General features: G+C 42.3%; 46 protein-coding genes and 1 pseudogene (2 of these 47 only partly in view). 14 read left to right on the top strand and 33 right to left on the bottom strand.

What is annotated here, in order from left to right; translation table 11 throughout:
- Window positions 1-1,547 carry the 3' portion of an aspartate:alanine antiporter gene (locus K358_RS0113315; RefSeq protein ID WP_027697284.1) on the top strand. Its footprint begins 136 nt before the window's first position, so the window shows 1,547 of its 1,683 coding nt (coding positions 137-1,683); the start codon falls outside the window, past its left edge; its stop codon occupies window positions 1,545-1,547.
- A gap of 39 nt (window positions 1,548-1,586) precedes the next feature.
- Here K358_RS0113315 and K358_RS19360 read toward each other — a convergent pair whose 3' ends face one another.
- Complete coding sequence (locus tag K358_RS19360; RefSeq protein WP_169716299.1) at window positions 1,587-1,757, bottom strand: hypothetical protein; 171 nt, start codon at window positions 1,755-1,757, stop codon at window positions 1,587-1,589.
- A gap of 150 nt (window positions 1,758-1,907) precedes the next feature.
- Between K358_RS19360 and K358_RS0113305 the strand changes: the two genes are divergently transcribed.
- Window positions 1,908-3,146: a DEAD/DEAH box helicase gene (locus K358_RS0113305; RefSeq protein WP_027697283.1), complete on the top strand. Its 1,239-nt coding sequence runs from the start codon at window positions 1,908-1,910 to the stop codon at window positions 3,144-3,146.
- 171 nt (window positions 3,147-3,317) lie between these two features.
- On the opposite strand, the gene arsJ is transcribed toward K358_RS0113305, so the two are convergent.
- The 18 genes from arsJ to rsuA all read right to left on the bottom strand — a co-directional run bounded on the left by arsJ (window position 3,318) and on the right by rsuA (window position 22,939).
- Window positions 3,318-4,550 (bottom strand): organoarsenical effux MFS transporter ArsJ, encoded by a 1,233-nt coding sequence (gene arsJ, locus K358_RS0113300; RefSeq protein ID WP_038150167.1) that lies wholly within the window; start codon window positions 4,548-4,550, stop codon window positions 3,318-3,320.
- A gap of 87 nt (window positions 4,551-4,637) precedes the next feature.
- Complete coding sequence (locus K358_RS0113295; RefSeq protein ID WP_027697281.1) at window positions 4,638-5,141, bottom strand: cyclin-dependent kinase inhibitor 3 family protein; 504 nt, start codon at window positions 5,139-5,141, stop codon at window positions 4,638-4,640.
- A 13-nt stretch (window positions 5,142-5,154) separates the two neighbouring features.
- Complete coding sequence (locus tag K358_RS0113290; protein ID WP_027697280.1) at window positions 5,155-6,156, bottom strand: ArsJ-associated glyceraldehyde-3-phosphate dehydrogenase; 1,002 nt, start codon at window positions 6,154-6,156, stop codon at window positions 5,155-5,157.
- 11 nt (window positions 6,157-6,167) lie between these two features.
- Window positions 6,168-6,509, bottom strand: coding sequence for a metalloregulator ArsR/SmtB family transcription factor (locus tag K358_RS0113285; protein ID WP_027697279.1), 342 nt, complete (start codon window positions 6,507-6,509; stop codon window positions 6,168-6,170).
- Window positions 6,510-6,705: 196 nt separating this feature from the next.
- The gene (gene arsB / locus K358_RS0113280) at window positions 6,706-7,764 is read right to left on the bottom strand and encodes an ACR3 family arsenite efflux transporter (RefSeq protein ID WP_027697278.1); all 1,059 of its coding nucleotides are present in this window, start codon (window positions 7,762-7,764) and stop codon (window positions 6,706-6,708) included.
- Between the two features lie 102 nt (window positions 7,765-7,866).
- Complete coding sequence (locus K358_RS0113275; RefSeq protein WP_027697277.1) at window positions 7,867-8,190, bottom strand: metalloregulator ArsR/SmtB family transcription factor; 324 nt, start codon at window positions 8,188-8,190, stop codon at window positions 7,867-7,869.
- A 214-nt stretch (window positions 8,191-8,404) separates the two neighbouring features.
- Window positions 8,405-8,869, bottom strand: coding sequence for a methyltransferase family protein (locus tag K358_RS0113270; RefSeq protein ID WP_027697276.1), 465 nt, complete (start codon window positions 8,867-8,869; stop codon window positions 8,405-8,407).
- Window positions 8,870-8,871: 2 nt separating this feature from the next.
- Window positions 8,872-9,369, bottom strand: coding sequence for a P-loop nucleotide/nucleoside kinase family protein (locus K358_RS0113265; RefSeq protein WP_027697275.1), 498 nt, complete (start codon window positions 9,367-9,369; stop codon window positions 8,872-8,874).
- A gap of 186 nt (window positions 9,370-9,555) precedes the next feature.
- Complete coding sequence (fabV, locus tag K358_RS0113260) at window positions 9,556-10,758, bottom strand: enoyl-ACP reductase FabV (protein ID WP_027697274.1); 1,203 nt, start codon at window positions 10,756-10,758, stop codon at window positions 9,556-9,558.
- A 204-nt stretch (window positions 10,759-10,962) separates the two neighbouring features.
- Entirely contained in the window at window positions 10,963-13,260 is a 2,298-nt protein-coding gene (locus K358_RS0113255) for an acyl-CoA dehydrogenase (protein WP_027697273.1), read from the bottom strand.
- 109 nt (window positions 13,261-13,369) lie between these two features.
- On the bottom strand, window positions 13,370-13,999 hold the full coding sequence (psrA, locus tag K358_RS0113250; RefSeq protein ID WP_027697272.1) for a TetR family transcriptional repressor PsrA: 630 nt from the start codon (window positions 13,997-13,999) through the stop codon (window positions 13,370-13,372).
- Window positions 14,000-14,435: 436 nt separating this feature from the next.
- A complete protein-coding gene (gene nhaA, locus K358_RS0113245; protein ID WP_027697271.1) occupies window positions 14,436-15,605 on the bottom strand; it encodes a Na+/H+ antiporter NhaA in 1,170 nt (389 codons plus the stop codon).
- A gap of 230 nt (window positions 15,606-15,835) precedes the next feature.
- Window positions 15,836-16,960 (bottom strand): lipocalin-like domain-containing protein, encoded by a 1,125-nt coding sequence (locus K358_RS0113240; RefSeq protein ID WP_156888736.1) that lies wholly within the window; start codon window positions 16,958-16,960, stop codon window positions 15,836-15,838.
- Window positions 16,960-19,413, bottom strand: coding sequence for an ABC transporter permease (locus tag K358_RS0113235; RefSeq protein ID WP_027697269.1), 2,454 nt, complete (start codon window positions 19,411-19,413; stop codon window positions 16,960-16,962). Before K358_RS0113235 ends, K358_RS0113240 begins: the two co-directional genes overlap by 1 nt.
- Window positions 19,394-20,065, bottom strand: a complete 672-nt coding sequence (locus K358_RS0113230; protein ID WP_027697268.1) for an ABC transporter ATP-binding protein — start codon at window positions 20,063-20,065, stop codon at window positions 19,394-19,396. Before K358_RS0113230 ends, K358_RS0113235 begins: the two co-directional genes overlap by 20 nt.
- Window positions 20,066-20,248: 183 nt before the next feature.
- The gene (locus K358_RS0113225; RefSeq protein WP_027697267.1) at window positions 20,249-20,893 is read right to left on the bottom strand and encodes a DUF2913 family protein; all 645 of its coding nucleotides are present in this window, start codon (window positions 20,891-20,893) and stop codon (window positions 20,249-20,251) included.
- Between the two features lie 30 nt (window positions 20,894-20,923).
- Window positions 20,924-22,114: a Bcr/CflA family multidrug efflux MFS transporter gene (locus tag K358_RS0113220; protein WP_027697266.1), complete on the bottom strand. Its 1,191-nt coding sequence runs from the start codon at window positions 22,112-22,114 to the stop codon at window positions 20,924-20,926.
- Window positions 22,115-22,240: 126 nt separating this feature from the next.
- Complete coding sequence (gene rsuA, locus K358_RS0113215) at window positions 22,241-22,939, bottom strand: 16S rRNA pseudouridine(516) synthase RsuA (protein WP_027697265.1); 699 nt, start codon at window positions 22,937-22,939, stop codon at window positions 22,241-22,243.
- 728 nt (window positions 22,940-23,667) lie between these two features.
- Between rsuA and K358_RS0113210 the strand changes: the two genes are divergently transcribed.
- The 9 genes and pseudogenes from K358_RS0113210 to rplY all read left to right on the top strand — a co-directional run bounded on the left by K358_RS0113210 (window position 23,668) and on the right by rplY (window position 33,675).
- On the top strand, window positions 23,668-24,912 hold the full coding sequence (locus K358_RS0113210) for an outer membrane protein transport protein (RefSeq protein ID WP_027697264.1): 1,245 nt from the start codon (window positions 23,668-23,670) through the stop codon (window positions 24,910-24,912).
- 171 nt (window positions 24,913-25,083) lie between these two features.
- Entirely contained in the window at window positions 25,084-26,895 is a 1,812-nt protein-coding gene (radD, locus tag K358_RS0113205) for a DNA repair helicase RadD (protein ID WP_027697263.1), read from the top strand.
- 240 nt (window positions 26,896-27,135) lie between these two features.
- Window positions 27,136-28,149 (top strand): TRAP transporter substrate-binding protein, encoded by a 1,014-nt coding sequence (locus K358_RS0113200; RefSeq protein ID WP_027697262.1) that lies wholly within the window; start codon window positions 27,136-27,138, stop codon window positions 28,147-28,149.
- 78 nt (window positions 28,150-28,227) lie between these two features.
- Entirely contained in the window at window positions 28,228-28,779 is a 552-nt protein-coding gene (locus K358_RS0113195) for a TRAP transporter small permease subunit (protein ID WP_027697261.1), read from the top strand.
- A complete protein-coding gene (locus tag K358_RS0113190; RefSeq protein WP_027697260.1) occupies window positions 28,772-30,094 on the top strand; it encodes a TRAP transporter large permease in 1,323 nt (440 codons plus the stop codon). Before K358_RS0113195 ends, K358_RS0113190 begins: the two co-directional genes overlap by 8 nt.
- Before the next feature lie 57 nt (window positions 30,095-30,151).
- A pseudogene (locus K358_RS19400) lies at window positions 30,152-30,640 on the top strand (gluconokinase); the annotation flags it as partial.
- A gap of 9 nt (window positions 30,641-30,649) precedes the next feature.
- Window positions 30,650-32,149 carry an NADP-dependent phosphogluconate dehydrogenase gene (gene gndA / locus K358_RS0113185; RefSeq protein ID WP_027697259.1) on the top strand — a complete coding sequence of 500 codons (1,500 nt, stop codon included), beginning with the start codon at window positions 30,650-30,652 and terminating at the stop codon, window positions 32,147-32,149.
- An 80-nt stretch (window positions 32,150-32,229) separates the two neighbouring features.
- Window positions 32,230-33,231 (top strand): gluconate operon transcriptional repressor GntR, encoded by a 1,002-nt coding sequence (gene gntR / locus K358_RS0113180; RefSeq protein ID WP_027697258.1) that lies wholly within the window; start codon window positions 32,230-32,232, stop codon window positions 33,229-33,231.
- Between the two features lie 165 nt (window positions 33,232-33,396).
- The gene (gene rplY, locus K358_RS0113175) at window positions 33,397-33,675 is read left to right on the top strand and encodes a 50S ribosomal protein L25 (protein WP_027697257.1); all 279 of its coding nucleotides are present in this window, start codon (window positions 33,397-33,399) and stop codon (window positions 33,673-33,675) included.
- Window positions 33,676-33,797: 122 nt separating this feature from the next.
- Here the strand turns inward: rplY and K358_RS0113170 are convergent, their stop codons facing one another.
- Both K358_RS0113170 and K358_RS0113165 read right to left on the bottom strand, forming a co-directional pair.
- Window positions 33,798-34,529 carry an SDR family oxidoreductase gene (locus tag K358_RS0113170; RefSeq protein WP_027697256.1) on the bottom strand — a complete coding sequence of 244 codons (732 nt, stop codon included), beginning with the start codon at window positions 34,527-34,529 and terminating at the stop codon, window positions 33,798-33,800.
- 22 nt (window positions 34,530-34,551) lie between these two features.
- Window positions 34,552-34,812, bottom strand: a complete 261-nt coding sequence (locus tag K358_RS0113165; protein ID WP_027697255.1) for a DUF1289 domain-containing protein — start codon at window positions 34,810-34,812, stop codon at window positions 34,552-34,554.
- Between the two features lie 216 nt (window positions 34,813-35,028).
- Here K358_RS0113165 and K358_RS0113160 point away from each other — a divergent pair, with 216 nt between their 5' ends.
- Together K358_RS0113160 and K358_RS0113155 are read left to right on the top strand one after the other, a co-directional pair.
- Window positions 35,029-35,466 carry an META domain-containing protein gene (locus K358_RS0113160; RefSeq protein WP_027697254.1) on the top strand — a complete coding sequence of 146 codons (438 nt, stop codon included), beginning with the start codon at window positions 35,029-35,031 and terminating at the stop codon, window positions 35,464-35,466.
- Between the two features lie 113 nt (window positions 35,467-35,579).
- The gene (locus K358_RS0113155; protein WP_027697253.1) at window positions 35,580-36,383 is read left to right on the top strand and encodes a hypothetical protein; all 804 of its coding nucleotides are present in this window, start codon (window positions 35,580-35,582) and stop codon (window positions 36,381-36,383) included.
- 46 nt (window positions 36,384-36,429) lie between these two features.
- Here K358_RS0113155 and metE read toward each other — a convergent pair whose 3' ends face one another.
- A complete protein-coding gene (gene metE / locus K358_RS0113150; RefSeq protein ID WP_027697252.1) occupies window positions 36,430-38,778 on the bottom strand; it encodes a 5-methyltetrahydropteroyltriglutamate--homocysteine S-methyltransferase in 2,349 nt (782 codons plus the stop codon).
- A 253-nt stretch (window positions 38,779-39,031) separates the two neighbouring features.
- Between metE and K358_RS18540 the strand changes: the two genes are divergently transcribed.
- Entirely contained in the window at window positions 39,032-39,943 is a 912-nt protein-coding gene (locus tag K358_RS18540) for a LysR substrate-binding domain-containing protein (RefSeq protein ID WP_051241313.1), read from the top strand.
- 90 nt (window positions 39,944-40,033) lie between these two features.
- On the opposite strand, the gene K358_RS0113140 is transcribed toward K358_RS18540, so the two are convergent.
- From K358_RS0113140 to K358_RS0113080, 11 genes are all read right to left on the bottom strand, one after another.
- On the bottom strand, window positions 40,034-40,228 hold the full coding sequence (locus K358_RS0113140) for a DUF4250 domain-containing protein (RefSeq protein ID WP_027697251.1): 195 nt from the start codon (window positions 40,226-40,228) through the stop codon (window positions 40,034-40,036).
- A 102-nt stretch (window positions 40,229-40,330) separates the two neighbouring features.
- A complete protein-coding gene (locus K358_RS0113135) occupies window positions 40,331-41,005 on the bottom strand; it encodes a hypothetical protein (protein ID WP_051241312.1) in 675 nt (224 codons plus the stop codon).
- A 117-nt stretch (window positions 41,006-41,122) separates the two neighbouring features.
- Window positions 41,123-41,767: an isoprenoid biosynthesis glyoxalase ElbB gene (gene elbB, locus K358_RS0113130; RefSeq protein WP_027697249.1), complete on the bottom strand. Its 645-nt coding sequence runs from the start codon at window positions 41,765-41,767 to the stop codon at window positions 41,123-41,125.
- Window positions 41,768-42,325: 558 nt separating this feature from the next.
- A complete protein-coding gene (locus K358_RS0113120; protein ID WP_027697248.1) occupies window positions 42,326-43,645 on the bottom strand; it encodes a hypothetical protein in 1,320 nt (439 codons plus the stop codon).
- A gap of 264 nt (window positions 43,646-43,909) precedes the next feature.
- The gene (locus K358_RS0113110) at window positions 43,910-44,707 is read right to left on the bottom strand and encodes a hypothetical protein (protein ID WP_027697246.1); all 798 of its coding nucleotides are present in this window, start codon (window positions 44,705-44,707) and stop codon (window positions 43,910-43,912) included.
- Between the two features lie 169 nt (window positions 44,708-44,876).
- Window positions 44,877-54,137, bottom strand: coding sequence for a PLxRFG domain-containing protein (locus tag K358_RS19525; protein WP_027697245.1), 9,261 nt, complete (start codon window positions 54,135-54,137; stop codon window positions 44,877-44,879).
- A gap of 161 nt (window positions 54,138-54,298) precedes the next feature.
- Window positions 54,299-55,096 (bottom strand): hypothetical protein, encoded by a 798-nt coding sequence (locus K358_RS0113100; protein ID WP_027697244.1) that lies wholly within the window; start codon window positions 55,094-55,096, stop codon window positions 54,299-54,301.
- A gap of 9 nt (window positions 55,097-55,105) precedes the next feature.
- The gene (locus K358_RS0113095) at window positions 55,106-55,606 is read right to left on the bottom strand and encodes a hypothetical protein (protein ID WP_027697243.1); all 501 of its coding nucleotides are present in this window, start codon (window positions 55,604-55,606) and stop codon (window positions 55,106-55,108) included.
- Window positions 55,607-55,632: 26 nt separating this feature from the next.
- Window positions 55,633-56,841, bottom strand: a complete 1,209-nt coding sequence (locus K358_RS19395) for a hypothetical protein (protein WP_027697242.1) — start codon at window positions 56,839-56,841, stop codon at window positions 55,633-55,635.
- Window positions 56,842-56,851: 10 nt separating this feature from the next.
- The gene (locus K358_RS0113085; protein ID WP_027697241.1) at window positions 56,852-57,184 is read right to left on the bottom strand and encodes a hypothetical protein; all 333 of its coding nucleotides are present in this window, start codon (window positions 57,182-57,184) and stop codon (window positions 56,852-56,854) included.
- Window positions 57,185-57,193: 9 nt separating this feature from the next.
- Window positions 57,194-57,671 carry the 3' portion of a hypothetical protein gene (locus K358_RS0113080; protein ID WP_027697240.1) on the bottom strand. The gene runs 137 nt beyond the window's last position, so 478 of the gene's 615 nt are visible here — the last part of the coding sequence; its start codon lies off the right edge, out of view — the gene reads right to left on this strand; its stop codon occupies window positions 57,194-57,196.

The raw sequence follows: 57,671 nt of genomic DNA, 5'->3' as shown, positions 1-57,671 counted from the left end.
CCGCTCTATTCATGGGAAATCTCGGCTTTGTATTTAATGCCGAGGCGCTAACCATCGGTTTTATGCTGTTTATCTATTGTGTCGGCATCGAAGCTGGGCCTAACTTTTTCGGTATCTTTTTCCGCGATGGTAAGCACTACTTCTTTTTAAGCTTAATTGTGCTGATCTCCGCTACGACACTGACTTACGGTTTAGGACACTTCTTTGGCCTCGATTTTGGCTTAACCGCCGGTATCATGGCGGGTTCAATGACCGCAACACCGATTTTGGTAGGAGCACAAGACGCATTAAACTCAGGACTAGGTACCATTCCCGATAATATGCAGCTATCCACGGTTTTAGATAACCTATCGGTTGGTTATGCATTATCTTATTTGATTGGCTTAACCAGCATGATCATGTTTGCCAAGTTGTTGCCTAAACTGCAAAAAGAAAATCTCAGTGATTCAGCACAGCGTATTGCTCAAGAGCGCGGTCTTGGTGGTGCAGGCCAACGTAAAGTCTACTTACCGATTATTCGTGCTTACCGTGTTGGACAAGAACTGATCGATTGGACTGGAGGTAAGAACCTACGTGAGCTAGGCATTTACCGCCAAACTGGTTGCTACATCGAACGTATTCGTCGTAATGGTATCCTCGCCCACCCAGATGGTGACGCTATATTACAACTCGGCGATGAGATTGCTTTAGTCGGTTACCCGGATAGTCACGCTCGCCTTGATCCTAGCTTCCGTAACGGTAAAGAAGTTTTCGACCGCAACTTGCTTGACCTTCGCATTGCCGAAGAAGAAATCGTGGTAAAAAGTGACAGTATTGCCGGTAAAAAGCTATCTGACCTTAATATTGCAGAATACGGCTGTTTCTTAAACCGTGTTGTTCGTGCACAAATTGAAATGCCAATGGACTTGAATATCGTGCTAGCTAAAGGTGATATTTTACAGGTCAGTGGCGAAAAGAGCCGCGTACTTGGCTTAGCTGAACGAATTGGTTTTATCTCAATTCATAGTCAAATTGCCGACTTACTGGCCTTCTGTAGCTTCTTTATCATTGGTTTATTGTTTGGCTTGATCACCATGACATTTGGCCAAGTGACTTTCGGACTAGGTAATGCGGTAGGCTTACTTATTTCAGGCATCACCCTAGGTTACTTGAGAGCGAACCACCCGACTTTTGGTTATGTGCCTCAAGGTGCATTGAATATGATAAAAGATCTCGGTTTAATGGTCTTCATGGTGGGAATTGGCCTAAGTGCTGGTTCAAATATGCTCGAATATTTAGGCCAAATGGGCTTCAAAATTGTTGGGGTTAGCTTCCTTATTAGCGTACTTCCGGTTGTGGCGGCCTACTTATTTGGAGCTCATGTATTGAAGATGAACCGTGCATTATTATTTGGTGCAATCATCGGAGCAAGAACCTGTGCTCCAGCAATGGATGTTGTTAACGATTACGCGAAATCGACTATTCCTGCACTTGGTTATGCGGGGACTTACGCCATTGCCAATATCTTAATGACGCTCGCCGGTACCTTAATCATTATATTAAGTTAACCTCTACGTTAACCGTCAAATATAAAGCCGCTATCGAAACTAAACGATGGCGGCTTTCCAACATCTATAGCCATACAATAACAATGATGTTGCTACTCCCATAAAAAAGCTCATCGCATGAAACTTTTGCCTTTTAAAGGTATGCAGCGTTTTAACTGGTTTTTCCTGATAGGTTTTTTGCGCTAATATTTTTACATAGTCCGTTTGCATCTTGGCTTTCCTTAATGAATTTTGGAAAGCATAAAACCTCAAGTCTACTTCAGGTCAAGTTAAGCGTTATAAAACACGAGCTTTGTCTATTCCCACTCCTAGCGCCCTTGTGTGCTACACTCTGCGCATATTTTTGGCAGGCAGATCTTCATGACTTTTAACGAACTCAAACTCAATTCCTCACTGATCAAAGCATTACCCGATTCCGTTGTCACTCCTAGCCCTATTCAGCAACAAGTGATCCCAGAAATTTTAAACCACACCGATGTACTCGCTCTAGCGCAAACTGGCAGTGGCAAAACATACGCATTTGGCCTACCACTACTCTCTATGATTGCAGCAGAACCTAAAAACAGCTGTAAAGTTCACACAGTAATCATTGTGCCAACTCGTGAGCTCGCACGACAAATAAGCCACAGCCTACAACCACTCACTCAAAGCATAGACATTAAAGTAGCAAGCCTATTTGGCGGCGTAGATATTGAACAACAATTACAGCAACTCGCCGAAAGTCCTGCATTAATTATCGCGACACCAGGCCGGTTATTGGCGCTTATCAAAGAAAACAAACTCGACTTATCCGCAATCCAACACTTGGTATTAGATGAAGCCGATCGTTTAATTGATATGGGATTTTGGAAAGACCTTCAAAGCATCATTAATTTTATGCCTAGCTCGCGCCAAACGCTGTGTTTCTCAGCTACCCTAGCCGATGAATTAGCGCAAAAAATGCATTCCATCATGCCAAATGCCAAGAAAATTCAGTCTAATACAGAAAATAGCATCGTCGACCATATTGATGAGCAACTATATCTAGTAAATAAAGGCAGTAAAACCAAAGCACTACGGGCATTACTGGCTCAACATTCCAACCAACAAGTTCTGGTTTTTATTAGCGCCAAAGACAATGCCGATGCTTTAGCTAAAAAACTGATTAAAGCTGGCGTTAAAGCCGCCGCCTTACATGGAAATAAAGACCAAATAACACGCGAACAAAATCTCACTGACTTTAAACAACAAAACATCCAAGTGCTCATTGCGACCGACCTACTTGCTCGCGGCATTCATATTGATGCGCTACCAGTGGTCATTAACTTTGACCTCCCTGAAAGTGCCCCCGTTTATGTCCATCGAGTTGGGCGTACCGCTCGTGCTGGTCACACTGGGTTGGCAATATCTTTGGTATGCCATGCGGAAAGATTGGCATTAGACGCAATACGTAAGCTAACCAAACGCGCACTACCTCTCGATAATTTGGCAGGTTTTCCTGTCACTGACAAACCCAGTTCTGGGGCAGCAAAACGTCCTGAACGTGATAAACAAGCGAATCGTCGCAGCGCGCAGAAGCGTAGTATCAAAGAGTTTAAAGGAAAGCCAAAGCGCGGTTAAAGATTGTTGGTAAGGTTCAAGGCAACCTCCCTTGAACCTCACCGATTAAATTGAAATGTATCGCAAACACATAACCTAAGAATCCAAGCCATTGGTAAAGCTACCGCATTCCTGTTATTTAAGTCGATGAGGCTATTCTACCTAGACATTTTTAGATTCCGATTGATAACATTATTGTTGTGCGAGTTTTTGGTTAGTTCGACTCGGCAACCAAAATGAAATGAGAGTCGTTAACGCTAAGAAAGTGAATGACACCCACAAGCAAGCCGCAAATCCCCAGGTTTGGAATACCCAGCCAGATAAGATAGTACCGATTAAACGTCCCATCGCATTGGCCATGTAGTAGAAACCAACGTCTAATGAAACGCCGTCGCCTTTGGCATAGCTAACAATCAGGTAAGAATGCAGTGATGAGTTTACGGCGAATACTGCGCCAAATATCATCAAACCAATTACAATAACCAGTTCAGGATTCCATTGCATTTGTACGCTATAAGCAATCACGCCTGTTATCGCGGAAAGGACAAAGGCCCATGCAATGGCAGATTTACCATCTGGAACTTGGCCTGATTTTGCTCCGGTTATTTTAGGTGCAAAACCTTGAACCAAGCCATAACCTATCACCCATAATGCAAGAAAGCCCCCTACCGAACTATGATCCCAGCCAAACACGCTTCCTAAGTAAATCGGCAGTGCGATAACGAACCAAACATCACGCGCACCAAATAAAAACATGCGTGCCGCAGACAGCACATTCACGCTGCTAGATTTGGAAAAAATCTCCGAAAACGTAGGTTTAGTTTTGGCTTTGCCTAAATCAGCTTTTAAAAAAATTAAACTCATGATAAAGACTAAAAGCAACACACCCGCCATCGCTGCAACAGCATATTGGAAACCAATTAAAGACAGTAAGGCACCACCGATGAAGAAACCGACACCTTTTAGGGCATTTTTAGAGCCAGTGAGAATGGCGATCCACTTATACAGCGCCCCTTGCGCATTTTTAGGCACTAAGGTCTTGATCGAACTTTTGGCGCTCATTTTGTTCAAGTCTTTGGCAATACCCGATAAGGCTTGCGCGGCCATCACCCAAGGAATGGTTAACCACACACTCGGCACCGCCAACATGGCTAAGGCGACTATCTGCATGCCTAGCCCTATATTCATGGTTCGGTTTAAGCCCAGCCTTGCCCCTAACCAACCACCGATTAGGTTCGTGACCACACCAAAGAATTCATAAAACAAAAATAAAGAAGCAATCTCTAATGTGGAATAGCCTAAATCATAGAAATACAACACAACCAACATGCGCAATGCGCCATCGGTAATGGTGAAGTTCCAGTAATTAAAGGTAACCAGCATGTACTGACGGATATTTTGATTAATTTGAGACAGCATAATCATTCTCTTTAAAAAAAAGAGCCACCCAAAGAAGGCAGCTCTTTTGGTTTTATTAATTATTAAAAATTAATTGATCAAACCAGCGTTAAATTAGGCAACAGATTTTGCAAACTGATTGATATAGTCAATTTGAATTTGTTTGGTAAAAGCGCCCGGTCTTAATGCTTGAACTTGAGACATAATTTCAGGTAATTCCCAATCTTTTTCTAATAGCAGGTGAGCCGCTAATAAGCCAGTACGGCCCGAACCACCCATGCAATGAAGCGCGACTTTTTCGCCGTTATTTATCGCTTTATGCAAAGAAGGAGCAAGGTGCTTCCAACGAGCATGAAAGGCTTCATCTGGTGCGCGATCATCTTCAATTGGTGCGTTAAACCATTGCAGACCGGCTTTTTCAACTTCTTCCGGTAACTGTTCAACACCAGCTTCTTGCATCTCTTTAACACTTAAAGCGGTAACGATAATGCTCACCCCTTGAGATTTAAGCTGCGTAATACTCTCAGCAAGCTCAACGCCTTTTGTTCCTGGGCAAGGTGTTAATACTAGTCCTGCATTATCCACTTCAAGTGGTAGTAACCATGTGGGATGTGTCATAACAAACTTTTCCTTATGCTAGGCCGACTTTACGAACTAATTCTGCAGTACGTGTTGCGTAACCCATTTCATTGTCATACCAAGCGTAGATTTTCACCATACGTTTGCCGACAACCATAGTCGACAAGGCATCAACAATCGTTGAACGTTGGTCGCCTTTATAATCAATAGAAACCAATGGACGAGCTTCAAAACCTAGAATACCTTCAAGCTCATTTTCTGATGCTTGTTTCAGTAGCTGATTGACTTCTTCAACCGTGGTATCACGCTCAACATCAAAAATAATGTCAGTTAATGATGCGTTAGCCAGTGGAACGCGCACCGCATGGCCGTCAATCTTTCCAGCTAAATCAGGGAAGATTTCAACGATGGCTTTTGCAGAACCAGTCGTGGTTGGGATCAAACTCATGCCACAGGCGCGAGCACGACGAAGGTCTTTATGTGGCGCGTCCAAAATAGTTTGAGTATTAGTTAAATCATGAATCGTAGTGAAAGAAGATTGCGCGATGCCCAGTTTTTCATGGATCACTTTTACCACAGGCGCAATACAGTTAGTGGTACAAGAAGCCGCGGTTACGATTTTATGAATTGCCGGATCAAAAATATGATCATTCACACCAACAACAATATTCGCAATACCTTCTTCTTTTACTGGTGCTGAAACCACAACACGTTTAACACCTTGTGCTAAATATTGATTAAGAAATTCTGTTTTACGGTGAACGCCAGTCGCTTCAATCACGACATCACAGCCAGACCAATCAACCGCATCAATGGCTTTTTCTTTTGACGTTTGAATCGCCTTACCATTGATAACAATCGTATTGCCTTCGCTAGTCACTTCATGGTGCCAACGGCCCTGTACAGAGTCAAATTCTAATAAATGCGCAAGTGTTGCTGCATCCCCTGCTACATCATTAATTTGTACAAATTCAATCTCAGGCCAATCAAACGATGCTCTTAACGCTAAGCGTCCAATACGACCAAATCCATTTATTCCTACTTTTATAGACATCTTATTTTCCTCTAAACACAGCACTCTGGACGTGATTCCATCTCAGATAAGCGCAAAATATCTTGTTGGTATGCTTTCTTTAAACAGTTAGATTCTGTTAGCCCTTGAATTTGTTTTCTCATCCAGCCAGGTAACTCGCTCGACAATCGGTAAAAAACCCATTGACTTTGGCGAACATCAATCACGACTCCGCTTGAACGTAATAACGCTAAATGGCGAGATATTTTCGGCTGGCTTTCATTAAGCGCGATCGTTAATTCTCCTACACACACTTGTTTTTCACGAGCAATAATCAGTAAACATCTCACACGAGTTTCGTCTGAAAGTAATTTAAAAAATTGATGCGGCAACATTGCTAATCTCCGTATATGTGAATATCCATATATTACCAATGAAAATAAATTAAGAATTATTTTGCCTTCTTTGTATTTCACTTTTATTGCAATTCATCTGGAAAGTAAAAATTAAAACGTATTTCTAACGTTCTTTTGTTTGGGACAATACGACCCATTAGTTTAATAAATCGTATTGTCCTGAGGCTGATATCGCTTAGTAATTCTTCTTCATTCTCAATGCGACATTGACCAACGCAATCAATACCGGTACTTCAACTAAAGGCCCGATTACACCAACAAAGGCTTGGTCTGAGTTAATACCAAATACGGCAATCGCCACGGCAATCGCTAATTCAAAGTTGTTACCTGAAGAAGTAAAGGCAATTGAAGCATTACGGTCGTAAGGAATGCCCAGTTTTTTACCTACATAAAAGCTCACAAAGAACATCACTAAGAAATAGATGATCAGCGGTACTGCAACGCGTAATACATCCATTGGCAGTTCTACAATCATTTCACCTTTTAGGCTAAACATCAGAACGATAGTCGCCAGTAATGCAACTAAAGTGATTGGAGAAATTCGAGGAATAAAGACTTCGTTGTACCATTGCACACCCTTCGATGCGACCAAGATTTTACGGCTTAAGTAACCAGCTAAAAATGGAATACCAAGGTAGATCAATACGCTTTCAGCAATATCCATAATCGTGATATCAATAGCAAAGCTTTCTAAACCAAAGTAAGGAGGCAATACCGTGATGAATAACCAAGCCATGAAGCTGTAAGTCACGATTTGGAAAGCACTGTTTAATGCCACCAAGGTTGCGCCGTACTCTTTGTTACCGCCACTAATATCATTCCATACCAATACCATCGCAATACAACGTGCTAGACCAATTAAGATCAAGCCTGCCATGTAACCTGGGTAATCACGTAAAAAGATAATGGCTAAGGCAAACATTAAGATTGGACCGACAACCCAGTTCATCACTAATGACAAAGTAATGGCTTTTTTATCACGAGTGACTTCACCAAGTAGGCTGTAATCCACTTTTGCTAGCGGTGGGTACATCATTAAGATAAGGCCAATCGCCAATGGGATATTGGTTGAGCCCACCGACATACTTTCATTCCACTGCGCGACTTCAGGATAAACAAACCCGATAGCCACACCTAACGCCATCGCGAGGAAAATCCAAACCGTTAAATAACGATCGAGGAAGCTCATTTTCTTTGCAGCACTTTCGTCACTACAAGCCGTTACGTTTGTCATTTCAAATCCTTACTACGCAGATTTATCTAAGATTTTATTTCGGTGAGTTTTTGTTTGTTTTGTCTTTGGGAGTGAGTGACTTAGCTTATTGAGCCTAAGCCGTTATTGGGCTTTTTCGGCTTCAATAACTTGTAATTCTTGTTTAATCATTGGTTGATTGTTGCTTAATGTAAGCTCTAGCACTTGCAAAGCCCATTCAGGTAGTTCTGGGTTAACTCTGTAATGCACCCATTTACCACGACGGTCATCAATCACCAGATTATGCTTTCTTAGCTCAGCAAGGTGACGAGAGACTTTAGGTTGGCTTAAATTAAGGGCGCTCATTAAATCACACACGCACAACTCACCTTTACTTTGCATAAGTAACAAAGACTTCAAGCGAGTTTCTTCTGAAAGGGCTTTATAAAAATATAGAGGTTCAAACATAGGTGCTTTACCAATCAACTAAACATGTGGAATATCATATATATGGAAATTCGAATGTCAAGCCATGTAGAACGGTAAAAAGAATGAGCTTTACTTCACTTCCATCATTCTTATGTTGCTAGCCGGATGTACTTATATCGTGACCAATTAGAATTGGCCATTACACTCAAAATTTAGACAGCAGATTGTTATATACCCAAGTAACTATACTGTTTTATAACCATCGACGTACTTTCTGACAATAGTCTGTATATTGCTTACCAAACTTTTGTTGTAGGAAACGTTCTTCAGGCTTGATTTGAAATTGGGTGATATAGCAAACAAAACCGATACATACACCGATGGTTAGCCAATTATTAAGCCATACCGCAATCGCCAGTAAATTAAGTAGCATCCCGAGGTACATTGGATTTCGTGAAATACGATATATGCCATTAGTGACGAGTTTATTAGTGGCGTGTTTCAGATCGGGATGAATAGTGGTTTCTGCTTGAATGAACTTTTTTACGCCGGTCATCGCAAGCATTAAACCAATAAGTATTAAACCTAGTGCCATTCCCAAACGATATTGCCCTACTCCTAGCTTGTCATTGGGTAGCCAGTAGTCGAGCCCAAACATGATTATTATGGCAATGACAGCGACAATCGGTGGTTTTATTTTTAGTTCTAATGACTGCATAATTAGTTTTCTTTACGGATAGTTTTAATATTAAACCCTTCTTGGGGGTGAGGCGCTTCGAAATATTGGGTTACGTGGTGGAACATGGCTTCGGTATCGAATCTCGCTCTGGCTGGTTGCTCTATTCGTCTATGTTTAATTTGCTGCAGACAAACCTCATCATCGGCATCGATATAAATCAGTTGATGCTTAGCGTGAGCATTTTCAAATAACTGCTTAAACCATGTTCTTTGTTGATAAGTATTGGCAGGGAAATCTAGAACAACATCCGTTCCCGAGGTGAGTATTTGTTGGATATGTTTGGAGAGTAGCGGTTTTATTCTTGAAGCAAACTTTAAGTATTCTTCAAAATTACTGATTTGATCAGGATACAACGCCGTTAGCCACTCATCTTCGTTGAGGTGAACCGCTGTAATCTCTTGAGCCAACTGTAGAGAATGTGTCGATTTACCGGCGCCCATTTTGCCGGCATAAAAATAAAGTGTTGCTACGTTTTCCATGTTCTTTACCCCGCAAATAACCACGCTATCTTTGATAATTAACCTTAGCTGAGGTTAGTTATACCATTAAAACATAGACCCAAGTAACTTCAAGGTGCGAGTTTCAGCCAGAATAAAAAAAGACGCCCCGAGGAGCGCCTTATGCTTCATTTATTTCTATTGTTTGTTCATTTCGACATGGAAGAGTTAAATATCTTGAACATCGAAGTTAACTTCTGGGTTTACGTCAGCTTCATAGTCAACACCGTCGACACCGAAACCGAATAGTTTCAAGAACTCTTCTTTGTACTCTACGTAGTCTGTTAACTCTTTCAAGTTTTCAGTGGTTACTTGAGGCCATAGATTACGACAATGCTGTTGAATGTCTTCACGTAGTTCCAAATCATCTAGACGAAGGCGGTTTTTGTCATCCACTTGTGGAGCACTGCCATCTTCTTTGTATAAACGTTGAGTAAACATGCGGTGAATCTGTTCCATACAACCTTCGTGTACGCCTTCTTCACGCATTTTCTTAAATACCATTGCGATATAAAGAGGCATAACTGGAATGGCAGAACTTGCTTGAGTGACAACACTCTTCAATACGGCAACGTTGGCAGTACCGTTAAGAACCGCTAGCTTTTCATTTAATGCTGCAGCTGCACGGTCTAGGTCCATTTTTGCTTTGCCTAGCGCACCATCCCAGTAGATTGGCCATGTTAGCTCAGTACCGATGTAGCTGTAGGCAACCGTTTTACAACCTTCTGCTAGTACACCCGCTTCAGATAGCGCAGCCATCCAAAGTTCCCAATCTTCGCCACCCATTACAGTGACAGTATCTTTGATTTCCTGCTCTGTTGCTGGCTCAATACTGGCTTCAATAATAACGTCTTTATTGGTATCAACAGCGGTTGCAGTGTACGTTTTGCCAATTGGTTTAAGCGATGAACGAATCACTTCACCGGTTTCTGGCATTTTACGTACTGGTGATGCTAATGAGTAAACTACCATATCGATTTGGCCTAGATCCGCTTTGATCAGGTCAATCGTTTTTTGTTTTGCTTCATTTGAGAAAGCATCACCATTTAGGCTTTTAGAGTATAAGCCTTCTTCTTTCGCTAACTTGTCAAAAGCTGCTGAGTTATACCAACCCGCTGTGCCAGTTTTTTTCTCTGTGCCAGGCTTTTCGAAAAACACACCGATTGTTGATGCGCCACCGCCAAATGCAGCTGCAATACGAGATGACAAGCCATAGCCACTCGAAGAACCAACCACTAGTACGCGCTTTGGTGCGTTAGCAATTGGGCCTTGAGCTTTTGTGTAGGCAATTTGTTCTTTTACGTTTGCTTCACAACCCACAGGGTGTGTTGTTGTACAGATAAATCCACGGATTTTCGGTTTGATGATCATATTCAGCTTCCTTTAAAAAACCCCTGTAGGATAAAAGTTTATCCGAGGTTTCGCATCTTATTTCTGCATTTTTTTGCTTTATACACTTGTGGTTAGACCTGTTTAGCCATTACCCCACCAAAGCAAAAACGCCACAGTAGCTGTGGCGTTGTCGTTAAGTATACTCAAGAATCATCTAATTTGTATGATATGCGCGCGTTTACATCAAGCCGCGCTATCAAGCTTTTTTGACGACTTCTCCTTTTTCTCTGCATCATGAGTACGAATTTCGCTGAAATCATGGCTAAAGTGGTCAACTTGAATTGAACGGTAACGAATCTCATCCGCTTTCATCACTTGTTCCGCTTCGTCTTGAGTTAAGATTTTTTGCTCAACCGCCGCTTGCAAACGATCTTTTAATGGACCGACTTTTGCTAGCTTGCCATCTTTGACCGCTTTCATCATTTTACGCTCTAGATGCCTCACACCGTACATTGCAATGAACGCTCGTTCGATAAGCCCAACGCTGTCATTTTCATCGTCACCAATGTAGCAAAGGTGCGTTAAACGTTCACGATGTGCTCCCGGTGTCATTAAGCTTTCTGCTACTTTGGTTTTTTGCTTATCAGACGGTGCTTTAAAGCGATTACCTAGTGGAAAAACCAACACTTTTAGAAGGTTTCCTGCGATGCGACTAGGAATATTACGGAAAGCCTCTTCTAAACCGTTAGCAGCCTGGCTTAAACAATGATTCATCGCGTAATGAACATAGTCGAGATCGTCTTGCTGACAGCCTTCATCTTCATAACGTTTTAGCACTGCTGAGCCTAAGTATAAGTAACTCAATGCATCACCAAGACGCGCGGATAGCATCTCTTTACGTTTTAGCTCACCACCTAGTGTTAACATGGCAAAGTCTGTCGTCACTGCTAATGCTTTACTTAAACGAGTCATGTCACGGTAGTATTGCTTGGTCGCACCAGAGGTATGAGATTTAGCAAAGCGAGAGCCCGTCAATGCCATACTAAACGCCCCTAGGCTATTTTTAATGGCATAGCCCATGTGTTTGAATAACAACTCATCAAACGCTTTTGCACCGGCTTTTTCATCTGGATTTGCCGCCGCTTCCATTTCAGGTAGTACAAATGGATGACAACGAGTTGCACCTTGTCCGAAAATCATCAGGTTACGAGTTAAGATGTTCGCACCTTCTACGGTGATCGCAACCGGTACGCCATAGTAATGATGCGCTAAGTAGTTCATTGGACCAGTTTGAATCGCTCGGCCAGAATGAATATCCATTGAATCATTTAAGATAGTACGTCCCATTTCTGTCATGTGATATTTGGCAATCGCGGTCACAATCCCCGGCTTCTCCCCCATATCCAATGACGTCGTGGTTAAAGTACGCGCCGCTTCTAGCATGTACGTCATACCACCGATACGCGCCATGGCATCGGCAACGCCTTCAAACTTACCAATCGACATACCAAATTGCTTACGCACATAACCATAAGCGCCGGTTGTACGGCTAGTAAGATGACCAATTGCAGTACCAAGTGCCGGTAGAGAAATACCACGTCCTGCTGATAAACATTCCACCAGCATGCGCCAGCCTTTACCTGCGTAATCCGCACCACCAATTAGCCAATCCATTGGAATGAAGATATCTTCACCGCGAGTAGGGCCATTCATAAAGGCTAGCCCTAATGGATCGTGACGTTCGCCAATTTCTACTCCTTCGTGATCGGCCGGAATAAGCGCACAGGTAATGCCAAGATTTTCTTTATCACCAAGTAAGTGGTCAGGATCGTCTAACTTAAATGCGAGACCAAGTACCGTGGCAACGGGTGCAAGAGTGATATAACGTTTATTCCAGCTCAGGCGAATACCTAAAACTTCTTCGCCATTATACATGCCTTTACACACCACACCTTTATCTGGAATGCCGCCTGCATCAGAGCCCGCTTCTGGGCCTGTTAAAGCGAAACATGGAATGTCTGTGCCGTCAGATAAACGTGGTAGCCAGTAGTCTTTTTGTTCTTGAGTACCATAATGCGATAGCAGCTCACCCGGACCTAAAGAGTTAGGAACCATTACGGTTACAGCGGCACTAATACTGCGAGTAGCAATTTTGGTTACAATTGTTGAGTTAGCGTGAGCGGAGAAATTCAAGCCGCCATAAGCTTTATCAATGATCAGGGCGAAGAACTTCTCTTTGCGGATGTAGTCCCACACTTCTTTTGGAAGATCACGGTCTTCTTGTACCACTTTGTAGTCATCAAGCATCGCAAGTAATGTTTCAACTTGATTATCAATGAAAGATTGCTCTTCTTCTGTCAACGTTGGCTTAGGGTAATTATGCAATGTTTGCCAATCTGGTGTGCCAGAGAAAAGCTGACCATCCCACCAGACACTACCCGCTTCCATCGCTTCTTTTTCAGTATTAGAAAGCGGTGGTAATACTTGTTTAAACCATTTAAACGCTGGGTCACTGATCCATTTTTGTCTTAGCGAGCTCATAATCTATTCCTTTTTGTCCACGTTATTAGTTTAGTTGTTTTTGTTATGTTCGAGTTCAATTTTAAAAACTGTTCTTCTGCGTTTATGCTTAAGAACTAGGTTTAAAAATCTAGGCTTTAGCGGCAACCCCTGCCGCTAAAAATGGGATTAACTGTTGAATAAACACATCGGAATCAACTTTCTTTCCATAAGAGTTATAAGCGATTTCTGCGAGTGCTTTACTTGATGACATGGTGAATACACAGGTACCTAAAGTGAAGTGTAGTCGCCAAAATAGAGTTTCAGCATCTAATGCTGGGTTAGCTTTTTTTACCGAGTCAGTAAATAAGCTAAGCACACTGCTGTATTGCGTCGTAATGAACCAACGCAGGTGCCCTTGTACATCGGTATAGCCACGGCCAATCAGCAACATAAAACGACTTGCGCCATTTGGACGGAGGTTATCTAGAGACAATACTGGGTGCGTTAAGGTATTAAACACATCCGTCATAGTGTAATCATCACGTTGGTTAAGCTCTGTTAAGCTTCTTTCCAACTCAGGCATAAATGCTTCTAGGTAGCGGTTAAGTACCGCTCTCACCAAAGTTTTTTTATCACCAAAATGGTAGTTAACCGACGCTAGGTTTACATTAGCTTTGGTGGTGATCGTACGTAATGACGTATCATTAAATCCGTGCTCAGCAAACAATGCTTCTGCAATATCCATGATTTTTGCTTTTGTTTTATTCTTTGCCGTCATTTTAATCACTCGTATTAAACACCTGTTTGAATATTATCAGGATAGGTCAACGGAACAAGCGGCAACGATCACAAATGCGAAACATAGTTCACCATGAAATTTAATAAAATAGTAAATTCAATATGTTATGAATAATTTCGTTTTTTTTTGAAAAAATATTGAACTGAATGCAATTAGCTCAGTCCTATATTACGTAGCAAGTGGAAATGAGCTGGAAAGCTTTCTGAGTTTATTCAACAAGATTTTCTACACCTAACTGCAATTTTTTCATATACAACTCCTATATTGTTTTTAGCCCATTTCAAGTTGATTTGGGCTTTTTTTTGTCTACCTCAACGTTACCCCCTCGCTTTCCTACAGACGTAAAAAAGGCCACTCCTTGAAGTGACCTCTTCTTTATACCCAATTGACTTAGGTTCTATATCATTAAGTTAGCTTACTTTTCCGTAGCAATCTGCTCAGCCGCTTGCTTAGGTAAGAAGCAATGTAATAACACGTAACCTAAAATAGCTGCAGTGGTTGAGCCGATTAAGATACCAAGGCGTGCATAGGTATCAAATGCGGCATCGACATTAGTAAAGGCCAGTGACGAAATAAAGATCGACATGGTGAAACCGATACCACACAGTACTGAAACCGCAAATATCTGCTTAAAGTTAATCCCTTCCGGCAACTTGGCTAAACCTGCTTTCACTGATACCCAGCTAAAGGCAAACACCCCTAGAGGTTTACCTAGTAGTAGACCTAAAGCAATACCCATCGGTACCGTTGATGACAAGCCTGCTAGTGACACGCCTGCTAGAGAAATACCCGCATTTGCAAAAGCAAAGAGTGGCAAAATAAAGAAGTTCACATAAGGATGCAATGCATGCTCTAGTGACTCTAACGGAGACTTACCGCCTTCTTCACCTTTTAGCGGAATCGCAAAACCAATCAGTACACCTGCAAGCGTTGCGTGAACACCTGACTTCAATACGCTCACCCACAAGATGAAACCTACGATCAAGTACCAACGTGTTTTGGTGACATTTTTCATATTCATGTAGAACAAAACAGCAGTCGCAATAAAGCCAACCAGTAAAGCAAGGCTTGATAGATCACTCGAGTAGAATAGCGCGATTATAACGACCACACCTAAGTCATCAATGATTGCTAAAGCAAGTAAGAATACTTTTAAGCTCACTGGAACACGTGGACCTAGCAAAGCCATGATACCTAATGCAAATGCAATATCCGTTGCAGCAGGGATCGCCCAACCACCAACCGCGACAGGATCGCTGTAGTTAAATACAAGGTAAATCAAAGCTGGTGCAAGCATACCGCCAATTGCAGCGATCGCTGGGAACATAGCCGTTTCTTTAGAACGCAATGCTCCTACCAGTAATTCGCGTTTTACTTCCAAACCAATAAGTAAGAAGAAAACCGCCATTAGACCATCATTGATCCAATGTGATGCTGACATACCTAAAATGTATGTATGAAGGGTATCTTGGTATAGAGAACCGTATGATGAGTTGGCAATCAGCATTGCAATAACAGCTGCAATCACGAGAATGATGCCACTTGCTGATTCCATCTTAAAAAAATTAACTACTTTATCGCGCATAACCTTTTCCTTAATCTAGCATTGAGTCATCTGACAAAACATTTTGCGATAGTATCTGGATTATTTGAACTATAAAAATCGATTCTTTAGATACTAATACTCGGTTTTTCCGAATCAATAATTTTCACACAATCCACAGTTATATAAAATAAAGTCAACAATATAAATGACTTACTTTTTGTGCGTAAACTCTCATACGAAAAGAATTATGAACGGCAAAATTATTACCATTAATAACCCGTCAATTGCATAAATCCTACCCCTTTATGACTTCCCGTAACCTCAATAGGTCCTTCCCATGATGGAATCCAGAACGGTAACCATAACTCTCTATTTAGTGACTGGGTAATTAGACTTATTTGGTACTCTGGCAACTCTATTACCCAACGTAAAGGTAGTAGCCTTCCATTTAATAACTGTTGTTTTTCAATTGGATAGATTTTCACCTCATTATCTTTAATCTTAACAGTAGAGCCATTCTTACTCGATAATGAGCCAGAAATATAACGCATATTCTGTGGATTATGATATTGAGTCAAAGACAAAACTCGCCCATCAGATAAATGAATATTAAAAGTATCCCAGCGCAATGAACGATTAGCGACAAGATGGTTACCCCACTCCTTATCTAACCATGCCGTACCTGAAACTTTTACCTCTTTACCATTCAGAATCAAATGCCCTTTAGTTTTGATAAAAGGCGCACTGAACGAATAAGACGCGGTCGACATTAGATCGTGCGTTTTTTTATAGCCCTTATCACCATTTAAAACAAAAGGTCCATAAGCTGCATTTTGTAGTGAGACTTGGAAGTCGTCGGTTTTAACATTCAACTGGCTTGCGATAGCAAAGTTATTATTCGAAACCCAACTCCAATCATCGATCCATAATCTGAATGGGTACATCATCACCCCGGCCTGTCCAATACCACCACGAGCAATACGCTGCTGTAACCATGAGTGCTTGGAAGTCGAGACAACTACCTGCGCAGTATAGATTTGTGCATTTCTCCAACCCACGCCTTTATGATCACCGTTCGCAACACGATAAACCGTCCACTGCACGCCATAGTCTAGACCATCATCACCTTTCAAGTTGGCTCTGTAGTGCCAAACTTCATTATGAAAGCCATCGTGTTCTGCAAAGTCTTTGCCGTATTTAATCGTATAATCTGGTAAAACAGGGTCATATACCGCTTGATTACCTTCTTTCGGTTCAGCTTGAAGATGAAGCTGGTCTATTTCTTTGGCCACTAATTCTTTGACAAAGTGAGGGACAAGCAAACCTGATAACAGCAAGAAAGCAAGCGTCATCACAGTGGCCTTAAACATCCATTGGTATCGTTTGGTCTTCATTATAATGAGTCCCTCAACAACTTCATTGGTGTCGATTTAACCATGTGCCAAACCGGCCATGCCCCAGCAAAAAACAAACTCGAAAGTGACCAAACAAAAGTAGAAATATATTGTTCAGGCAATAAAGTGATTTGCATCGTCCAACCAAAAGCATTCTTAAGAACAACATCCACCATTAATTGAGCCACTAAGATACCAAGAGGTAAAGCAATGAAAGCGGTAAATAGCCCTATCGCAAGCAACTGCAGCGCCCCTAAAATAACCAACTCCCTACCGGACACACCTAAACAACGCAGTAAAGCAAGTTGCTTTTGCCTTGACACTTCACCCGCAACGGTTGAAACAAACAAGCCAAATACCGCAATAAATAAAGTAATTTTTCCTAGTGTATCCGCTACCTTAAAGGTTTGATCAAACGCAATCATCGCCTTAGTATGCATAGCATTATTGTTATAGATTCTTTCCGGAGACAGACTATAGGTTTTTTCCATCCGCTGTATTAAGTCACTAGGATCAGCTTGATCATTCAACACGACCCCTAAAGCCACATCTCCCTCATCTTGGAAGGTACTTGACCATTTGTTTTCCGAAATAATCACTTGGTTATATGGATTTCCGTAATCATAATAAACCCCTAAAACAGGCCAATTACCACCTAAAGGCTCTGGTAAGTTAATAATATCACCCGGATGAATTTTATGTTTAAGCGACATCGACTCACTGACCATAATCCCTCTGTCATGATGTAAGTGATACCAAAATTGTGGTACAGCCAACTTCACCGTTAATGATTTACGCTCACCTTCCGTCTCACCTGAACTCACAACTTGAATGGTTTCAGTATTGGTTTGAAGTGATTTCTCCCAGCGCCACCAAACACTTTTCACTTCAGGTTGCGCTTCAAGCCAATGGCTCATTCTCGCAGCAGAAGAAATTGTCGGTGTAATATACAAATCCGCAGATAGTCGTTGTACCAACCATTTATCTGTCGTCTCTTTAAAGCTATTGACCATAGTGACCACGCCAATATTAGTGGCTAACGCCAGCATAAACGCCATAGCTGCAACACCGCGGTAGCTCATACTGGCTGCCATATCAGCAAAGAACCAACGCACTTTGACCCACGGCATGGTGAAAGAAAAACTGGTAAATAACTTCCATAAACAATATGGCATCACTAGGCCAACACTCACTAGCATTAGCGCGATAAGCGTAAAGCCTTCTTCTTGATTGGTTGGGGATTGGTACAAAGCCACCGCAGCCACAGTACACACACAAGCCACAAATGCTTGTAAGCCAAACTCACGACCAGCAAAGCGAACTAAAGACACACGAGAAGCCAGACGAATAGGTTGAGAGCGTACTAAACGGACAAGCGGCCAGAAACAAGACAATAGACAACCAAAGATAGACATTAATAAGCTGTATTGAATCCACTCCCAATCCCATTTAATGGATAGGCCAACATCGGCATTATATAAATCACTCAAACTTGCTGAAACCGAAGGCATCAGTCTGTTCGCCAAAGCCAATCCAAGTACAGTACCGCTCAACCAACCAATTAAAATCCAAGCCATAATTTCTAACAACAATGCTTTGGTTAACTGCCAACCAGACACACCTGTTAAACGTAAAATACCTACTAGAGGTTGACGCTGGATAAAAGAAAGTGACATTGCTTGATAGAAAATAAATAAACCTACAAGGAAGGACAGCATTCCCATCGCGGTTAAATTCATATGAAACGCTTTGGTAAGCGAGCCTAGCTCAACGCGGGTATTACGGTGCAGAGAAATTCCATCAGGTAGATAGTTACGTAATTTTTCTAATTTAGCCGGATCCATTGCTGCACAAGCAATCATATCAAAGCCGGAACTACGGTTAAGCTTTCGAAGCAAAGACATATCTGCCACGAGTCTTGAGCCCGAAATCCGACCTTGAGTATCCACCTTTATCGGCCCAATTTTTTCACCTGATTTTAAGGTAATAAAATCATTATCAACCACATCTAAGTAGTTGGACAATTGGGAACTGATCAAAATAGGATATGGAGGACGCATCAGCTCAAGCATATCGGAAGAGCCGAGACTTTGATTCTGCTGAAATGACAGCATAGTCACCGGATCAAAACCCACAATATTGAGTTGCATGCCATCATCCGTCACAACTCGATAGGTATCAAAAGGTGCGCATTGATGGAAACCATTGCGTCTTAATTGAATATAAAAACCTTGAGGGATCTTATTGCCCGCTAATTTCGGCTGAATTCGATATGGGAGAGGATTTGAAAATAGCCTTTCACCATTAGCATAACTCTGCTTGGCATGGTAATTAACCGCTAAAACACCGACGAACAAAGATATGCCTAGAGTTAAACCTAACCATACGAGAAGAATTTGAAATGGATGGCGACGATAATGGCCAAGTAGAGCTTTAGCTACGGGCCACAACATTCAACACGCCTCCTTGTAATCGAACACAGCCTTCTAAGTGCGCCGCCACCTTCTCACTATGTGTTACTAGCAATAAGGTGCAACTCATCTTACTCGACAGGCTTGTTAAAAGACGCATCACCGCTTCGGCATTTTTCTCATCTAGACTACCGGTTGGCTCATCCGCCAACAAAATAGACGGCTCCATATACAATGCACGTGCAATCGCGGCACGCTGTTGCTGCCCACCAGATACTTCTTCAGGATAACGGCCAAGCAATGGCATTAAGTCAAGTGAGGATAGAATTTGACGCCAGAGATTTTGGTCTTCAGGTAAGCCTTTCAATTGACGGCAAAAGCGAATGTTATCGGCAATATTCAATGTAGTGAGTAAGTTAAACTGTTGGAAGATAAGGCCAATATTATTTCGACGAAAAGCATTTTTTTGCCTATCCGGCGCATCGTGCATAGGGAAGTCAGAACATATTATTTCACCAGAATCGCAAGTATCTAACCCTGCAATCATATTCAATAATGTACTTTTCCCTGAACCACTTTCTCCCATTAATGCCAGCTGGGCTCCACGGCCTAATGATAACTCAGCACCTTGTAAAACGGGGTTAAATACGCCCCCATCAATATAGCCTTTACAAAGATTTTTAAGATAAAGCATTAAACTTGCACCTGCGACCAATAATAAGAAAGAAAATTTACACTAATTAGCTTGTTGTAGGAAGACCCTCACCCTACATGGCCTGAGTTATCATTGTACGTAACACCGGAGCACCAAATATCAAACACAAACTCAATAAAACCGTAAACTCTGAGTAACCAACGATGGTTAATAACAAAAACATCAATAATTTATGGGCACTTCGGCTAACTTAGGCCCAATGTTATATGGATAAATCAGATATTCACCATGATACTTCACAATTGACTTATAGTCGGTTTGCTTATGCAGTAAAAACCCTTGTTTTGTTGCCTCAGTAATAAAGGCGGCATGGTTTCCTCTCACATAAAAGCTCATCGGTTTAGTTAATAATTCACCATCAAAACTGTCATCACATTGCTTAGCACATAAAACAAATGAATTGGGCTGATCGGCAAAAATTTGCGTTTTTTCAGTTAACTCAAATTCATTAACCACTTCCCACCCTTTCGCTTCCATGTGATCCATAAAAGCCTCTATATCCGAATCTTTTACAGCTTTAGGCTCAGACTCCACGGGTAAAAACTGTTGGTATAACTTTGCAATGCGTTCAAACGTTGCCAGAAGCTCACTGCCAGCCCCTTTGCTACGGCTTAATTTTTGCCAACGAATCAAATCATCTTTTACGCAACTATCAAACTCTTGAGTCTTTATGCTTTTCGTTACCCAACGAGCTAAAAAATGAGTATTAGTAATCGGTGTATTCGCCAGTTTTCCATTTTGATGTTGCTGCTTTAATTCTGATAAAGCACAGGTCACCACTCGTTGGATCTCTTGTGAATATTGCATATTTTTCTCTAATTCAAAATTTGTATTCATTTAAGCATTTCGGCTCAATAACCAATAACAGCTAGCGGATAATACCGCGCATAAAAACATAGCAACCACCATCGGCCATACATAGCCGCTTGGTAAGAAAGCAATCAACGCACTGATGGCAGCACCCATGCCAAATCGTAGTGTACCGGCAAGTGAAGAAGCCGTGCCCGCCATTTGAGGGTAACTACTTAACAGTAATCCCATCGAGTTACTACCAATAATCGAAATGGTACCAACGAACAAGATCACGCAAGGCACTATCGCCCATAAGCCGAAACCCAATAACCAACTAACTAAAAGCGCCACACCAGCGAACGTTTGACACCAAAGACCAAAACGTAGCATCCAGTGCGAACCCATTTTACGGACCGCACGACCATTAAAGCTGGTCATTGCCACCATACCAACAACATTTAGCGCAAACAAATAACCAAAGTATTCAGGTTGCACGCCATAGATGTCGATGTATACAAACGAGCCTGCGGTAATAAAAGCAAACATACCGGAAAACGAAAACGCACCACAAAAGATAAGGCCAAAGGCAACAGGGTTGGTAATCAACTTAAAGTAATTACGCATGGTGGTTTTAAAGCGTAAAGGTTGTTTGTTTTCAGGCGCCAATGTTTCAGGGATTTTAAACAACACCGCCAACAAGACAAAGAAAGAAACCGCTGCAAGTACGGTAAAAATTGAGCGCCAGCCAAACCAAACGGCTAAATGCCCGCCAATCATTGGCGCTAAAAGCGGTGAAATGGTAATAACAAGAGTAATAAAGGACATCGCTCGAGCAAATTCTTCTTTGTCGAACATATCACGAACAATCGCTTGGACGATAACCGCCGCTCCCGCCCCCGCAAAGCCTTGAGCAAATCGAGTATACAACAGAGCTTCAATGCTCATTGTCGTGGCACAAATAATAGAAGCGATAGCAAAAAACACTATCCCACCCAATAATATTGGGCGGCGACCATAGCTATCAGCTAATGGGCCATGTAAAAGTTGTCCTAATGCAAAGCCTGCGGTATATGCGGTTAACGTTCCCTGCACCATCCCGTGGTTGACCATCAGATCACTAGCAATAGTTGGCATTGCTGGTAAATACATATCGATGGCAAATGGCGTCAATAAACCAATTGAACCTAAAATCAGAAATAGCATAAAACTGCTTTTAGGCAAGGAAGATTGTAGCATAGCATGTCCTTTACAAAGAGCTGAAAAATTTAATTCTTGCAGATCTATAGAAATTATTAAATGGATAGAATTACGCGAAAATAAAGCTCACTTCGTAGAAAAAGCAAGCCTCTGGTAGTCAATCAGTTACGAAATAGAAGCAACCTCTTCAGCTGTCAAAACGCGATATTCGCCTGGTTCAAGCGCCTCATCCAGAATAATCGTACCAATTGCTTCGCGGTGTAGTTGCTCAACTTTGTTACCTAGGGCGGCAAACATACGCTTTACTTGGTGATACTTACCTTCAGAAATCGTCAGCAATAATTCATTTTGAGAAAAGTCTACGACTTCCATTTTCGCAGGTAGTGTCAGCCCTTTCTCGCTTTTTAGTTGAATACCGTCTTGCAGTTGTTGTGCGTAATTATCACCAATCGCATCTTCTAACCATACGCGATAAGTTTTCTCACATTTGTGTTTTGGCGAGGTGATACGGTGTGACCATTGACCATCATCGGTAATTAGCACCAAGCCTGTAGTATCAACATCAAGGCGACCTGCAAAATGAAGCTTATCCATATTCACTTCATCTAGTAAAGTAAACGCCGTCGGGTTATTGCTATCTTCATGTGAACAAACAAAGCCATCCGGTTTGAACAGCATAAAATAACGAGGCCCCGGCATAGGTAAATGTCGCTCTTGCCACTCAACACGGGATTCCTCCCCTACCTTGACTGATGCAACTTTAACAGTCTGACCATCTACCGTTACTTCACCACGACGTAATAAAATGGTCGCTTCTCGACGGGTTACCCCTAATGTTTCACATAAAAACTTATCTAAACGCATGAATACCTCTAAGTCTGACTATCGCTTGTTTAGCAAGTCAGCACACATAAATGTTGCTCTAAATAACAGGATGGTTAGTCTTTCGTGAGGGTTTTACAGCAAAAGATCCACTCCCCTCCTAACTCCGGCAACATTATAGAGACATTTTCACCATTAGTTGAGCTATTTCACAAAATTGATTCATTACCGAATTAAAGAAAAATATAACACTTCAAGAACAGAGCAAAATATCAAAGATGATCTTTTTTAAAATCAAACCCGAGCTGTTCAAATAACAACCAGGCTTTATTACACATATTATTCGCACTTTGCTTATTTCTTACTTAAATAGCTCTGTATCATTTTGTCACAATTAAGTTTATCTTTATTTTTGTTTAATTTATTGCCATGAAGTGACGAAACATTATTTACGCAATGAATTAACCCCCTAGACCTTAGTCTGAAATGAAATCAAAAGGTTACCCCACTGTTAGACCTTAGTATTACACCCTACCCACACCATTATTCGCTCAAAAAATAAACAAAGTTAAAATGCAAACATTATCAACACGTTACACTGGTCATACCTGATTTATAGGGAGAAATAAGATAAATTGCAAAATTATTAACCTTGTAGCATTTTTTGCAAATTTAAATACCAAATTATCACATTAAGTAATAAAACTATTAACAACACATCGGACCAAGCCGATGCGGCACAATAAATAATTAATGTGTAAGGGATGACAATGAAAAAAACACAATATTCACTATTAGCAATTTCGATTGCTCTTGCTTCTCAAGTTCATGCTGCTGGTTTCCAAGTAGTAGAACACTCTGCTTCTGGCCTAGGTCGTGCATTTTCTGGTGCTGGTGCGGTTGGTGACAACTCAAGTGAAATGTCAGCAAACGCCGCATCAATGATGCTATTTGAGAAAAAACAATTTTCAGGTGCGGCTTCCTGGATCGAGCCTGAAATTGATGTTGAAAATAATACATTAGGTGATTCAGCAGACGACGTAGCTCCTTCTCATCTTGTTCCGGCTTTTTATTACGTTAACCCAATCAATGATAAATGGGCTTGGGGTATTGGCATGTACACCGATTACGGCGTGTCAACAGATTACCCTTCTGATTTTTTAGCTGGCGCAGCATCTGGTCACACCTCCTTAACTACTTTTAAATTTAATCCTAATATTGCGTATCGTATTAATGACCAATTCAGCATTGGTGCTGGATTTGATTTAGTCTATGCAAAGGCAAAGCTGAAGCGCACTATGGGGGCATTAAACCCAGCATCACCTTCTAGCACATTAGTCAAAATGGAAGGTGATACCTTCGGTTATGGTTGGAATATTGGTGCCTTATATGAATTAAATGAAAATAACCGTTTCTCTGCATCTTATAAATCGGCTGTAAAACTCAAATTTGAAGATGGTGATTTTACTGATGGCACAGGTTCTATAACTGGAGTTCCTGGCTCAACTTCTAATGCGGATTTAGATATCGAACTACCAGATATTGTGATTTTATCTGGCTTCCATCAATTAAACTCACAATGGGCTGTTCACTACAGCTGGCAATGGACCAATTACAGCAAATTCTCTGAATTAACAGCGAAAGGTTCTTCATGTACAAACCCAATACCGGGTGTGTCTCCATACCCATCAGGAACATGTTTCTCCAAACAAGAGAAATATGAAGATAATCAACGTTGGTCGATTGGTTCGACTTATCAGCCAACAGATAGTGTAATCCTACGTGCTGGTTTTGCTTATGATGAACAAGCTGGTCAAGCAACATTAAGTATCCCAGATACTGACCGTTACTGGTACACAGCAGGTATGACGTACCTATGGACTGAAGACCTATCTCTTGATGCTGGTTTTGCTTACATTGATGGTAAATCTGGCAGCTTTGATGAATCAGGTATGAATTTCGACTCATCAGGCCCCGCTTACATCGGTTCTGTACAGTTAAACTACACATTCTAAGCCTTGCTTAAATGAACGATTAAAACCCACCACTCTCGGTGGGTTTTTTATCAGCGCTCCACAACAAAGCCAAGTCACGAGAAACGAAGTGCCCAAGATTCAAGAACCCCCCTAGTATTTCCCACCCAAGCCTATTATCCTCTCATCTTCTTTGTCATTCGCTTATTTATCATGTTCAAACTTCGCCCTTACCAAGCCGACTCCGTAAAAGCCGTTATTCATTACTTTCGCAGTAACAGCGATCCTGCCGTCATTGTGTTACCGACTGGCGCAGGTAAAAGCCTAGTGATCGCAGAACTCGCGCGTCTTGCTAAAGGTCGCGTATTAATGCTAACTCACGTCAAAGAGTTGGTTGAACAGAACCATGCTAAGTACGAAAGTTACTCTACAGAAGATCACCCGCTTAAAGGTGGAATTTTCTCTGCGGGGTTAGGTCGGAAAGAATCGGACCAACAAGTCGTTTTCGCCTCAGTACAATCGGTAGTACGTAACCTTGATGCCTTTGCCAATCAATTTTCATTATTAGTGATTGATGAATGTCACCGAGTGCCCGACAATCCGAAAAGCAGCTATCGTAAGGTGATTTCACACCTACAGACAATCAATCCCGGCATCAAAGTACTCGGCCTTACCGCGACCCCTTATCGCCTTGGCATGGGTTGGATATATCAATATCAAGTGCGTGGAAAAACTGGCCAAGTTAAATCACAAGAACCGCGTTTTTTCCGCGATTGTATTTTTGAGCTACCAATTCAGTATTTGTTGGATGAAGGTTTTTTAACTCCAGCCAGAATGATTGATGCGCCAGTATTGAGCTACGACTTCTCTCATCTAAAACCCGCGCTAGCTGGACGTTACAAAGAAGCTGACCTCGATTTAGTTATTGAGCAATCCAAACGCGCTACGCCACAGATCATTGAGCAAATAATTGAACAGGCTAAAGACAAACAAGGTATTATGATCTTTGCCGCCACTGTTCGTCATGCTCAAGAAATTCTCAGCCTTTTACCCGCAGAACATTCAGCACTGGTTATTGGTGATACTCATCAAACCGAGCGTGATCGCATCATTAATCAGTTCAAAGCCAGGCAAATTAAATTCTTAGTCAACGTATCGGTATTAACCACTGGCTTTGATGCTCCTCATGTCGACTTAATCGCGATTCTTCGCCCAACGGAATCGGTCAGCTTATACCAACAAATCATCGGCCGTGGCTTGCGTTTAGCGGAAAATAAAACCGAATGTTTAGTCTTGGACTATGCCGGAAATAATTACGACCTTTACCAGCCTGAAGTCGGTGAAAGCAAACCCGACCCAACCAGTGACGCCGTCACCATTCCTTGCCCTGCTTGTGGCTTTAATAATACCTTCTGGGGCAAACTGGATAACAATGGCATGTTAATCGAACATTATGGGCGCCGTTGCCAAGGTTACTTTGAAGTATTAGACGAAGAAGACAAGCCTACCGGCGAGCGAGAACACTGTGGTTATCGTTTTAAAGCAAAATTTTGCTCTGAATGCGGTGCAGATAATGATATTGCCGCGCGAATCTGTCACCAATGTGATGCCACTTTAGTCGATCCAGATAAAAAACTACGCGATGCGTTAAACCTCAAAGACGCATTGGTATTTGAATGTAAAGACATGCAGTTCAAGGTTCATAAAACTCCAAACGGCAAGTCACAACTTAAAGTCACCTATTCTGGCGAAAGCAATTCAAGTGAAAGTGATAACGATCAACCTCACGCATTAGTCCATGAGTTCTGGTCATTAACCACCAAAAAGCAAAAGCAAAACTTTGCCGAACAATTCGTACGTCCTCATCTTGCCGATAAGCACCGACCATTTGAAGAAAGCTCACCAACCAAAGTGGTAAACCACCAGCATAGATTCCGTTTGCCACTGTTTATCATTGCACGTAAATCAGGCAGATTCTGGAAGATCCGAGACAAGATATTTCCCGATGAATTGGGTAATCACTAAAGCAAATTCTTTTAACTTCATTCACTTCAGCTCTATTCTCACCCCGTGTATGGGACATACCTTACTGTGTTCACTTTTGATTAAATCATTCACCAGATCATTTTTTGTGATCCAGTTAATAGCGAACGCAAATAGTTACCGGTAACATTTGATTTACAAGTTACCGGTAACATTATTCTAATAATCGGAACTTATGCGCCAATACGTAATGTCTAAATGTGCAACTAAAAGGACTATAGAATGAAACTTACTCGCACTCTGCTTACTGCCGCTTTAGCTGGAATATTTTCCACCTCTGTTTTAGCCGCTGACTTTAATTTAAAAATTCAATCATCAGATCCATCTGGTGATAAAAATTTCCAAGTACAACAAAAATGGGCCCAAAGTGTTGAAACCATGTCAGATGGTCGCATCAAAATCTCCCTACTTCCTGTTGGTAGTGTTGTAAAAAACACAGAAACTTTAGATGCAATTCGTCAAGGTATTTTAGATGGCCAACTTACCGCAACAGAATACTTCTCGGGTAAAGATCCAGCCTTTGGTCTAATTGGTAATATGGTTGGTGCTTGGTCAAACACTCGGCAACTACTTCAATACATCAATTACGGCGGTGGTTATGAACTCATGACCGAGCTGTATAAACCTTATGGCGTAAAATTTATCGGTGGTTCGACTACTGGGGTTGAATCATTGGTATCAAAAGTTCCGCTTGATGGTGTTGCTGATTTGAAAGGTTTAAAAATTCGCGCACCTGAAGGCTTAGTTCAACAAGTTTTCGCTGCAGCAGGTGCAACGCCAGTAAACTTACCTGGTTCAGAAGTGTTTACTGGATTAAGCAAAGGCGTTATTGATGCAGCTGACTACACAGTATTTTCTACTAACCAAAAAGCTGGCATGAATGATATCGCAACTCACCCTGTTCAGCCGGGTTTCCACTCCCTCCCTCTGATTGATATTTCAATCAGCCAAAAGAAGTGGGACAAGATGTCACCAGATCTACAAGAAATTCTGACCGTATCAGTTCGTGACTTTGCTAATGACATGACGACAGAGCTTCGTATTGCAGACCAAGCCGCGGTCGCCAAAGCCGAAAAAGATCCCAATATTACTATTCACAACTGGTCTGCCGAAGAACGTAAGAAATTCCGTGCGATTGCAAAAACCCAGTGGAAAGTATTTGCTGAACGCTCACCAAATGCTCAAAAAGTCTATGACTCTGTAACCAAGTACTTAGAAGAAAACGGGTTACTGTAATTTCTCAACAATTACTCCCTGAGGACGGAATTCTTCGTCCTCATTATTCTCTTTTCGTTTGTTTAAATAGGTTGTGTTATGAAGGATGTCCCAACGCCGCCAGAGGCCGAAGATGCACCTAAAAATCGTCTTGATGCATGGATAATTAAAGCCAGTCATGCCCTTAGTATGCTGTTTATTTTTACTGTGTTTATTTCGTTTTATGAAGTATTGATGCGTTATGTTTTTGATGCCCCAACGACTTGGGTACATGAAACCGCTTCTTTCGTCGGCGGTAGCTTGTTTGTCATCGGTGGCATCTATGCTTTTGCCACTGATAAACACGTAAGGGTAGTGTTAATTTATGACGCCGTGTCAGCTAAAACGCGCCGCAAACTTAATATGGTGCATCACATTGTTGGCCTGGCTTTTGCTCTTATGATGGCATGGGCTTCTTACACCATGACGAAAACTGCCTGGTATACCCCTTGGGGAGAATTCCGCCTTGAAACATCAGGATCTTATTTCAACCCACCTTATCCAGCACTACTAAAAGCTCTTATTTTCATTATTTTTTGCATTTTATCGCTGCAATTTATTCTTCACATTATCCATGAAATCAAAGCATTAAGGAGCGATAAAGATGTTTGATTTATCATCTATTGGAATTGGTTACGCAAGCTTACTGATGCTAGCCATGATGATCGGGTTATTGCTAACTGGCATGCAGCTGGCCTTTGTCACTGGCTTTGTCGCATTATTCTTCACATTAGGCTGGTTTGGGGTAGACGCTATTCCACTCATTTCTAGCAGAATGTTTAGTTTTGTTGATGGTTATATTTTCCTAGCCGTTCCTATGTTCGTGTTGATGGCAGCGTTACTTGATCGCTCTGGTATTGCGCGTGACTTATTTGATGCGATGAAGTCTGTCGGTCGTAAAGTTCGAGGTGGTGTTGCCGTTCAGACATTACTTGTCGCAGTATTATTAGCCTCCATGTCTGGTGTGATCGGTGGTGAGACGGTTTTACTCGGCATTCTTGCCCTGCCACAAATGTTACGTTTGGGTTATGACCGTAAACTGGCCATTGGTACTACTTGCGCTGGCGGTGCATTAGGAACAATGTTGCCTCCAAGTATTGTTTTGATCATCTATGGTTTAACCGCCAGTGTTTCTATCGGTGATCTATTTAAAGCTTCTTTTGTTCCCGCTCTTATTCTTGCGTTTTTATACATTGCTTATGTTCTTATCCGCAGCTTTTTAAATCCAAGTTTAGCCCCGCTTCCAACCGAAGAAGAACTAGCTGAAGATGCCTTAAATCGCCCTAGTTACTTTAAAGCGTTGTTCTTTCCTATTCTATCGGTTGCAATCGTCCTAGGCAGCATCTACACCGGTGTTGCATCGGTAACCGAAGCGTCGGCTTTAGGTGTTGTTGGTATCATGATGAGCGCTATTATTCGCGGCGAAATGAATTGGAACATGCTTAAAGAAAGTGCCATCGCCACTATGCGTACCTGTGGCATGATTATTTGGATCGGTATTGGCGCAACCGCTTTAGTGGGTGTTTACAACCTAATGGGTGGCATTGATTTTGTAGAGCAAACCATTCTAGCTTTAAGTGGTGGTCACGCCATGGGAACACTACTCATTATGATGGTGATCTTACTGGTTCTCGGTATGTTCTTAGACTGGGTTGGCGTTGCCTTACTGACTATGCCGATCTTTGTGCCAATTATCATCAATCTTGGTTTTGACCCTATTTGGTTTGGTGTCGTGTTTTGTATGAACATGCAAGTTTCTTTCTTATCACCGCCATTTGGACCTGCTGCATTTTACCTAAAATCGGTGGCACCAAAAGACATTAGCCTAGGTGAGATATTCTCATCATTGCTGCCTTTTATCGGTTTACAAATTGTGGCACTCGCATTGGTCATTATCTTCCCTCAACTCGCCTTATGGTGGCAGTAAATTAATCACAATTATTACGCTGGCCTTAGTTTTCTAGGGCCTCGCTAAGGCTGTATTATGAACAATAAAAAGATATTAGTGATGGGCGTTTCCGGCTGTGGGAAAAGCCACATTGGTCACTTGCTTGCACAAAGTTTAAATTACGAATTTTTTGATGGTGATGATTTTCATCCGCAAAGTAATGTCGAGAAAATGCAACAAGGTATCCCCTTAACCGACGAAGACCGCATTGACTGGCTGCACACACTCAATCAACTATTTATCGATAATGAATCAGTGGTTATTGCCTGCTCTGCATTAAAGCCCGAGTACAGAGATATTCTTCGTAACAACAATGAAAATCTCACCATTGTTTACTTACAAGGTAACTTTGATACCATCTGGCAGCGCCATAAAAAAAGAGATAACCACTGGTTTAATGGAAAATCGATGCTAGAAAGTCAGTTCGATACCCTCATCGAGCCTTTATCTAATGAAGCGATATTCATCGATATAAAGCCCCCCGTTGAAACGGTATTACATAATATTCAGCAAAAACTAAAACAAGGAATGCTTATGTCCAATTCACCTTCTTCAAATCATAGTCATATTGCCATGATCGGGCTCGGTGTAATGGGGAAAAGTCTAACCTTGAACCTGCTTGATAACCAATTCAATGTTGCGGGTTTTGATATCGATAAAGAGCACTTAACTGCCACAACGCAAGAAGCAAAACAACTCAATAAAGGCACTTTTTTAGCGTGTGATTCATTAACGAGGTTATTAAGTACTCTTAAATCACCACGTGTTATTTCCCTATCTATTCCGGCAGGTAAAATAGTAGAACAAGTGATTGATGATTTGCTAAAAGCTGGCCTAGAACCTCAAGATATTGTCATTGATACTGGCAATAGCTTGTGGACTGACACCATTGCTCGCGAACAAAAGTACCAAAGTCAGCTGCAATTTTTTAGCACCGCGGTCTCTGGTGGTGAGCAAGGCGCGCGCTTTGGCCCAGCCTTAATGGCAAGCGGCTCAGCAGAAGCATGGCAATCGATAAAACCAATGTGGAACGCTATTGCAGCAAAAGTCGATTCGAATGGTCTTCCCGTGCCGCCACTTCATGATGGCGAGTCTTGCGCGACCTATACTGGTCCTAGTGGTTCCGGTCACTTCGTTAAAATGGTGCACAACGGGATTGAATACGCTGATATGCAGCTCATCTGCGAAGTTTATCATTACTTGCGCGAGGCAATTGAGCTGACCCCTCATCAAATTGGTGATGTTTTCACCGAATGGAACCAAGGGGTACTGAACAGCTATTTAATCGAAATTACTGCTGATATTTTAAAACAGCAGGATTTTTCAACCGATCATCCACTCGTGGATATGATCCTCGATAAAGCCGGACAAAAAGGCACAGGAACATGGACAGCCATTAATAGCCTAGAAATAGGTTGCCCGACGCCTACGATCACCCAATCAGTTTATGCTCGTTCATTAAGTAGTTTAAAATCTCGACGCCTAATTGGCGCTAAATGTTTAAAAGCCAAAACACAACCTGTCGATAAAACAAACCTATCAGCCGTCATCAATGAGCTTCATGATGCGTTATATTGCGCCAAATTATGCGCTTATGCCCAAGGCTTTGATTTAATGAACGCCACGTCGGAGCAGCAAAACTGGCAGCTTAATTTTGTTGATATCGCCAAAGGTTGGCGCGCTGGCTGTATTATTCGAGCCACCTTCTTGCAAGATATTGCTAATGCCTATCATCACACACCAGCACTAGACAACTTGTTGTTTGCTGAGCACTTTGCTCACCAACTAGAAGCACGCCAATTAAGTTGGCGAAAAACCGTATCTAATTCTAGTATGCACGGAATTCCAATGCCTGGAATCAGCTCAGCACTAAGCTATTTTGATTCGATGAGATGCGGAACTTTACCGGCGAATCTACTACAAGCACAGCGAGATTTTTTTGGATCTCATACCTATTCTCGAATCGATCAATCTGAATCTGCGAAATACCATGTAGAATGGAGCCATTCACCTAGAGTTGAAGTGAAACGTTAACCATTGATATCGTGTGAAAAAGCTAACAAACTTTCTCACACGATGCCTGACTTATTGGACTGGAAGTAATAGAGAATAAAATGGCACCTAAAAATAAACGGCCAACACTACAAGATATCGCTAATCTTGTCGGTGTGACGAAAATGACGGTCAGCCGCTGCCTACGAGATCCTAATAACGTCTCTGACGCATTACGTGAAAAAATCAAATTAGCGGTAGAAGAGCTAGGCTACATACCAAATCGCGCACCTGATATTCTTTCTAATGCAAAGAGTCACTCAATTGGTGTCTTAGTGCCCTCTTTAACCAACCAAGTATTTGCCGAGATCATTCGGGGCATTGAAAGCGTTACTGAGCCTGCTGGTTATCAATTGATGCTTGCACACTATAGTTACAGTGAACAACAAGAAGAAAAAAGCATTGAAATGCTGCTTTCTTATAATGTTGATGCCTTAATACTATCGGAAAATCATCATAGTAAACGAACTCAAAAAATGCTGAAAACTGCCGGCATCCCAGTGATTGAAATAATGGATACGGTATCAAACTCGATTGAACAATCTATAGGCTTTGATAATCACGCCGCCGCCAAAGCCATGACAACGGCGATGATTAAAAAAGGTCATGATCATATCGTTTACTTTGCTGCTCGATTAGATGTTCGAACTAAACTGAAATTAGCCGGCTATGAAGAAGCGATGCGTGAACATGGCTTAACACCAATAAGCCTGCAAACGACCAGTGCTTCTTCTTTCACTTTAGGCGCTGATTTATTACAAAAAATGCGTAAAGAACACCCGCAAGCGAATGGCATATTTTGTACCAATGATGACTTGGCTGTTGGGGCGATTTATGAATGCCAGCGACTTGGAATACGAGTACCTCAAGATATCGGTATTGCCGGTTTTCATGGTCATGATTTATCCAACATTATGGTGCCTAGGCTGGCGACCGTTATTACCCCTCGTGAGCAAATGGGCATAATATCAGCAGAACAAATACTGCGACGGTTAGCGGGACAATCGATAACGAAGCCAATCATAGATTTAGGTTTTAGAATAGAGCTAAGGGATAGTGTGTAAAATCACTGCCATTCAACGGCTTTTTATTGCCTTGATGTTATTTGAATGGTAGTATCCGCGCTCGTTTCAATGCTTAATTATTTTATCAAGCTTGAAACAACGCTTAATCACTAGGTCGCTACGTGATTAAACATCTTTTAATTTACTAATTTGAGAGTAAATACTATGAAATTTGAAGCAGTAGTACGTACTGAACTAGGTAAGGGTGCGAGCCGCCGCCTACGTCACGCTGGCCTATTCCCAGCAATCGTTTACGGTGGAGAAGCAGCACCTGTTTCTATCGCTCTAAACCACGATGAAGTTATCAACCAAATGGACAAGCCTGAGTTCTACGAAGGCATCACTCTAGTAGTTGATGGCAAAGAGCTTAAAGTTAAACCACAAGACGTTCAACGTCACGCGTTTAAGCCAAAAGTTGAGCACATGGACTTCATCCGCGTTTAAGACCTACCAGTCTTTGATTCGATGAATCCACCTTTTGCATACCATTGAATTCGAATTTACCACTCGAAACTCAATAAAAATTAGAAAGCCCGATTGCTACCAACTTTCGGGCTTTCGCCTTTTTATAACCCACCAGCAATATCAATAAAGCTTCCTGTCACAAACGATGCTTCATCAGATAATAACCAAGCAATAGATTGTGCAACTTCTTCTGCTGTACCGCCGCGTTGCAATGGAATCTTATTGGCAAGACGATTTACTCGATTCGCTTCCCCACCATCTTTGTGCATCTCTGTATGAATACAACCCGGTCGAACACTATTAACCCGAATCCCTTTAGCCGCAACTTCAAGAGACAATCCTTTCGTTAAACTGTCCATCGCGCCTTTTGAAGCAGCATAATCTACATACTCATTCGGAGCGCCTGTTCTAGATGCAGCCGAAGACACGTTCACAATGGCTCCAGATTCCGGCATATTCTTAAGCGCTTCTTTACAACATAAGAAACAACCGATCACATTGGTTTGTAATACTTGGTTAAAACGTTCAACGCTAATGTCAGATAACGTTGATTGGGTGAACAGAATACCGGCGTTATTTACCAAATGGGTCACATGGCCAAAAGTTTCCGTTATCAAGTCAAACATCGCTCTCACCTGCTCTTCTACAGCAACATCAGCTTGAACGGCTAGAGCTTGACCACCATGCGCTCGAATATTAGAAACAACCCGTTCAGCACTCTCTTGATCTTTACGATAATTCACACATACCAAGTAGCCTTGTTGGCCTAACAATATTGAGGTTGCTGCGCCAATACCTCGTCCACCACCTGTTACTAATACAACTTTATCCATACATTCCCTGTGAATTATCTATTTAAAATAAGTTACCTTGAGGAGGCAAATCCGCATCATCTTCAACTTGTACGACCGGAATAGCATTACGTTGGGCTAAGCGTTTACGATAATATCGTTGCTTACATAATTTGATGATGTGTCTTTGCTGAGCGGGAGTGAAATTAAGCCAGTTGAAGCGTTCTTCGCGTTTTCTCATACATCCCTGACAATATCCCTTTTCATCGACGGTGCAGACACCAACACACGGACTTGGCACTGAAAAAAACTCTAATTGTTCCATGTGCCCTCCCTTATATTCCTATAATGCGTTGGTAACTTTAACGTTACACCCTTGTTATAAATTAATCACTTCGTCAATAAATGTAAACATTCAAACTTTTTTAAATGACTGACGTCTAATGCTCAGCTAACAATAATTTGCTAATCTATAGAAATATAAATGCTTTAACTCACATTACTAACATAAAGCATAGTCTACCTATATGGAGAGAGTCCGATGAAAAAGCTGATCACAGCGTTAAGTGTTCCTGTATTACTGGCCGCTTGTTCTTCAACTGATAAAGCTGATTTTGTAACACCTGCCGACCTACAGCATCATCGCTGGGTATTAACTGAAGTTGATGGCAAAGAAGTACCTGAAGCTCATAACGATATTAGACCTGATCTAGAAATCGGTGAAGCGATGAATTCCCATGGTAATGCGGGCTGTAATGGTTTCCACGGACAAGCTGAAATCAACCCGAAAACTGGCGAGTTCCGTATTGAGAAAATGGCAATGACCATGAAGATGTGTCAAGGCGAAGCGATGAATATTGAACGTGCGGTCGCCAGCACATTATCAGCATGGAGCAAAATTGATTTAGGGAAAGATAGCCTGACTCTTTCTAATGACCAGCACAAGCTGACTTACACTCTGAAAGATTGGGTATATTAATCCCATTTAATCTGATGTTTATTTAAAATTAGTCGAACTTCATGAGAAGCCGTTGTAGCATTATGCATATGTAGCATAACGAATTGTTGGAATAGGTAGAATGGAGTTCGACTGTGTTTAAATATTGTTTGGGGATTTTATTATCGTCACTGCCCTTTCTTTCTCAAGCATGCCAAATCACTCAATCGACAATTGGTAATGAGTATTTAGTCTCTGAAGACTGTGAACTGCCGCCATATAACTCGACTAATTTAGATAAAGTTACACCTTCTACCCAATATTTTGTTCAATACCTTTTTGCTTCTAGCTTTCAGTCTTATCTGAATATAAAAGGTGAAATGCAAAGTAAGCTTGATTACCCCATTGCCGCCCAACCTTATAATTATGGTTATCGTATGATGATTGGCCCACTATCACTTGAAAACGCACAACTCGCCCTATCTGAATTGAACCGGCGTGGTTATCGCGATGCATTACTCAAGTTTTATAGCAAATCAAAAACTTCCGAAACGATTTCGCTTTCTTCGTCAAAGGAAGATAATGATGAAGAGTCTGAACAAGCTGAAACCATAGTCATGCCTTACATGCTGCCGGTATTTTCTATCGGTGGTTCAACAGCGCTACTACCTATTTATGATGACACCTATCAAGGCAAAACCACTCGTTATAACAAAACCTATATTGGGAGTTTTACCTTTACTCAAGCCCAAGCGGTATGCCGAGAATCTAATAGTAAAATAGCCAGTGCTCGTGATTACAACTACATGTTGTCGAATATGGAATTTATGATGAAGTACGCGGTGAAATCGCAGTTTTGGTTAGATCCCAACAGAACCGTCACCCGTATTCAAAACCAAATCGCCACCCGAAATCACGCCCCTAGTGACTACTTTAACGTTATTTGCGTGACCCATTAAAAAAACCAGCATGCGGCTGGTTTTTGTCATTAGATTAGATCCCAACTCAAGCTTGAAAGCGCTTACGTAACGTTTTTGCCGCTTCTACCATATTATGTAATGACGCTTCCGTTTCCGCCCAGTTACGCGTTTTTAGGCCACAATCTGGGTTAACCCACAAGCGCTCTGCTGGAATTTTCTTAGCCGCCGTTTCCAGTAGTCCAATAATCCACTCTTGGGTCGGAATGTTTGGTGAGTGAATATCATACACACCTGGGCCAATTTCATTCGGGTAGTTAAACTCTTCGAATGCTTTAAGTAATTCCATATTGGAGCGTGAAGTTTCAATCGTGATGACATCTGCATCGAGCGCCGCGACTGAATCAATGATCTCGTTAAACTCGCTATAACACATGTGAGTATGGATTTGCGTTTCAGGCTTGGCACTGGCGGCCGATAGTTTAAACGCATCTACTGCCCATTCTAAATACGCTTTATGGTCACGTTTTTTCAATGGTAAGCCTTCACGAATCGCTGGCTCATCAATTTGAATAATATTAATGCCCGCTTTTTGTAAATCATCCACTTCATCACGCAACGCAAACGCGAGTTGCTGAGCAATTTGTTTACGAGTGATATCTTCACGCGGGAAAGTCCAACATAAGATCGTCACCGGCCCGGTTAACATGCCTTTCATTTGCTTTGAAGTTAGCGATTGTGCGTACACCGACCAATCTACCGTCATTGGTTTTTCGCGTTCAATATCCGCCACTACAATTGCCGGTTTCACACAGCGTGAGCCATAACTTTGCACCCAACCAAAACGGGTTACCTGAAAGCCTGCTAAGTTTTCTGCAAAATATTCCACCATGTCATTACGCTCAGCTTCACCGTGCACAAGAACGTCTAAATCAAGAGCTTCCTGGCGCTTCACTGCATCTTGGATATGGCCTTTTAGGGCTTGGTCATAATCGTCTGCACTTAACTTACCTGTGCGGAATGCACTGCGCTGTTGACGAATTTCGGCAGTTTGAGGAAATGAACCGATCGTGGTAGTCGGCAATAATGGTAAGCCAAGTACTTCCGCTTGATGATGCGCCCTTTCAGGATAAGCTGCACTACGCTCGACAAGCGCTTGAGTTAATGAATTTAAGCGCTGCTGTATTTGAGGTTTATTGACGTGTTCGGCACTTAAACGAGCTTTAATCGGTTGGCTATAACTAGAACATGCTGCAATCGCGTGACCATTACCATCTAATGCTGCGCCTAATAAGCTTACTTCATTGAGTTTTTGTTTGGCGAAGGCAAACCAGCTCTTCACTTCTTCGGATAGCTCGGTTTCTAGCTCTAAATCGATTGGACTATGCAGCAAAGAACATGAACTCGCGACCCACAAATTATCACCACGCTGCGCTTTTACTGGCTGTAATTTTGTAAGCCAAGATTCAAGATCAGCACGCCACACATTACGGCCATTAATCACGCCAACTGATAACACCCAATCTTGTGGGATCGCGTTATTCACCGCTTCTAATTGCTCTGGTGAGGCCGATAAATCAATGTGCAAACCATTAACTGGTAGCTCAACAATTTTAGCCAGGTTATCTTCAACTGAATCAAAGTAGGTCGTCAGTAATAGCTTCACTTCGCCTTGTAAGATCTGATATGCCAATTTAAACGCACTAGACCATTTATCTTCTAGCTCTAAGCTTAAAATAGGCTCATCAATTTGTACCCACTCTACGCCAAGCGCTTTTAATTTCGCCAGAATCGCTTGATAGGCAGGCAGAATTCGCGCCAATAGAGATAGACGGTCAAAGCCATTTTCGACTTCTTCTTCATTGACTTCTTTGCCTAAATACAAGTAGCTAAGTGGGCCCAATAAAACCGGCTTCACATTGTGCCCGGCTTGAACTGCCTGATTCACTTCATCAAACAATTGCGGCCAACTCACTTGGAAACTGTCGTCTTGGCTAAACTCCGGCACAATGTAGTGGTAGTTAGTATTAAACCATTTGGTCATATCGGATGCCGCAGCACCGGCGTTTTCTTCATGAGAAGATCCACAACCACAACTTGAAGCTTCACTATTCGCCGATTGACCACGTGCCACTTTAAATAAGGTATCTAGGTCTGGAAAGCCACCATTTGAATGCCTTGCGGGTACATGGCCTAGAAGCAAGCTAGTAGTGAGTACATGGTCATACCAAGCAAAATCGCCTGCTGCCACATAACTTAAACCGCTCGCTGTTTGATCATTCCAATGGCGTTGACGCAGTTCACTGCCTACGGCTTTTAATGCGTTTTGATCGATTTCGCCTTTCCAATATTGTTCTTGAGCAAATTTCAGCTCACGTTTTTCACCAATACGTGGATAGCCCAGAATATGTGTGATGGTTTTATTTTGTGTCGTCATAGTGTCCCTGCCTTATGATTTTTCAAGCGCGTTATTCGGATGATTGTAGTGTGTATTACCCTACATTTATCTGTCTAGATGGCTAAATCATCAACCTTTGCAGCAACATGAGCAATGTCTATTCATTCACAATGATTATGAATTTATTTCAACGCATAACAACAAATAGCCATCTAGACGTTTACAACCGCACGATAAGGGAGTAGTTTTATTAGTAATTCTAAAGGAAAGTTTTTCATCATGAGGATGAGTAATGATAGAAATAAAGCATTTACGGACATTGTCAGTCTTACGCGATACTGGCTCGTTAACCGCTACCGCGACTGCGCTGCATCTCACTCAATCAGCCCTTTCTCATCAATTAAAAGAGCTTGAATCTCGCATTGGCGGCAAATTATTTCTCCGTAAAACCCGCCCAATCAAATTTACCTCAGAAGGCACAATCATTTTAAAAGTAGCCGATGAAGTACTGCCGAAAATCGCCCGAGCAGAAAATGATATCGCGAGCTTAAAAGAAGATGTGAATGGACGTTTGCACATGGCTATTGAATGCCACTCTTGCTTTCAATGGCTCATGCCAGCATTAAAGGAATATCAAATCGCATGGCCAAGTGTCACTCTCGATTTTTCATCAGGTTTTGGCTTTGAACCTTTACCTGCATTAGTGGCTGGTGAGTTAGATTTAGTGATCACATCTGATATTCAACCGCGATCAGAGGTGCATTATGAGCCGTTATTTGATTTTGAAATGCGTTTGATTACTGCCACCAATCACCCACTGGCCGATAAAGAATTCATCGAACCTGACGATCTCGCGGCATTAACCATGCTTTCCTACCCAGTACAAAAGCAGCGCTTAGATGTAGTGAAACATTTCTTACAACCCGCCGGCGTTGAACCTGCAAAATGGAAACAAGCAGATAATACTTTAATGTTGGTACAAATGGTGTCGGCAGGGCTAGGCGTTGCCGCATTGCCAAACTGGGCAATCAGTGAATTTTCACGTCAGGGATTAATTACCAGTAAACCTCTAGGAAAAGGCTTATGGCGACGTTTATTCGCCGCCACTCGGCATGCAGAAAAAGATAAACGATATTTGCAGGCGTTTTTTAGCACAGCGAAGCAGCAGTGTCAGAGTCATTTGGATGGGATTAAGATGGTGTAAGCGTAGCTCGGTGCTCGGGCGCTTCGCTTCTCGTGGCTCGAGGTACTGCTTTTCCGAGCTACGAGCAACGAATTTCCGAAACTCGAAAACTCACCTCGCCTTAAACTGATTCGTCAGTGGATCGTATTGATACCCAAGCACATCAAGCTTACCGACCAAGTCTTCTACATCCATCTCATACATAGTGACTAGCTCTTCAAAACTGTCGCATTCTAATCTTAGTTTTTCGTTCACGATACCAAGTAGAATAATGCTATCCCAACGTTTTACATTGCTTAAATCCATCTGATTGCTCCTTTAGAAAAAGTCACAATCTAAGAATAGTTGCTGTTTGAGATAAATTCTGTGATGAAGTAAAAATAATCGCTTTCGAAGGAATCAAGTTATTTAAAACAACAACCCAGCGAAGCCTACCATGGCGGCTAGACTCATTACTAAACCAATCGCAGGTTGTGCTTTAGTAATGGTTTTTTGGGTAAAGATATGCCAAGTTGAAACGACAATTCCCACCAAAATCAAACCAAAGCAGCCGACTAAAGACCAAATGGTATTGTGCAAATAATTCAAACTATATTGCTGAGTTTGCCATAGTACGGCTAAGCAAATCAGCATCGCACCGACAATACCAGCAACGGGCAATAAACGGTGGAATGCTTGCAAACGTGTACGAGCAAAAGTTAAGAGTACATGGCTTAAACCTGCGCCTAGGAACAACATGGCAAACAGCATGAACAAACCTTGCGGGCGGTCTGAACCTAGAATGAAAAACACGTTATAAGCCAGCGCAAAACCATTGGCGACTTTAAGCAACCAAAGTGGGCCTGAATCGCGAGTTTTGCTGACTTTTACTTGAGAAAAGAAAGCCAAAATTAAGATACCAACCGATGCTAGTGGCCAAAATAATGGGCTAATTGCCAACCATGCTACCCCAATCACAGGGAGTTGCTTATGAATGCGTCCACGCTGACCCGGGCAAATTTCCCCTTTGAGCAACACCATTAACAAAACACATTGAGCGCCAAATAGCATCGGCGGAATAACATTTAATAAATACGAATACATCAGGCTAGATCCTAGGGTCTGTTGACCTCGATAATTAACTCGCTGCGGACTCTACCAAAACTCACCACAAAAATCTTGGTGAATCCGCAATAAGTTAACCTTCTCAATCACTCAAAATTATAAGCAAATATGAGCGACTAATTTATCTATCCCCGATTTCGCCTGTTTTAGATTTTCTGCCAGCATATAAGCGGGAGTGGTAACAATGTTGTATTGCTCATCCACCACAATACCACCGACAGAACATTCAACATGCTGGCCACCTAGTGCGGTAATCGCTCCTGCAACATCAGGATCGTTACCTATGGTGCATTTCACACCTTCAAACACTTTTGGTAATAACACCGGGGCAATACACATATAACCAGCAATTTTTCCGGCAGAATGGAATGCTTTCATGGTTTTGCTAATACACGGCAGAATATCCAAATCTTGTCCTTTAAAAGCAAAAGATGACAAGTTTTTAGCCACACCAAAGCCGCCTGTCATGATCATGGCATCAAAATTCTTAGCGTCTAATTCGGCAATATCTTTCACATTACCTCGAACGATACGAGCCGCCTCTTGCAGTACATTTCGTGTCTGACTTTGTTCTTCTCCAGATAAATGATTTAACACATGAGTTTGTTCAATATTAGGGGCAAAACATTGATAAGTCGCACCTTGTTGTTCGAGTGCCAATAAGGTTAATACCACCTCATTGATTTCTGACCCATCATAAACTCCACATCCTGCTAAAATTACAGCAACTTGCTTTGACATACAGACTCCTTGGGTTATTTACATAATGCCTTAACCCCCTATATAAATAAGGGAATAGCATGAAAATAGTTTACTTTTATCCTAGTCGATCTTGGTCTTAATCTGTATACTTTGGCATCCCAAATTAGAGGTCATTTTATGTACAGCAGCATCCAACAATCCACTAAACCAACACCTATCGACCAGTATCCAAAGTATTGGGCCGAGTGCTACAGCAAATAAACCTAACTATCTGATTAACCTTGCAAACAAGTAAAAACAAAGAGTTATATAAATCACCATTGATAATGCATGATCATTTATACAGCTTTTTAACTGCCCCCATTTATGTCCCTAAGATCCTTTTTGCCCCTTACTTGCCCCCACAAAAAAGGGCGCACAGTGCGCCCTTTTATTTAACCTATGACTTACATCGAGAAGGTTGGTTCTTTTAGTTTTTTATTTTCTCGAACGGTTACGTCACGGATTCTAGTTTCGTTAGAGTTATCTGAAACCTTTTCAGGATTAAATAACTTTCTCCAGCGCCTCAATTGTGATGATTGAGTCATGGTCTTATTGTTATTCATTTTGTGTCACTCCTGATGATTGATTTACAAAGTAATGGTCATTAAGTTCTTTAGTGAAGTAATGCTTTCTCTGAACCCAGATAAATCCATCACCTTTAGAAATTATAGCTACATCTATAGGCCCACCGACAGTTTCACTCTCATTTGATACTTTTCTTTTGAAAGCGGTCAAATTAACCATAGATTCAGCCATTTCAGCTAATTCTTGTTTGGGTAAAAATTCTATCATACCCACTACTTTATCAATATAGCAATTTTGAATGTGGTTTTGTATGTTTTTTGAACTTTCGTCCCAAGCCCTTAAGCTCTGTTCAATTATCCTATTTTTAAGTTCCTTTCTTTGATCTTCATCTTCAATATTATCTAATGCATCTGAACATGCATCTAATACACTCTGCAGGGCATTTTTGTGGTCTTCATCGATAGCACTTCTAATTCCTCGACTTATCCCAGAAAGAAACACATCTACTTCATCTTCTTGCGCATAAGCGCACAGCCCACTTACTCCTCCTGCAGCACTTTTATTTTTATTGGCTTTAAATCTAATCTTGTTGTTGGCAAACCCTAATACATTGAATGAAAGAACTACTGGAAAGTATTCATCATCTCCATATCCAGCAAAAACAACCCCTGTGTTTTGACCAAAATCAACATCCCTACATATGACACCTGAAAGTAAGCTTGATAATTTAGATATTAAACTTTCTGGTGGAACTTCTTGCTCGTACGATGGTAACTTTTGTAGGAAAGTAGTTGCCTTTTCTTCTGCAAATCCATTTAATGCGACTAAATCATCATCGTTAAAATTTTGATAAAAATCAAACTTGGGTAAAATACCTAACAGATCTTCGCAACGTCTTTCCATTAAATCGTAGGTTTCTCTTATATTGGGTGCTTGCCCTTCTCGAGTAATAAATTTTTCTAGCTCATGGTCCTCAATGTGCCGTATCACTCCATTATAAAAAAATTCCTTTAAACCATCATCAAGATTATTTTCTCTCAGCTCCGAAGGAATTAAATTTCCCGAATTCAAAAGGTAATCCCAAAAATCTTCTGCATAGGCCTCTAGAGTGGAAAAACTGCGATTCTGTAATTTTTTCGCTCTATATTGCTTTATTATTAACTCCCAAGGAACACGACATAACGAACCTGCCCCATAAACCATAACACCGACAGGATGTTTTTTAGACAAGGCGAATAGTTTTTCTGCACCATTATAAATTTTATGGGTGCCACCACCTTGAATTGTTACCGCAGAATCAGCAGCCAGAGCCACTGCCGACTTATTATATATTGCAATCTCAGCTGTCATTTCATTGCCTTATATCTATTCTTTGATTTAATTATTACTTTCTTAAGTCTCGCTTGTATCCAATGTAGTAACAAATAGCAAATGTATCATTCATAACTACTTTCTTATCTAAATCGCAATATAATCCAACAACGCCAGGGTGGACTCTAATAATATCCCCTTTTTGGCATTTACTCATTTCAGTGCAAACCATCTCCCCCCCTAAAGCACCTGCGATAGATGAGTAAGAAAATAATACTAAAAAAATGGAAAGTGTTAATCTAATCACTCTATATCGCTCCATGCTTGAAACTGCACATCACCCTCTGGCGATTCTAAGTCAAAACCATTTGGTAAGAATGTAGCAGTCCAAATTCGACCCAATGATGTAACAGTTAGAATTCCTGATAGTGGGAAGTTATCTTCTATCAGCCCAGTATCAAACTCAATATTGTTCATTTGTAATGTGGCTTTTAGGTCATTGGTCGCTGTTCCTGCATAAATGGCTGTACCATTCAAAACATCTACCGAAGGAGTAGGCTCAATGTCAAAAGTAGTATTAGACGATTTGATATAATGACTATTACCCTTACCATCCAAGTTTGTTTCAGATGACTCATAAGAGGCAGATAATAGATCGTTATAAAATGTCGTGCCTGTATTAAATGAGTTTTCTTCATAAATCATCGTTGAAGCATCGTTCATGATTTGAACTCCATCATGGGAGCAGTCATAAAACCAAAATTTTATTTCATCAGTATATGTATTCTCTCGGTATCGCTCCCAACTTCCGTACTGATCGCATGTATTATCTTGATACCCTTCAAAATCAAAATCTTTGGTTTCGAGCCCGAGATCTACATACGCGGCAACATAGGACAAGCCATAAGCTACATAATAAGAGGCAATAGTTCGATCATCTAATGGCGAGTCTCCTTTGTATGTGTACTCAGTATAATCGGGAGTGGTTGGAATAATTGCCGAAGGGTTTTCAGTTGACCCATTGGAATCATCTCCACCCGAACCACCGCCACAACCAAGTAACGCACCTGAAACCAAAGCCACCAGCCAAATCTTTGTCATAACGAATCCTTTCAATGAGTTAATTGTGCATTAATACCACATAGTTAACATTAAATTGACATTGCAGTCTAATAAACACTCAGGCTATCACATTTTTGGAATTGAACTACCACGGTCGTGGATTGGGAAAGGCGGCAACCTTACTGCTAAGGCTGCCTATTGGGAGGGGTTAAAAGTAGTCGTATTCAGTTGCTAGTTGGCGGAACTTGTTATTTATGCTCACACCGTTCACCGCTTGCTCTTTCTGGCGCAACCTCATGCGAATAGATTGGTTTAATGCTTTAGGGGTGATCGGTGAAAGCTTGCCATACTTGCTACTATTCCACCTCTTGATCTTTTTCATTATTTCTTTGCGAGCTTCTTCATCACCTAAGCGGTAGGCGGTCGCGTATGAGTTCATCAAACTACTACGGCGGCTAGATAACTGGTTTTTGTAGTTATACAGCGAATTATTCTCATCGTATTGGATAACTGCCTCACCAGGTGTAAAGCCTATTGCTTGTTTAACCAAAGAGGCAGCGCTAAGCTCATCAGTAATTGGTGCGCCATTCTTAGTCATTACCCCTTCTTCATTCATATAGCGAACGGTTTTTAGTAAGTCTCTACCGGCTTTCGGCAGCATTTTTTCAGCTCCTCTACCGTAGTGACCATCACTCATGTAATCCAATCCCTGAGCAAAACTATAGGCTATGCCACCAACCACTGGGCCCATTGCTTGTTTCATGTATTCCATGTAACGCTCATCTGCTGGCGTGCCAGTTTCAACTTGACGCAACCAAAGGTCATTCAATGAAATACGGCCTGAAATAGATGGTGACGCACCAAACCATAGTGCTTGTGCGGCGTCTTTACCAAAGGCTCCAGTCAGCATGGATTTCAATTCAGTCTCAGCATCAAACGGCTCATCGTCATCACCGAAGGCATCTTGTGCAGCATTTACTGCCTCTAAAACAATTGAGATTGGCAGTGCACTTGCGCCACCGATCATAAAGGTTGAAGCAAGTGTACCTAATAACTGTTTCTTCGCTTGATCTTTGACTTCTTTACTCTCGCCTTTAGTTGCCTTAATAATATTTGACCAAAGGTAGTAAGTCATGTTCTGGCTATATTGCTTAAATTGGAGGGCAACCGCCGCAATATCACCTTGCATGAATCGTGCGCGGTTTAATGAACCATAATCAAAGTGACTATCCCAGGTGGCTTTCATTGCGTCCTTAATTGCTTGCTCATGATCACCATTTTTCTCATAGGCCAAACGATAGGCCGCCAAGAACGTTACCTCTCGGTTAAATACTTCCGCTTTTTGGAAAGCAAAACCAACGGCATTCATTACTTTGTTCCACTTTCCAGAATACTTGGCCGTTGGGTTTTCCGCCAAGCCAGTAAGATCGCTAGCCTGAGTGGTATCAATAACGCCTTGTTTGATGGCCTGTCTAAATGCCTCTTTTTCACGTCCTGTAAGTGTATTTCCTACAATACCATTTCGACCGCCGCGCCAATGCTTACCACTGGCTTGCATAAACTCTTTTGTTGCTTTTGCCATTTCTTTACTGGCGTTAAGCATTCCATACTTAGAACCAAGAACAGGTAAGGCGACTTGTACGTTTTGTGTCAAGTTCACCAGTGCCGCTGCAGGAGTGGCACCCAGTAACCAGGTAAAACCAAGTGATGTTAACTTTTGTGCCCATGCTGCACGCTTAGGGTTTCGAACCCAGTCATGGCGCTTAACCATTTCTTTGTAAATACGATCTGCTTCAACATTATTTGGTGTTGCCTTTATGTGCTCGTGCAAAGCTTCCATTTCATTATCAAGAATGTCCATGTGATCAAGCCGTGCTTGCTGTCGTGACTGTCGGAATCCTTGATCTGCAAGTGCTTGGATGGCGTCGTTACTAAAGCCTGCTACACCTTTACGATGAATAAAGTTCTGACGAAGTGAGCGACTAGGCATGGTTTTAAGGTACATTTGATAAATGCTATCGGTAAGTTGCTGCTTGGTGCCATCATTCATTTTGGCCCCTTTAATGCTATCTATTACATCAGCAACAAATCCAAGTGACGGGCCGTTCATATCGGTATCTGATTGCAGTTTCTCACCAAAATTAACGTTGAATCCTGCTTTAGATAAACTTTCAACGGCTGATTCCATTTCCGCTTTGGTTTCATACATGATGAATTGACGCTCACCATTCTCATCGGCGAAGTTTACCCAGTAATCACCATAGCGACTCAATGGGAAGTACAGCCCTTTAGATGCTCGTTCGTTTTCATACCGGATATTTTCAATGGCTGCTTTGCGCATTTTCTTATCTTCAATCGATCGCTCAATATTGGAGATAAGTGATTCCTGCATACGCTCGCGCTGGGTAATGTAGTGATCACGCATTTCTTTATAGCGACGCTTTTGCTCTGGCGTCATCTTGTGCCATTTCGGGCGCATCATTGTATGTGCTAATTGTCGATTTTTCTCACCTTTGATTAGCTTTTTCGATTCGGTGATTTCATCCATAATTTCTTTAATCATACCCGCTTCACCGCCCAGCCCTTGAGCGCGAGCATTGAGCACTTTAATGCGCTCTTCTAGTGTTTCCTTCATAGATTCAAATGGTTTAGATGGGTCTACATCGGCCAATGTTGCTGCGTGCATAAAGCTAAATAGCTCATCGGCACCTTTTTTGTTTTTACGCGCCCACTTACTCATATCTTCAGCAATCTCAGCTGCTTCTTCTGCGAGTGTGTTTTGAGTCACCATCATTTCATTTACGCGATCTAGGTAGCCAGTGATCATCTCGCCCATTCTTGGGTTTACCTTTTCAGATACTTCCGCAATCTGACGCAGTGTAAGCATGGCGTACTTATTTTTACCCAGTGCGTCCATTGCAGAATTGCTAGTTAATGCACGCTTAATTCGAGTAACAAGCTTACTTTGTTTTTGCTGCAAGGCTTGATCAGCCGACATTGTAGGATTTTGTTGAGGCCCCGGTTCCGGATCAGTGTTAAGGGTGTCGTTTCCCCTTCTCTGATTAATCATGTGAAGCTTTCCATAATTATCCGTTGCCTTGGCGTCCACCTCCTCTCTTAGGCTGTTAGCCTCATTGCGATTAATATTTTGTGTTCTCGCCTTGGCATCTTTTGCTCTTTGCTCTGGCGTGAGTTCGTTGTCGCTTGATCGTGAAAACATAGCTGTATCGGAATCACTGCCCGAGCCTTTTGGTGGCGGATTATTTAACGAGCCTTTAGCTTTAGTAACCAAGTCGATAATTTCGGCTTTGCCATACTTGGCTAATTTCTCAAAGCCCATCGAGCGTAGTAATGCTTTAACTTTAGCGACAACACGATCCATGATGGTTGAGAATCTTTTTTGTTGAGACAGATGAGACACTAACTCATCCACCATAACTGTGTGGGCTAGTTCAGGCGTCCATTTGCCACTTTTAAGTTGCGCGTTTGCGGTCTTCTCATAAGCTGATAAATCAACACCTAACCCCTTGGCCAAGTCTGCAACACCTTTCACACCACCTAAGCGCAGGGCAATAGTATTCAGTTCAGGTTTTAGCTTTTCCCCTAGCATGTTATACAATCCATGGTGACCCACTAATTCATGGAAGATAACTTCTTCAACTGAGGATTCAGTATTATGACGATCAGCCACTACATAGATTCGGTTAGCCCCTTTATCATATACGCCTTTTATTTCGCCCTTGGCACCCTGTTCATCTATCTGCTGCTGAATGTGAGGAGGAAGATCCGCCTCCGTCGAGACAACTTGAATAGGAACAGCAACCCGAGCAAGGCCGTTTTGATTGAGTACCCGGTTGACGGCGCGAGTGACAAAGCCCCGCTGGGTATCGACACCCCTTGGAAGGATACTCCTAATTTTGCTTTCACTGGCAGTCGCGACACTGACAGCACCACGAGAAAATAACGCTACATTACCCTCCTCACTGCGGCTATCCATTATGTCGAACAGATGATCGAATGATGCGCCTAGCCCCTCTTTCAGCTCTTGCTGTGTTGGGTAGGCATATTCGTTCGCTTCCATAGCGGATTCTGGCACCACATTGGCAAGGTAATCGTTAGTAATGCCGCTTTCACGATTTTTGTCTATAACCCAAGATTCAAATGAGCGAGCGATCATCTCAACGGTCGTTGACCAGTACGGCTCAGTGCGGTATTTGTCCAGCTCTAGCGAGCGCTCTTTTATGCTTGTGCGGTTTTCAATGGTATTCACCACGTCATCAAACGCAGCTTTTAGCTCTGGGCGCATATCGCCTGCTTGACTGCCTCTTTGATTGCTCACATAACCAGACTCTCCAAAGTAGTCATCAAGAGCGTGGAACCACTCATGAGCCAGTGAGCCTTTGCCATTCATCTTGGTTAGGTTAATTACGGTATTACCTGGTTCATAGTGAGCGGCAGCCGCATTTTTACCACCACTACCACGCGCACCGAACGCTAAACCCAATTGACCATTGAGTGATAGCGCTTTTAAAGGCACGCCGATCACATTAGCTAAATCCACCAGCGAATCATAAGCGTCATTAAGGTCTTTTTGGCGACGCTTACCCTCCACCCAATTACCAAATTGCACACCACGGAAACCAAACGCATCACTAAATTGCTCAGGAGTTACATCTCCCTCGCGATAAATAACACCTTCTCGATCTCGGTTTTCATCATTTCGCTGCTCTTTCGATAAGTCCTTACGCTTATCTATGACCTGTTGCTCAAGCTCTGCTTGGTTGTCCGATAGGTGGGCTCGCGCCTCTTTTGCATCGGCAAATCCATCTTTAATTTTTACTACGCGAGATCCAACACCTAAACCAATATAAACCTCACCTGTATATCGATTGCGATAAACATTTAAATTGGCTCTTTTTCGCTTTGGCTTGCTCGCTGAGTTGGTATCAGAGCGCTCATTCACCAGTTCAACCAATTTATTTGTCGTTTCTTCGTGAGTTTCGAAAAAATCGGAGTGGAATCGCTTAGAGCGAATTTGATACAAGCTTTTTGAAGGTGAGTATTTAATGCCATTCGCCATTGAGTATGAGCCACCAGTGATCTCAAACTCCATTAAGGTGTCAATTTTATCTACACCCAACTGCTTAGCGGCATCAATATAAATACGAGCTAAACTGCGACCACCAAGCTCACCAGCTAGAATGTCTTCCACATTAACAGCGTCATCAATCAAGGCTTTAGCCATCGTGCGTTGTTTAAGGACGTTATCTGCCCAGTTTTTTGTTGATCGCCATTTTGCTCTTGGCTTGGCAGGAATCGACTTTCTGATCAAAGCAATGGCGGCAATCTTATCAATAGGAACACCGTTGTTATGTAGAGCTTGATAGTTTGGTTTTGGGAAGGCCTTACTCAAAGGCTCTGATTCAACATCGCTAACACTTGAGTCGGCACGCAATGCCTCACCAAATTTACCCCACTCATGCTTTCTTGCGCCATGCAGTGTTTCGCCAAAGTCTTCAATTTTATTTGTGGTTTCTTCTGTCTGCTTTTCCTGTTCAGCCTTGGCGCTATCAAGTAAAGGTTTAATCTTTTTACCTAGATTAGACCTAGCACCAACCACGGCAACGAGCCCACCAGCGTTTTGCATTCGAGTATCAAGCGCTAAAAGCAATGGTGAAACACGATCTGGTGCCATTTCCGATAACTCATCCAGCGCCTTTTCAGCTTTTGGATTGGCCCAGCGTCTCGCATCTTTTGCTAGCTCATTACGGCCATCTTGCACAAAGTTATAAACATCACCAGTGTAATTGGTTACCTTGGCTTCTAGGTTACTTTGCTTTTGATCTCGCATTTGTTGATCGTATTCGGCTTGCTGCTCTTGATTGCGAACCGCTTCCACTTGTGGCTTGATGTTTTTACGTTGCTTATCCAGTGCATCGACACGCTTAGTAAACTCATTCATGTGCTTTTCGTTAGCAGCATTTGCACGATCTGCTTGTGCTTGAGAGTGCCCCGCTCGGCCAGTTACTAACCATGATGGATTTTTACTTGCATATTGAGATTCCCAGCGATAGAAATCAGCATAATCATTAATATATTGGCTAATTAATTCGCTCGCTTTTTGTTGTCGCTCTGGGGTATCTAACGCGCTATCATCATTAAGCTCATTAATAACGGATTCCGCTTCCTGGTTAAGCTCTGCATTGAAGTTTCGCCCTTCTCCTAAATGCGTACTACGGTTGTACTCGTCCTGATCTTGCTTAGACACTGGGTTGTAAGTGACCGATACGCCATGAGACTCAATATTAGGCTTTATTGCTTCAGCATTGTCAGCCTCGTTACCGCTCTCCATCGTTACTTCTTGGTTTTCACTTTCCTGATCTTCAGCGCCAGTGTTTGATTTAGGTTCAGGTTTTTTATTTGTCTTTGGCTCTTTTTCTTGCTCTGGCGATTTATCTTCCGGCTTACCTGCTTCCCCGTGATTTTGATTTTTATTGTCTTGAGGTTTTGATGCCTTGTTCGCTTCACGCTTCTGACGCAATCTCTCATTCATTGCAGCGGTTTTTCCAATGAACTTATCCGCTAAAGAACGAGCGCTATTATTTAATCGCTGCTTTACTTCTGCCGCTGAAAGATTTTCACCATCCCACTCTAAAACTGTTGATGGTTTATTGCCTGCCTTGTCCAGCTCTGTATTAATTTGCTTAACGGCTTGAGTAATTGAATTCTCGGCAAACTCTTTAGCCTGCTCCGACTCCATGTGATCAGCAAATAACGCCTCAGCGGTTTTTCGTCTCGCGATGTTTTCTGGGTTATTCGCTTCGCGTTCCGCTGCTGCGACCGCTTCTTTTTCATAGGCCTGCAACCGCTTTTCATGCTGCTGAAACTCACGAAGCACGCGATCAGTATCAAAACCCTTTGCTTCATTAATTCGCTTTTTCAAGCTCTTGTTCATGCCTTTGGTTTTTGGTTGAACTCGGCTTGCTAAATCGCGCATTGGAATTTTGCCTTGCTCACGCAGCTTCATGCTATTTGGGCGATCACCAAAGTTTGATGCCGGGCTTTCAATTCTATTTCGAATACCCTGAAGTTTTTCTTCACGCGCTTGACGTTGTTGGTTTTCTTTATCTCGCGCAAACGTTCGAGTGGTTGTTTGTCCATCTACTTTACCAACCCAGTTCGGATTTATCTGCGCTTGAGATTGCTCCAATTCGGCACGTTGCGCACTTGCTTGCTCTCGAAGGCTTTGCTCTTGCTCTGAAATTTGTGGCGATGCGGATTCTTTTCTTGCCCGTAATTGACGTTCAATCTCAGCCTCACGGCTCAACTTAGCATTGCGACTATCGATTGCTTTTTGCTCAATAACATTACGGCCATTTGTTCTAATTGGCTCAAACTCAGGCACGGCACTTTTATGAATAGTCTCAACTTCATTCTGAGTGGTTGGAAATTGACGCTCATACTCAAGATCTACCATGCGATCAACTAATGAATTATTCGATGCGTCTTGCGGCGTCATTCGGGTAATTATTTGTTGGCGAATTTGCTGCTTTATTCTGGCGGGGCTGTGGGTAGGCTTGGCGTTAGCGAGATCATATTCAGACTGTTTACGCTCAACTCGTTGGTGTGGTTTTTCACGGTTCGCCATATTGCGCATGTTTTCGTTTTGACGGCGCATAATAGATGTTTGAAGTGGCGATATATCTAGCTCTCGTGCAATATCAGCCAGTTGAACCACTTCGCTTTCTAGTGCTTGTATTTCTTGCTCACTTAAATCATCCCGGTTAATTTCAGATTCAATATCCGCCATGCGGTTTGGATCATACGCACGAGCAAGGTCAATGGTTTCTTGCTCGGCGTTAATTTGAGGCAGAACTCCTGATTGCTGTAGCGCCGCACGGCTTTGTTGACGGCGTTGCTCTAGTGGAGATGGCTCTATTTGCTGAGTAGCGTTAACTTCTGGAGTTTCGAGACCCGCCTCACCAATAATGGTTTCATCGTTGAGATATTCACGGTTCGATTGCTGACGTTGCGCAGCACCTTGCAATAATGATTCGGTGGTAACAGATTGCCCGACCGCCTCATTTACCCATTCAGGTGATTGCTCGGTATTATCTTGTGCAATTGTATCAGTTGTGACAGGTGGTGGTGATTCGATAGAACTAATGGAAACATCATCCAAAGCGTGAAGCTCGCTATCTACAGATGCATTTCCTGATAACGGCTGCTCAACCGCTCGCTGTTGTGGTGTAGGTACTGGCTGAGTTTGATCGGCCTGGCTTTGCATTCGCTCCTGCGGGGTTTCCCACTGCATAGTCTCACCGTTCCAGATTTGGTTTTCTGGATCGCCAGCGTCATTAGATGTCTCTGGCGTTGCTTTGATTTTTCTTGCTCGAGAATACCCCTCAACCGCACCAAACGGTCCACCCAAGGCCGCCCCTACTGCCGCTTCATTTAGACCGCTAGATACAACGCCATCCATAACATCAAAGTTAGGATCAATAAGGCGCTTATAATTTTCATTACTTACAATCTGCTCAGTTCCACCCTGTAGGAACTCTTGACCACCTTCAACCGACGCGCCTTTTGCTAGGCCACTTTTTGCCGTTGAAGCAGGACCAATAACTCGACCAAACAGGCCGAAGTTACTCCCCCCCAGCGCACCAGTTAAGCCACTAATTGAGTTGGCAGCAACAAGCTTAGGGTTGTAAAACGCACTCTTAGCCGCATCTTCCGCCAATTGCTTTCTTGCCTCAATACCAATTTGCTCATCCGAAACGTTTCTGTATTGCGGATCGTTACGCATTGAGTAGTAAAGCTCTGAAAATTTTGGTGAATTCTGAAGCTCAGACCAAGACATATTTTGATACCGATCGCGCTCTTGGTTGGCTGACATACCGTTGCCCATGGCCACACTGATCGCGGCATTGGTAACAACATCAGCGGCCTTTCCTTTAAAACCAAGTTCAGCGGTTTTTTGTGCCGCTTCTTTTTTGAGTAGAGCTTCTGCTGTTTCTTCTGCGGCGTCTTTACCGAACTTTTTACCTACGGCCTTAACACCAATCTTGGCTGCACCTTTGACCCCAGCACCAGCAACGCCAGTAGAAAGAAATGCCGCAACCGTACCGACGCCTTGACCAATATAATTGGTCCACGTTCTCAAGTTAGTTGCACCTTCACCAAGTCGAAGGTTACCATTCTCATCGTCTTCAAAAATCTGTTTCGATAGTGCCTCTTGCCCCTCCAGTGACATCTGCTTGATTTGATTATCTGCCTGCTCAAGCAACAGATCACGCGCACCAGAACCGTAACCCGTTAGCTGATTAACCGTTTCTGCATCACCTGCTATGCCTTGATAAAATCCACGTTGAACATTATCAATGAAATCACCAATAAAGCCCTGTTCATTTTCGCTCTGATCGTTAGGCTGACTTGCTGGCTTGAATTTACGGAAAGGGCTCTGGTACATAAAATGTCCTTACTTACAAACGCAAAAACCCCACCAACATATAATGTGGCAGGGCTCGTTTTAATAACACAAAAAAAGCCGACTCGTTAAAGTCGGCTTTCCATCTTTGGTTAAATTTACCCCATTTTAGGGATTAGTCAATTGACCTACTCAGCACAAAGCTAGCCACCCGTTAAATAACGTGGTGGCCTAACTTCCCCATCTTGGCTCTTAAGTGATTGAAGAATACCTGATGGCGCATTGCCAGGTAAGTTCGAGCCGGGAGCAGTTTGATAACCATGAGGCGCTGATCTTTCCGATGCAGGAGCAACATAATCATTGTGTGCCGCTGGCATAGTAGGAGGAATAAATGGCTCACCTGATGTGTTGGTGTTAGAAGTATCTCCACCCTGAGCATCAACCACAGGAGCCCCGCCCAGCATCTGACCTAGTGTGTTCAGTACGCTAAAAGAACGACTAGCAATAGGGTTGTGATAGATGGCGTTTTCAGGATCATACATTAAATATTGCGGGTTGTTATTTACTAGCTCATCCAGTTGAGAGCCGAAATAAGCCAAATCGCTTTTTCTTTGCTCTTCATCTAAATAAGTTGAGCTAGTTAGTGTTTTTTCAATATTACCAATAATATCGTTCGCCTGTGTGTTAAACGCTTTTACCGGTTCAGATAATTTAGCCGATCCTGAGCTGCCGCCACTAGATACTTTGGCATTACGATCTAATTGGTTTTCTCTTGAGCGCCATGCTTGTTCTTCTTTTGCTAAGCGCTCTTGATCTGATAATTTCTGCTGATATTGCTCAGATTGGTATTTGCGCTCAGCTTCATTCTCTGCCGCTCGAATAGCAGCCAATCTCTGTTCTTCTTTTTCTCTGGCCTTGTCCTGCATCGATTGCTTAGCGTTGTAAGATACCCCATCACCACTGCCGCCAACCAAGCTTGCGAGAATTCCTAATCCACTCATGATCACCCCTTACATTTGTTGTGGCTGTCCACCAGCACTTTGTTGCATTGGTTGTGCGCTAGGTTGCTGCTCCTGTGGTTCTGCTTGTTGCTGAGCTTGCCCTGCACCTTGCTTAATATTTTCTGCAAACTTTTGCATGAATGCTTGGAACTCTTGCTTTTGTGGATCTGAAATTAAATCTCCACCCATTTGCAAAAGCATTCCCATCGCGACGAAAAACACCTCACCAACCGCTCGACTTAACTTTTGGTCAGACAGACCCATAGATTGAAGAAGCTTGGTAGCCAGATTCATTGCGCTACGCAAAACGACTTGTGTGGGAATTTGCTTTCCATGCTCTTTGGCTGCAGTGATAGCCCCTAAAATTGAGCCAGCAATCATCATCCCTGCTGCGTTGGCTGGATCGTTAGCGTCTAGTTGCATGCCTGATTGCTGCATGCTTTGCTCCGCCATCGAATCAAACTTGCCTTGCATGGCATCTTGGCCTTGTTGTTTTAATTGATTAAGCATGAGTTGCTCCTATGACATAAGTTTGATTAAAAGGTAAAGTTAAATCGAGCCGATTGATTTGCCCAGCCTGTGTTATATGGATCAATGAATTCAAGGCTATCGACTTGATCTATTGTTCCTTGCTCGGGCAGTGTCGCTGATGGCGTCTTGAGGTTGGCAAGAATTCCATTGCTGCCATTCCCTCCTGACAACCTACTGTTTGCACTGGTAGTGTCAACATCATAGCCATACCTTTCTTGATGTTCTCTGACATCATCTTTAAATTGCTCCCTAGCATAAATTCCGTCTGCCATCTCTGCTATTGGGCCTGCAAATGGGGCGGCCATCGACAAGGCTTTAGCGGCTGTTTGACTGCCGTTTTTTAAAGCTGCGTATGCACCAAACGCTTGTGCTCCACCAGTTAAATTCCCTATAAATCCGTTGGATTCTAATTGATTATCCAAAGTGCTTCTAACGTCACTCTCCCAGTTACTAATCTCTCCCGAAAATGCACTACGGACTGCATTGATACCGGACTCTGCCAACTCCGAACCAAGCCCACCAAAAGGCATTGATGCCATTTTGGAAAAAGCTTTTACACCAAGATCTGTTGCGTTTCTATCAAGCGCATCGTCAATATCTCTAGCTAAATCTGTGTCGGTATAATAACGGTCTGGATTTTGAGTAAGTTGGGATTTTGTAAAGCCCATTTTCTCTTGCATTGCTGTTGGGCTTTGAAAGTCTACGCTTTTATTTAACGCCCCTACTCCATACGAATCTGATTGAGCGTCATCATTCAGGCTTACACTATCAAGCCCCATAGCGCCCATTCCCGTATCAGCCTTAAAACTACTCAACAACCCACCAGACGAGGCCAAGTTACCATCAGTGAGTGATTCATTGGCTCGGGCTAAAGACTCTTTTGCTAGCTGCTCTTGCCTTTCTTGCGCCTCAGCTAGTTGTCTTGCCTTTCTAGCAGCTTTAGCTTCCGCCTCTGCTTTTGCTTTAGCTTCCACCTCAGCCTTGGCCTTTGCTTCTGCAGCGGCTTTTTCTGCTGCTTTACGCTCAGCTTTAGAGTTGCTATCGTTATTGTTTTTGCCACCGTACTGGTAGTTATTTAATGAATCAGCACCAAAGGTATTGCTACCCTCTTTGCTTCCTCCACCTTTACGGTCACCACCAAAGTTACCGCCGCCACCAATACCACCATCACTTCCTGCTCCACCCTGCCGTGAAGGTCCACCCTCATATCTCATGGCTTACTCCTTATTTTTTAAGTGAACTCAAAATGCCATTGCCCGCCAAGGCTTTTGGTGAGCTAGCATCCGGATCATTAAACGTAAAGCCAAGGCCGGAGGTTGGCGTGGTAGACCAAGCGTTACGCTCATCTTTAAGTCTCTGAGCTAGGTTGGTGTTTTCAATGTCAAAGCTGTGATTTAACTTTGCTAAATCCTTTGCATTGCTATGCGCTTGCTTTTGAAGCTCCGAGTTAGCCAAATACGAACCACCCGCACTTAATGCAGATCCAAGCACGTTCGAACCTGCATCCGACTTAAAAAAGTCCATAGTTGAATCAAAAATCTTTCCAATATCAAACATGTGTTACTCCTAGATTAAGTCGGGAAAATCCATCCAGTCAGACTGAGCGGTTTTCAGAGAGGAAAAGGCTGTCTTCATTTCATTTAGTCTTTGCTTGGTTTCAGATTCTAATGTGGCGATAGCTTTGTTTTTATCTGCAGTTGTCATATCTGAAGCCTGAATACCTTCATACGCATTCATGTATCCAGACATTAAGCCGTTATAGCCATTGATATATTCACCCACCGTATTCGCTCGAACACTTTCTTCTTGGAGCTTTTGATCATGACGCTGCGCCACATTCTGCTGCGCCATTGGTAGTGCGGCATCGACCATCGCTCGCTGGGCTGCCTCCGAACCTAATGTTGAATTACCTAAACCACGACTACTCGCTGCGCGCTTACCATTCGCCGCTGCACTTCGCATAGCCAGTGAGTTTTGATTAGTGATGCTTGCAACTTCATCTGCCACATTTAATGTGTTGGGGTTGCTAGTGATCGGTGTGCTT

The organism is Vibrio litoralis DSM 17657 (assembly GCF_000426765.1).
GTDB classification, from domain to species: domain Bacteria; phylum Pseudomonadota; class Gammaproteobacteria; order Enterobacterales; family Vibrionaceae; genus Vibrio; species Vibrio litoralis.
Note: the sequence above shows the minus strand (reverse complement) of the source record. Positions and strands in the feature narration are given on the sequence as shown.

What these genes read in the sequence shown, in the direction of transcription:
- K358_RS19360 (WP_169716299.1), bottom strand. Translation starts at nt 1,757, where the DNA reads ATGCAAACGGACTATGTAAAAATATTAGCGCAAAAAACCTATCAGGAA.
- K358_RS0113305 (WP_027697283.1), top strand. Translation starts at nt 1,908, where the DNA reads ATGACTTTTAACGAACTCAAACTCAATTCCTCACTGATCAAAGCATTA.
- arsJ (WP_038150167.1), bottom strand. Translation starts at nt 4,550, where the DNA reads ATGATTATGCTGTCTCAAATTAATCAAAATATCCGTCAGTACATGCTG.
- K358_RS0113295 (WP_027697281.1), bottom strand. Translation starts at nt 5,141, where the DNA reads ATGACACATCCCACATGGTTACTACCACTTGAAGTGGATAATGCAGGA.
- K358_RS0113290 (WP_027697280.1), bottom strand. Translation starts at nt 6,156, where the DNA reads ATGTCTATAAAAGTAGGAATAAATGGATTTGGTCGTATTGGACGCTTA.
- K358_RS0113285 (WP_027697279.1), bottom strand. Translation starts at nt 6,509, where the DNA reads ATGTTGCCGCATCAATTTTTTAAATTACTTTCAGACGAAACTCGTGTG.
- arsB (WP_027697278.1), bottom strand. Translation starts at nt 7,764, where the DNA reads ATGACAAACGTAACGGCTTGTAGTGACGAAAGTGCTGCAAAGAAAATG.
- K358_RS0113275 (WP_027697277.1), bottom strand. Translation starts at nt 8,190, where the DNA reads ATGTTTGAACCTCTATATTTTTATAAAGCCCTTTCAGAAGAAACTCGC.
- K358_RS0113270 (WP_027697276.1), bottom strand. Translation starts at nt 8,869, where the DNA reads ATGCAGTCATTAGAACTAAAAATAAAACCACCGATTGTCGCTGTCATT.
- K358_RS0113265 (WP_027697275.1), bottom strand. Translation starts at nt 9,369, where the DNA reads ATGGAAAACGTAGCAACACTTTATTTTTATGCCGGCAAAATGGGCGCC.
- fabV (WP_027697274.1), bottom strand. Translation starts at nt 10,758, where the DNA reads ATGATCATCAAACCGAAAATCCGTGGATTTATCTGTACAACAACACAC.
- K358_RS0113255 (WP_027697273.1), bottom strand. Translation starts at nt 13,260, where the DNA reads ATGAGCTCGCTAAGACAAAAATGGATCAGTGACCCAGCGTTTAAATGG.
- psrA (WP_027697272.1), bottom strand. Translation starts at nt 13,999, where the DNA reads ATGACGGCAAAGAATAAAACAAAAGCAAAAATCATGGATATTGCAGAA.
- nhaA (WP_027697271.1), bottom strand. Translation starts at nt 15,605, where the DNA reads ATGCGCGATAAAGTAGTTAATTTTTTTAAGATGGAATCAGCAAGTGGC.
- K358_RS0113240 (WP_156888736.1), bottom strand. Translation starts at nt 16,960, where the DNA reads ATGAAGACCAAACGATACCAATGGATGTTTAAGGCCACTGTGATGACG.
- K358_RS0113235 (WP_027697269.1), bottom strand. Translation starts at nt 19,413, where the DNA reads ATGTTGTGGCCCGTAGCTAAAGCTCTACTTGGCCATTATCGTCGCCAT.
- K358_RS0113230 (WP_027697268.1), bottom strand. Translation starts at nt 20,065, where the DNA reads ATGCTTTATCTTAAAAATCTTTGTAAAGGCTATATTGATGGGGGCGTA.
- K358_RS0113225 (WP_027697267.1), bottom strand. Translation starts at nt 20,893, where the DNA reads ATGCAATATTCACAAGAGATCCAACGAGTGGTGACCTGTGCTTTATCA.
- K358_RS0113220 (WP_027697266.1), bottom strand. Translation starts at nt 22,114, where the DNA reads ATGCTACAATCTTCCTTGCCTAAAAGCAGTTTTATGCTATTTCTGATT.
- rsuA (WP_027697265.1), bottom strand. Translation starts at nt 22,939, where the DNA reads ATGCGTTTAGATAAGTTTTTATGTGAAACATTAGGGGTAACCCGTCGA.
- K358_RS0113210 (WP_027697264.1), top strand. Translation starts at nt 23,668, where the DNA reads ATGAAAAAAACACAATATTCACTATTAGCAATTTCGATTGCTCTTGCT.
- radD (WP_027697263.1), top strand. Translation starts at nt 25,084, where the DNA reads ATGTTCAAACTTCGCCCTTACCAAGCCGACTCCGTAAAAGCCGTTATT.
- K358_RS0113200 (WP_027697262.1), top strand. Translation starts at nt 27,136, where the DNA reads ATGAAACTTACTCGCACTCTGCTTACTGCCGCTTTAGCTGGAATATTT.
- K358_RS0113195 (WP_027697261.1), top strand. Translation starts at nt 28,228, where the DNA reads ATGAAGGATGTCCCAACGCCGCCAGAGGCCGAAGATGCACCTAAAAAT.
- K358_RS0113190 (WP_027697260.1), top strand. Translation starts at nt 28,772, where the DNA reads ATGTTTGATTTATCATCTATTGGAATTGGTTACGCAAGCTTACTGATG.
- gndA (WP_027697259.1), top strand. Translation starts at nt 30,650, where the DNA reads ATGTCCAATTCACCTTCTTCAAATCATAGTCATATTGCCATGATCGGG.
- gntR (WP_027697258.1), top strand. Translation starts at nt 32,230, where the DNA reads ATGGCACCTAAAAATAAACGGCCAACACTACAAGATATCGCTAATCTT.
- rplY (WP_027697257.1), top strand. Translation starts at nt 33,397, where the DNA reads ATGAAATTTGAAGCAGTAGTACGTACTGAACTAGGTAAGGGTGCGAGC.
- K358_RS0113170 (WP_027697256.1), bottom strand. Translation starts at nt 34,529, where the DNA reads ATGGATAAAGTTGTATTAGTAACAGGTGGTGGACGAGGTATTGGCGCA.
- K358_RS0113165 (WP_027697255.1), bottom strand. Translation starts at nt 34,812, where the DNA reads ATGGAACAATTAGAGTTTTTTTCAGTGCCAAGTCCGTGTGTTGGTGTC.
- K358_RS0113160 (WP_027697254.1), top strand. Translation starts at nt 35,029, where the DNA reads ATGAAAAAGCTGATCACAGCGTTAAGTGTTCCTGTATTACTGGCCGCT.
- metE (WP_027697252.1), bottom strand. Translation starts at nt 38,778, where the DNA reads ATGACGACACAAAATAAAACCATCACACATATTCTGGGCTATCCACGT.
- K358_RS18540 (WP_051241313.1), top strand. Translation starts at nt 39,032, where the DNA reads ATGATAGAAATAAAGCATTTACGGACATTGTCAGTCTTACGCGATACT.
- K358_RS0113140 (WP_027697251.1), bottom strand. Translation starts at nt 40,228, where the DNA reads ATGGATTTAAGCAATGTAAAACGTTGGGATAGCATTATTCTACTTGGT.
- K358_RS0113135 (WP_051241312.1), bottom strand. Translation starts at nt 41,005, where the DNA reads ATGTATTCGTATTTATTAAATGTTATTCCGCCGATGCTATTTGGCGCT.
- elbB (WP_027697249.1), bottom strand. Translation starts at nt 41,767, where the DNA reads ATGTCAAAGCAAGTTGCTGTAATTTTAGCAGGATGTGGAGTTTATGAT.
- K358_RS0113120 (WP_027697248.1), bottom strand. Translation starts at nt 43,645, where the DNA reads ATGACAGCTGAGATTGCAATATATAATAAGTCGGCAGTGGCTCTGGCT.
- K358_RS0113110 (WP_027697246.1), bottom strand. Translation starts at nt 44,707, where the DNA reads ATGACAAAGATTTGGCTGGTGGCTTTGGTTTCAGGTGCGTTACTTGGT.
- K358_RS19525 (WP_027697245.1), bottom strand. Translation starts at nt 54,137, where the DNA reads ATGTACCAGAGCCCTTTCCGTAAATTCAAGCCAGCAAGTCAGCCTAAC.
- K358_RS0113100 (WP_027697244.1), bottom strand. Translation starts at nt 55,096, where the DNA reads ATGAGTGGATTAGGAATTCTCGCAAGCTTGGTTGGCGGCAGTGGTGAT.
- K358_RS0113095 (WP_027697243.1), bottom strand. Translation starts at nt 55,606, where the DNA reads ATGCTTAATCAATTAAAACAACAAGGCCAAGATGCCATGCAAGGCAAG.
- K358_RS19395 (WP_027697242.1), bottom strand. Translation starts at nt 56,841, where the DNA reads ATGAGATATGAGGGTGGACCTTCACGGCAGGGTGGAGCAGGAAGTGAT.
- K358_RS0113085 (WP_027697241.1), bottom strand. Translation starts at nt 57,184, where the DNA reads ATGTTTGATATTGGAAAGATTTTTGATTCAACTATGGACTTTTTTAAG.